The sequence below is a fragment of the Rhodopirellula sp. UBA1907 genome, from assembly GCF_002337565.1.
In the GTDB taxonomy this organism is placed as follows: Bacteria; Planctomycetota; Planctomycetia; order Pirellulales; family Pirellulaceae; genus Rhodopirellula; species Rhodopirellula europaea.
Map to the genome: position 1 here is coordinate 47,796 of NZ_DDGH01000029.1, position 40,451 is coordinate 88,246.

Below are 40,451 nucleotides of genomic sequence, written 5' to 3' on the forward strand. Positions count from 1 at the left end.
GGTACTAACGGTGGCCGTCGATGATTTCACATCCAAACTGACCCATTTGGTCGCGGATCTTGAAAAACGATTCGCCGCACTCGGATACAAACCCGAACCCCGAGATTACCGACCTCACCTGACTGTGGGGCGAACGCGAAGCGGAACCCGTCGTGCCAACTCAGACGTCATCAATCGCTGGCGAAAATTTGAAGAAGATGAAATCGGCGAATTCAACGTCCGAGAAATTCATGTTGTCGGCAGTTTCCTTGAGAAACAAGGGCCGACCTACAACGTGCTCGGACGAGTCCAACTATGACGTCGGACGCCGCACCTGAGCTGCTGCTTTCGATCGAATCCACCTGCGATGAAACCGCAGCAGCCGTGATTCGCCGTGACGGCACGGTCCTTGGGCAATGCATCGCCACCCAAGAAACGCTGCACGAACAGTTTGGCGGGGTCGTTCCTGAGATCGCCGCCCGAGCCCACCTGGAACGCATCCTGCCGGTGATCGACACGGCGCTGAAGCAAGCCGATGTATGTGGCGAAGATCTCACCGCGATCGCGGTGGCCGATCGACCTGGGTTGGCTGGATCGCTGCTGGTCGGTGTCGTTGCTGCCAAAACGCTCGCCTTGGCTTGGAGCAAACCGCTCGTCGCGCTCAATCACCTGCACGCCCACTTGTACGCGTGCCAGTTGATCGACGGGGCACCCAAGAACATTTACCCGGCGATCGGCCTGATCGTTTCCGGTGGCCACACCAGCCTTTATGTTTGCCACACCGCCATCGAACTGGAATACCTCGGCGGAACAATTGATGACGCCGCCGGCGAAGCTTTCGACAAAGTCGCCGCGATGCTGTCGCTGCCATTCCCCGGCGGCGTCGAAGTCGCCAAGCTCGCGTCCGAAGGAAACGACAAGGCCTACTCCTTTCCTCGCTCGATGATCCACGACCCGGGTGATGACTTCTCCTTCAGCGGACTGAAGACCGCGGTTCGGTACGCGATCGCTGGTCCCGGACGCCAGGACTTTTCTACGCTGGAGATTTCAGATCAAGTCAAAAGAGACGTTTGCGCCTCGTTTGAAGCAGCTGTAGTAGATGTTTTGGTTTCAAAGTGCCGCCGAGCGATCAAGCGGCACAAGAATCGCAACAAATCAAATGCAAACGAAGCCAATCGGCTGATCGTCGGCGGCGGCGTGGCAGCCAACCAACGTCTGCGACGCGACCTACAAGCGGCGGCCGATCAAGATGGTTTTGAGCTTTGGATCGCCCCGCCGCACCTGTGCACTGACAACGCGGTCATGGGCGCGATCGCGTGGAAGAAGTTCGAAGCCGAACAATTCGCGTCGCTTGACTTGGACATCACCCCCGGACTGCAACGAGGCTTCTGACGACGCAGACCAACCATCATCTCGAGACCATTCGCACCCATGAAATCTGCTTCTCAATCGCTCACCGGTGAATCAGCGGTGCTGACCGAACTGCAACTCGGCCACAAATCGCTGCGATGGGTCGATCGCTACAGCCGATTGCTGGACACGCGATTCCGGATCCCTGGGACAAAGGTGCGTTTCGGATTGGACTTCATCCTTGGACTCGTGCCAGGAGCCGGCGACGCGATCAGCATGGGTTTATCCGGAATCCTGATCGCAACGATGGCGAGAAATGGAGCCAGTCCGCGACTCGTGCTGAGAATGCTGGGCAATGTGGGCCTGGACGCTTTAGTCGGCACCATTCCCGTCTTGGGCAATATCTTTGACTTGTTCTACAAAGCCAACCATCGCAATCTGCTTTTGTTGCGAGAGTACTACGTCGAAGACAAACACCGCGGCAGCGTTTGGCCGATCCTGATGGCGATCGTGATTTCGCTCATCATCCTGCTGGGATTGATGGTGATGATCTTCGTGTGGTGCATCAACGCCATTGCGAATCTGTTCTAAGAAATCGCCACTGCATCTCGTGTGACAAACCAAGTCGGCGATTCAATCAATCGCGATGGGAACAATGCCGCGGGCAAGTCGCTGGCGGAACTACGAACACTGGCGAGTGCCTGACGCTTGTTTGATCCACCGATCAAGAACCAACGCTGCCGAGCGGAGTTGATTGCGGGCGAGGTCAGCGTGTAGCGATAGGTTTCCATCTTCGGAACCCAATTCTCCACGAACCAGCGATCGTTCTGCTCGATCGCTTTGGTCTCAGGGAACAACGACGCCGTGTGCGCGTCATCGCCCATTCCCAACAGAGCCAAATCCCACGTCGGTACATCGGAACCTGCAAACGTCTCCCGGAGCGTCTTTTCGTAAGCTTCTGCGGTCGCGGCCGGATTGTCAGGATCAACCGGAACCGGAAACGCACGTAGTGAGTCGGCGGGCAAGTGCGACAGCAACGCCTCACGAACCATTCGGTAATTGCTGTCCAAGTTGTCTTCCGTGACGTTGCGTTCGTCGCCCCAGTAGAACTCAATGTTTTGCCAAGGCAGTTCCTTCGTCGCCAACAACTCGTACAGGCGTTTGGGCGTCGATCCACCGGACAATGTCACGCGGAACACACCGCGCTGCTCAATCGCTTCTTTCGCAGCTTTGCAAAAAGCGTCCGCGGCGGCGTTGGAAAGCTCATCCAAAGATTCAAAAATTTGCACGTTGCATTCTCAATGTTGGGGAAATCAATACAGATCTAATTCGGCGACGACGCCAACGCGAATCACTCAAACGATTCGGCATCGCTCGGAAAACTTACTGCCTTCACTTCGTCGCAATACGACTTGGCCGCTTCTCGGATGGTGTTACCGACATCAGCAAACAACCGAGTGAACTTGGGGGTATAACCCGACGTCAGGCCGAGAATGTCGTGGGTCACCAAGACTTGGCCAGAAACATCACGGCCCGCACCGATGCCGATGGTTGGGACTTTCACCGCATCCGTGATCGCGGCGGCGGCTTCGCTGGGAACGCATTCAATCAAAACAGTGAAAGCGCCCGCAGCCTCAGCAGCCTTCGCGTCCGCAACCAATCTCTCGATGTCGCGCTGCAAGCGATAGCCACCTTCGACATGGATATTCTGTGGCCGAAGTCCAATGTGGGCCATCACTGGAATGCCAGCACCGACCATCGCTTCGATCCGTTCGGCTTGCTCGGCACCGCCTTCCAACTTGACCGCATGGCACTGAGTTTCCTTCAGCACGCGAGCCCCACAACGGACGCTATGAAGCAGATCGAGCTGACCATCCGGAAAAGGCAAATCAACCACCACCATCGCGTGCTCCGCCGCCCGGCCGACCATTTCGGCGTGGTAGATCATTTGATCCATCGTCACCGGCAGGGTCGTCGAATGCCCCTGCACGACCATTCCCACCGTGTCACCGACCAGCAAAACATCAACGCCGGCTTCATCCAAAATTTTTGCCGTAGGAAAATCGTACGCGGTCAACATCGTGATCCGGTCACCACGATCACGCATGCGCTGCAGCGTTCGAGTCGTGATTCGCGATTTTCTCTTTTCCGATTCCGTCATTCTGTTCGCTTTTCAGGTGTGGTCGCTCACTCGGCGGGAACGCGATGCAGCATCATCAGCCGAATCTCCAATCCTCGAGTCTCCCCATCCTCGCCCATGATTCTTGGGCAGGTCAATGACAGGCGTCCCCTGCCCTTGGACAAATCAATTTGGCCGAGCGACATTTTCTTCCAATCCTTCTCATCGCTTTCAGCTCTTTTCGAACGGTCTTTGTCTAAGTGAATCGGTCCGGAGGGATTCGCCTGGGTCACAACGGAATCGGTTGTCGCAGTCGCATCGCCCTGCTTCCATTCCAAATTCAATTGCGTCCCCACAGCCGACTCGGGGCAAGCGTAGAACACCTCCACGTCAAATTGGCCACCGGCCAGTACATCAACATCCCAGGTCATGGCATCCTTGGTCGAATGCCAATTCGTCATGTAACTGCTGTTGGGAAACCGGTTGCTGCGACGAATCTCACCGGTTGCCCGTGCATCGCGAGCGGGAAGCTGGGTCCACGGATAATCGGGATGTCCAACCGGAAAGACCTGCTCCTCCGAATGATTCCGATCACGAGGTTTGGTCTCCTTTACCCAATCCTGCAAAGCCCGCTTCAACCGTGCCGTTGCGACGGGCTGTTCCTCGGCGACCGATTGTGTCTCGCCCGGATCAGCCACGATGTCAAACAAGTCGCCGTTGGCGTGATAGCGATACCGATTGGATCGGACGCTGAACTTTCCACCCCATGCGGTGAAGATCAAACGCTCCGCGGGTTCGGATTCCGAATCGCGCAAGCCATCGACCAGCGAAATGCCATCCAGCGGCCCAGCGGTGGAACCAACCTCGACGTCGCAAAGATCAGCCAAGGTCGGAAACAAATCGATCGCTCCCGCGATTCCGCCGACCGTTTGCCCGGCTGGGAGTTTGCCGGGGTATCGAATCAAACAGGGAGAACGCAAACCGCCTTCGTGAACCGCACCTTTGCGACCTCTCAATCCGCCATTGAACCGAGAACCATTGGGACCATTGTCACAGAAGAACACCACGATCGTATCCTCGCTCAATGACAGACGATCCAACGCATCGAGCAAGCGTCCCACGTTGTCGTCGATGTTCTCGCAAAGAGCCAATGCCGCTCGTGTGTGTTGAACGTCTTCCTTCTTTGCGTTCTCCGGTCTTGGATCCGGCACAATTTCCTTGCCTTCAAACTTTTCCCAATCTTCATCGGGAACCTGCATCGGCGAGTGCGGCGTGTTCAGCGGCAAATACACGAAGAAAGGATTTTCGCGATCTTGTTCCATGAAGTCGATCGCATGCTGAGTTAAATCATCGACGATGAATCCGTCGCCTTTCACGATCTTGCCGTTGTGTTCCAGCATCGGTGAAAAGTAGTTGCCCCAGTGCCCGCTGCAGAAACCGTAGAACTCATCAAACCCGCGAGCGTTGGGGTGATACGGAGCCTGCATGCCTGAGTGCCATTTCCCGAACGCCGCGGTCCGGTAACCCGCTGCTTGAAAAGCGTCACCGATCGTCCGCTCGGACAAATCAAATCGCTCGCCACCCGCCGAAGTGCTGAACACACCCGATCGTGTGTGATACCGACCGGTCAAAAATTCTGCGCGAGTCGGCGAGCAAACCGCACACACGTAGAAGTTCTTGATTTGAACTCCATCGCGGGCCAGCGAATCGATGTGCGGCGTCTGCAAATTGGGATTGCCGTGCAGACTGAGGTCGCCCCACCCCTGATCATCCGTCAAAACAACCAACACGTTGGGACGTGAACCAGAGTCGGCTCGGCAAGGAATTCCGATGCCGATCCATGACGCCAAGAGAAACGACCAAACCACAACGTCGCGAGAAACGGAGATGACGCGCACTACCAACCTTTGATTTCAGAGACCCTCAATCAATCCCGCAACAACGGAAAAACCGACACAGTCCTTCCAAGCGGAACGCCAACAGGATAGCTGACCGCATCCGCGGTGGGGGATTTCGCACTCGAGCACCCCAATTGGTGCGATCCGGTGGCGACCGATCACGCCTCGACTATTCTGTGGGTCGATGCAACTAATCATTGCCTTTTCCTTATCTCAAAGATCGATCCATGCGAGTTCGAAAAGCGGTTATCACCGCCGCGGCCCCCAACCAAAACACCCTGCCGCTGCAACGACTGGTCGACGGTTCGGGCGAGGAAAAAACAGCTTTGCAGCTGATCGTCGAAGAAACGCTCTCGGCGGGCGTGGAAGAGATCTGCGTCGTGATCCAGCCCGGTGACGAGGACAACTACCGCAAGGCCGCCGGTGGCTCGCTTGGCAACATTCAATTTGTCCATCAAGAACGACCGCTCGGGTACGCCGACGCGATCCTGCAAGCGGAATCGTTTTGCGGAGACGATCCCTTTCTACATCTCGTTGGCGATCACCTGTACCTGTCGGCAACTTCAAAAAGTTGCGCGGCACAACTGATCGAGATGGCCGAACATCACTCCTGTCCGGTCTCCGCGGTCCAGTCCACTCGAGAACATCGCCTGCCATACTTTGGCATTGTCGCTGGAACCAGCGTGCCTCGATTCGATGGTTTGTATGACGTGCGAACGGTTGTCGAAAAACCAACGCCCACGCTCGCGGAACAATCCTTGATCACGCCGGGCCTGCGTAGCGGCTACTACCTCGGCTACTTCGGCATGCACGTCCTGACATCCGCGGTGATGGAATGCCTTCACGAAGTTGCCTCCGATGAAAGCATGGAACGGCCCTCGCTATCCGATGCGATGGCCAAACTTCCTCATCGCGGCAAATACCTTGCCTATCAACTTCGGGGACGTCGTTACAACATCGGCGAACAATACGGAGTTCTGATCGCACAACTGGCCATAGGCTTGTCCGGACGCGATCGAGACCTGTTGCTGACCGAACTGGTTGAACTTCTCGCCACGCGAGCGGAACATCCAGTCGCGGCAACCATTGACCCGCCATCCGAATCGTCTCCTTTGGAAGGATCCAACTGATGCCGGAAGTTCGCTCCATGAACGCATTGATCGAAACGATCACCACCGACCAAGTCGACCTACGTGATCGCTCGCTCGAATCGTTGGTAGAAGACGCCACGCTATCCGAGTTGCTTGACCACATCACCGAACTGGATCGCTTTCGGCGTCAAGAAGACAACTTGTACCAACGTGTGCGAGCGTTGTTTTTTCTGTCGGCCATTTATCGGTACCACCTTCCGCCACGTTTGGATCAATCCAGTTCCGGCAGCATCCCCTTTGAAGGTTACGAACATCTGCTCGGACGACGCTTTCAAGAAGCGATCGATGAATTTTTAGAAGTCCAGTCGACCGATGGTGCCAGCGATTCATTGTCCAGTGCGTTAGCATCGGCGTACCACGAACTAGGTTTTCAAACGCTGGCCGATCAAGTTCGCCACAGCGTCCGAACCGTTCGTGGCAACCAATGGATGTTTCGTTTGGGACATGTTGCCGAACACCCACTTCGCATCCGCAAGGAGCTGTTGCCAACCAAAGACGCCCCGAATCTTTCGCCGGTTTTAAAAGAAACCACCGCCGTTCGCATGGACGTTTCTCACTCAGCGTGGAGTGACATCTTCTTTTTGGGAATGGACTACCCTGAGGGTGCTCGCGTCATCAACGTCTCGGTCGACCTCGGCGTCAGAGGACGAGACGACCAAGTTCGACCGCCGATTGAAACCTACTTGCGAGTGATCGACAAACCGGTGTTTCGGTTGGTCAGCGTTGACCTCAATGCCAGCGTCGAAGTGACCACCATCGCCGAAATGTTTGACTTTGCGAGGGACTACCTCGGGTTGCTCAAAGCCGCTGTGATCGCCGCCGGTGTCGTCCCACCGGGACTGGAAGGTTGCGGCTCCGACATGGCATCACTGCTCGAACGCGTCGTCGGTCGTGGCAAAGGTTTGGAACTGGTTTCCAAAATCAACGACATCCCGAAGGGTTCTCGTCTGGCAGTTTCGACGAACTTGCTCGGTTCGCTCATTAGCAACCTGATGCGAGCAACCGGTCAAATCCAGTCGCTGCAGGGCGAGCTGACCGAACCCGACCGACGCCTGATCGCGGCGCGCGCGATCTTGGGTGAATGGATCGGCGGCAGCGGAGGCGGGTGGCAGGACTCAGGCGGTGTCTGGCCCGGCATCAAACTGATTTGCGGCCAGATTGCCGGCGAAGAGGATCCCGAGTTCGGAATCAGTCGCGGACGCTTGATGCCCGACCACGAAGTCTTGGGCGAAAACCGCGTCAGCACCGAAGCTCGACAAAAACTGCAGGATTCGCTGGTCGTCGTTCATGGTGGGATGGCCCAAAACGTTGGTCCAATCTTGGAAATGGTCACCGAGCACTATCTCGTTCGTGGACGTGATCAATGGGCCGGCCGCCGAGAAGCCATGCGGATCTACGACGAGGTTGTTGAGGCACTGCAACAAGGCGACATCCGCCGTCTTGGTTCGCTGACCACCGAGAACTTCGAAGGCCCCCTGCAATCGATCATTCCTTGGGCAACCAACCGGTTCACGGACGTGATGATCCAGCGTTGTCGCGAACAGTACGGCGATCAGTTCTGGGGATTTTGGATGTTGGGCGGCATGTCCGGTGGCGGCATGGGATTCATCTTTGATCCAACCATCAAACAAGACGCACAAGACTGGCTCAGCCAAGAAATGGTGACGGTCAAACGCGAATTGGAAACCGCGTTGCCATTCGCGATGGATCCGGTTGTCTATGACTTCCAAATCAATGACGACGGAACGTTTGCTGAATTGATACCGGCTCAGTCCGCCGTGCTACCGCAGAAGTACTACGCGTTGATGATGCCGAAATGGCTTCGCAAGCCCCTGCGAGAGTTGTCGCCTCAAACCCGCGAAGAATTGGCGGGCATCTCACGGCGTTGCAGCGACCCAAATGATCGAGAAGCGAACGCGGCATTGCTACTCCGAAGCGTTTTACCATCGGATGACAAAGCCAGCAGCGACAAGAAAGACGATTCGCAAACGAGCGATGACTCGCTCGCGGCGATTCTGAAACGAAGCGGCTTTGATCGATCTCAACATGAGCAGATCCGGGCCGACATGCGAGCCGGCAAATTTGGCTTGGCAGCCAACCGACTTTCCCGTGACCTCAAAATCACCGACGTCTCCAAAGAACATGTCACTGACACTCGCGACGGCCTAGACGACCGTTTGGCCGACATTGGTTCCAAAGCCATCTCCAATGGAGAGATCGGAGTCGTCACGTTAGCGGCGGGCGTTGGCAGTCGCTGGACGCAAGGTGCAGGCGTTTGCAAAGCTCTACACCCGTTTCATCGGTTCGCCGGAAAGCATCGAAGCTTCCTCGAAATCCACTTGGCAAAGAACCGTGCTGCAACGTCCCAAAACGGCGGCACCATTCCGCACGTCATCACAACCAGCTGGATGACCGACGAAGCAATCCGGACCGTCTTGGATCGCACTGAGAACTATGGCCACGAAGGCCCAGTGTACGTGTCCAGCGGACGAAGCGTCGGGTTACGAATGGTCCCGATGGTTCGCGACCTTCATTTCCTGTGGGAAGAAACCGCTCAACAGGTCCTGGATCAACAACAACAAAAGATGCGAGAAAGTGCTCGATCCGCGATCGCGAATTGGGCCCAGCAGACGGGAGAAGGGTCAGACTACACCGACAATGTCGCGGCGCAGTGCGTGCATCCAGTCGGGCACTGGTATGAAGTCCCCAACCTCTTCCGCAATGGCGTGCTCTCGCAGATGTTGCGAGACCAACCGTCTCTCCGGTATTTGATGCTGCACAACATCGACACCCTTGGTGCCAATGTTGCCCCAGGCCTATTTGGTTTGCACATCGAGTCAGGAGCCACTCTCAGCTACGAAGTCATTCCGCGACGACTGGAAGATCGCGGTGGTGGATTGGCTCTCGTCGCCGGTCGTCCACGACTGGTCGAGGGACTTGCGATGCCGGACGAACGCATCGAATTTGGTCTGAAGTTCTACAACTCGATGACAACCTGGATCGACATCGATGCATTGCTTGATTCGTTCGGCTTGAATCGTGATTCGTTGAATGATGCATCGGCAGTCGACTCAGCGGTCCGCCAAATGGCCGCTCGCTTGCCAACCTACATCACACTCAAAGAGGTCAAGAAACGCTGGGGCCACGCTCAGGAAGATGTGTTCCCAGTCGCCCAATTTGAAAAACTATGGGGCGACATGACGACGCTTTCGGACATCGATAGTCGCTTCATTGTGACGCCCATGCGTCGCGGTCAACAACTGAAAGAACCGAGCCAACTCGACGGTTGGAACCGAGACGGAGGCTCCGCCTACGTCAACGCCCTCTGCCAGTGGAACAAGTCCTGAGTCCTGAGTCCTGAGTCCTGAGTCCTGAGTCCTGAGTCCTGAGTCCTGAGTCCCTGTGGCCCTGTGGCCCTGTGGCCCTGAACCACTTCCACTCCCCCATCACCATTCCTCGGTCGGTTCACCAAACATTGAATCACCGAGCAAGAACCATCCGATGACGGCGAGTAAAACGACCGCGACAGCGATCGCCGTGGAGACTCGGATCAACGTCGATCTTTCTAGAAGCCACGCATCCGGGATCGAGATGCAAGTTGGCATCAACAGGATCAATCCGTACAACCAAGTCGGATGATCTTCATAGGTGTAGAACCGCCCCGTCGCTGTGGTGCTCGCCGCCAAAAAAAGCACGGCCGGAAACAATCTTCCGATAGTTGAGTTAGGCATCAGCGCTGCGGCGACCGCAAAAACAAATGTCGAAACCAGTGCACTCACCATCCATTCCGCCAAACCACCGTAAGCACTGGCCGCCAACAAAGTGGGTGCGACCAAACCAGCCAACCCAACCCAAAGGACCCATGCTTCGGCACCATTTCTTCGCATCCGATCCAACGACCAAATGTTGATCAGCGATGCAGCTGCCACGGATGCCATCCAAGGCCGATGAAGCGGCAACATATCGGTCCATCCATCACCGGTTGGCATGGTCCACATCGCAATCGCCACGGATCCCAGGCCAGCAATCACCCACCAAAAACTAAAGCTCGTTCGCGGGCTCGCCGATTGCAACGAATCCACTTCGCACGGACACGCAGCCAACAAAAGCGACGCGATCCCAATGGGGGCCAATACAATTTGCCAGGCCTCCAGCGCGGACCAATCCAAATCTTGCCTCGCGTACATACAGGCACTGACCGCGACCCACCAACCAATCACAGCGAGCACTGCTGGCAGGGGTCGTGCCCAAGCATTCGGCTCGGACCGCTGAATTGCCCAGGCACCAAAGACAAACGCCAGCGACAAGATCGCTGGCGTTATCACGCACCAAATTAGGATTTGAGTTTCCACGGTCTTATCGTTTGAAAACGAGCAACGCGCGGATGGCAACCTCGTCGTTGATCTTGCCTTTGCCGTAGGTCATGCCCCACTTGGTTCGGTCAATGTCAAAGTTCGCCGCCAAGACCAACATGTCTTCGGTCAGCTTTGGCATCGATGGGATCGTGACCTCCACCTTCTTACCAAGCATCGTCAAATGACCAACGATGTTCACTTTGTCTTGCGACGCATCATGTTCGATTTTGGTCGATTCAAATGTGATCTTCGGGTGTTTGCGAACGTCGAAAAAATCAGGATTTTTCAAGTGGTTGGTCAGCTTGTCATCATCCGACCAAAGGCTTGTGGCATCAATTTCAATCTTCAATGATCCCTTGCTAGGATCTTCCAGATTCAAAGTCGCCTCGGCGGTGAATTTCTTGAACCCACCCTCGTGCTTTCCATCCGGTTTTGCACCGATGAAAGTGATCTTTGATCGTTCCGAATCAAAGGTTGGCTTCTCCTCGGCTGAAGCGACCACGGAAGAAACGCAAACCAACGTCAACATCAAGGCAACACGTTGCATCATCATGTACGAAACCTTCGAAAGATGGGGGACAAAACAATCTCATTAAATCGAGTCTCAACCGACAATGTCCGAATCAAGCCGGCATCCGCCGCAAACGGGCGAATGCTCTGGCCGGAACTTCAGTTGGCACTCAGGCCCACAATTGTCGCATGCGGTTCAGCGACAAACAACTCACCCAGAGAACACGAATTGATCGCCATCGTGATCGATCTTGATCACCGTGCCCTCGGGATAGCTGTTCTTCAAAATCGCTGAAGCGAGCGGATTCTGCACCTCACGCTGGATAACACGCTTCAGAGGTCGTGCACCATACGCTGGGTCGTAACCCACTTCCGCAATTTGATCGATCGCTGCGTCCGAGATCTCAAATGACAGGCCATTGGCTGCCAATCGTGATTGAAGCTCTTCGAGTTGCAATTGAACGATCCTGTGAATCTGAGTTTGCTGCAGTGGATGAAAGATCACTGTGTCATCGATCCGGTTGAGAAACTCCGGCAAGAACCTCGCCTTCAAAGCTTCCTCCACCGCCTGACGCATTTCATCTTCGCCACCGCCTTCCTCCGTCACTCGCTGAATCACTTGGCTACCGACATTGCTGGTCATCACAACGACCGTGTTGGTGAAGTTCACCGTTCGTCCTTGCCCGTCAGTCAAACGCCCATCGTCGAGCACCTGCAACAAAACATTGAACACATCCGGATGCGCCTTCTCCATTTCATCGAGCAAAATCACAGCGTAGGGTCGCCGGCGAACAGCCTCGGTGAGCTTGCCGCCCTCTTCGTAGCCGACATAGCCGGGAGGAGCACCGATCAGTCGCGACACGCTGTGCCGTTCCATGAACTCGCTCATGTCGATACGAACCATTGCGGATTCGTCATCAAACATGACTTCAGCGAGTGCCTTGCAAAGCTCCGTTTTCCCAACACCGGTCGGCCCCAAAAATAGGAACGAACCGATCGGACGATTGGGATCTTGCAACCCGCTGCGACTACGACGAACCGCGTCCGAAACGGCGGTGACCGCTTCATCCTGGCCAACAACCCGTTGATGCAATCGTTCTTCCATCACCAACAACTTGGCTCGTTCGGTTTCCATCATTCGAGTGACGGGAACTCCCGTCCAAGTGCTGACGACCTCTGCGATTTCTTCCTCGGTAACTTCTTTTCGAAGCAGTCGACGTTTCTCGTCTCCCGGCTCCTCTTTGGCCTGATCCGCTGAATCGTCATGTTTTTCAGCATCATCAATACGGGCCTGCAGTTCACGAAGCCGCGATTGCACTTGCAGCATTTCGCTGTACGCATACTCGGGGCTTTCGCCTCGGAGTTGCTTCTCCTTGGCTTCCGCGTCCAACTGAGCGAAACGATGCTGAAGCTGATCGACTTCTTGTCGCACGGACTGGACGTCGTCCAATCCCATTTTCTCAGCTTCCCATTGCTCCTTCAAACTGGCCAACTCCGCCTTGGCAGACTCCATTTCTTCTTCCACTTCGACACGTTTGTCGATCGCAGAAGCTTCCTGTTCATCCACCAACTGACGGTGCACCAATTCCAATTGGCGAAGACGTCGCTGCAAACGATCGATCGGTTCAGGCACACTCTCCTTCTCCATCGCCAAACGACTGGCCGCTTCATCGATCAAGTCGATCGCTTTGTCCGGCAGAAATCGATCTGCGATGTAACGATCCGATAGATTCGCGGCGGCAACCAAAGCACTGTCGGTGATCCGGACACCATGATGCGACTCATAACGAGGTTTCAGCCCTCGCAGAATCGCGATGGTGTCTTCGGCGTTCGGTTCACCCACGAACACTGGTTGGAACCGACGTTCGAGCGCCGCATCTTTCTCGATGTGCTGACGATACTCATCGAGCGTCGTCGCACCGATGCAACGCAAGGCACCGCGAGCCAACTCGGGTTTGAGCAAGTTTGCCGCGTCCGCCGACCCCTCGGCATTGCCCGCGCCGACAACCAGGTGCAATTCATCGATGAACAAAATCACCTTGCCATCGGAATCCTTGACTTCGCGTAGCACCGATTTCAAACGCTCTTCGAAGTCACCGCGGAACTTGGCTCCCGCGACGAGTGCTCCCATGTCGAGCGAGACGACTTTCTTGCCTTTGAGGCTTTGTGGAACGTCACCTTCAAAGATACGAAGTGCCAACCCTTCCGCGATCGCTGTTTTACCGACACCAGGCTGGCCGATCAGAACCGGATTGTTCTTCGTTCGACGCGAAAGAACCTGAATCACGCGACGGATCTCGTTGTCACGTCCAATTACAGGATCCAGCTTGCCACTTTGAGCCAACTGGGTCAGGTCGATGCCGAACTTTTCAAGGGCTTGGTAAGTCGATTCTGCATTGGGGTCGGTGACGCGAGCCGACCCGCGAATTTGACTCATCGCGGTCAGCAGATCGTTGTCCGACACGCCAAGCAAAGACAACAGGTTCTTCGCTTTGTTGTCAGTGCGTGCCAAACCTACCAGCAAATGCTCGGTGCTGACGTACTCGTCTTTCAATGATTCAGCTGATGTCGCCGATGCCTCGAGCGCTGCTTGCAGCTTTGCGGAGACGCGAGCCTGGCCCATGCCGGATGCATTGGGAAGCTTTTCCAATTCACTCGCCAGCAATGACTTCAGCTTGGGAACATCCACGTTGATCTTTTCGAGCAACGGCGTCGCGATGCCATCTCGCTGGTTCACCGCGGCGGCAAGAACATGCAACGGATCGATCTCGGCGTTGCCGGCGGAAGTGGCCTGAGCTTGCGCTTCAGCGACCACGTTTTGAGCTTGAGTTGTGAGTTTGTCGATTCGAAAGGCCATCAGAATCTCCAGACAGAGAAGGGGGTGGGATAAGGAGGTGGGACGCGGAATCAATCTGGAGGATCAGCAATACAATTCCCGCGCCGAATGGAATTGCCGAGACAAAATGAACGGGCATAAAAAAAGCGAGCGCCCGCTTGGCTGCACTGCAGCCGAGCGAGACTCGCCGTTATCAAAAACGTGCGAGCCGAAAGGAATCAACCGTCCGACTCACATCGGTTGGGTCACTCTTTGACTTCAAACTCCGCGTCGATCGCGTCGTCATCGTCTCCGCCGCCCGCGGTTGCACCAGCGGCACCTGCCGCATCAGCACCGGCTTCGCCAGCTGCATCAGTCTTTTCGTACAAGACCTTGCTAAACGCTTGCGAGGCGGCTTCCAATTCGTCCGATGCAGCTTTGATCTCAGCCAAGTCATCGCCTTCCGCGGCTTTCTTGACCTTTTCAATCGCAGCGTTCATCGGAGCCTTGTCGTCATCGGACAACTTGTCGTCGTTCTCGCCCATCAACTTCTCAAGTTGGTAGACCTGTTGGTTGACCTTGTTGCGAGCCTCGACCAATTCAAATTGTCGCTTGTCTTCTTCCGCGTTGGCTTCCGCGTCTTTCTGCATTTGCTCGATGTCACTGTCGGACAACGCGCCGCTGTCTTTGATCTCGACGTTGGCTTCTTTCCCGGTTTTCAGTTCCTTCGCCGAAACACTCAGAATGCCGTTTTGGTCGATGTCGAACTTGACTTCGATCTGTGGCACACCACGCGGTGAAGCAGGAATGTCTTCCAGGTTGAATTCAGCAAGCAATCGGTTCGCGTTGGCCATCTTGCGTTCCCCTTGGAACACTCGAACGGTCACGGCGGTTTGGTTGTCCGCGGCGGTACTGAAGACGTTCTTCTTCTCGGCAGGAATCGTGGTGTTGCGTTCGACCAGTGCGGTCATCACGCCACCTTCGGTTTCAATTCCGAGCGTCAATGGAGTCACGTCGAGCAGCAGCACATCGTTGCGGTCACCAGCCAAGACACTGCCTTGGATCGCGGCACCAACAGCAACCACTTCGTCGGGGTTCACACCTTGGTGAGGGTCTTTGCCGAAGATGCTTTTGACAACTTCGCGAACCTTTGGCACCCGCGTGCTACCACCGACCAAGACAACTTCGTCGATGTCCTTGGGGTCCATGCCAGCGTCTTTCAACGCTTGCAAGACTGGCCCACGGCAACGTTCCACCAATGCATCGATCAGTTCTTCAAACTTGGATCGAGTGATCTTCATCGTCAGGTGCTTCGGCCCCGAAGCATCCATCGTGATAAAGGGCAAGTTGATGTCGGTTTCTGGCAAAGTACTGAGTTCTTTCTTCGCCTTTTCGCAAGCTTCTTGCAAACGTTGCAACGCCATCGCGTCGTTACGAAGATCGATGCCGTTTTCCTTTTGGAATTCGCTGGCAACGTGGTTGATCAACGCTTCGTCGAAGTCATCACCACCGAGGTGAGTGTCACCCGACGTGCTGACAACTTGGAACACGCGGCTCTCTTGTTCTTCGTCACCACTATCAGCAACTTCCAGAACCGAGACATCAAACGTACCACCACCCAAGTCGAAGACGATGATGCTTTCGTCCTTCTTCTTGTCCAAACCGTAAGCCAGTGCAGCCGCGGTTGGTTCGTTGATGATCCGAGCAACTTCCAAACCGGCGATTTGGCCGGCGTCTTTGGTTGCTTGTCGCTGTGCATCGTTGAAGTATGCGGGAACGGTGATGACCGCCTTGTTGACCTTGTGCCCCAAGTACGACTCAGCCGATTCCTTCAACTTGCGAAGAACCTTGGCGGAGATTTCTTGTGGCGTGTATTCGCTGTCGCCAACTTGAATCTTGACGTAATCGCCAGCTCCACCGGTGATGCCATAGGGCACCATTTTTTCTTCCGATTGAACTTCGTTGTGACGACGTCCCATGAAACGTTTTGCCGAGTACACGGTACGCTTCGGGTTGGTGACGGCTTGACGTCGAGCGGGTTCGCCGACAATGGTTTCTTGCTTGTCTGTGAAAGCGACCACGCTGGGAGTCAGCCGGTTGCCTTCAGGGTTTGGAATAACCTTTGGCTCGCTACCTTCCATGATCGCGACCACGCTGTTGGTGGTCCCGAGGTCGATACCGATGATTTTTTCGCCTTGTGCCATGATGCGTGAGCTCCTGTGTCCGAACGGGATGGTGGGTGTCAAATGATATGAATTTGGATTTCGCCGGGCCGACCGCGGCCCCTGAGCGGTCCATTTCGTCAGCCTTTTGGTTGGATCCACAGATATGGCAAGATCTGTGCCAGAGCCCCTCTCACAGCGTGCTTGCCAAAAAGACAACCATCAAAAAACACGTGTTTCGCCGACTAAAAACACAGCCACGCGTTTTAAAAAAATCCTTCAAAACCGTTTTGGCAGCCCACCCAAAACTTCGCTCCATGCCACAATGCTGCCTTGCCAAAACGGCAGTCACCTTTCGCTCACGCCCGAAAATTCACTCCCATGAGTTCAGCTGACCCACGCGATACGATCGCATCGATCGACACCCAAATCCTCGATCTGCTGCGTGAACGCTGCCGAGCGATGATGGAAAACACGGTGTCGAATCCCAACCCGGACTGGGCCAGCACTCTGGCATCGATCGATCACGTGGTGGACCGATCCGTGCAATCAGGCTCCGGAAACGAAGACTCAAACGCCGCCGTGCCAGACAGTGAAGTCCAGCGGAACATACTGCGACACGTTGCGTCGGCTTGCTGGCGAGCCACTCGTCCGGGCACGTATGCGTTCCTTGGCCCACCGGACAGCTACAGCCATTTGGCCGCGTTGGCATATTTCGGCGACGCCGCCAACCTGTTGCCAGTGTCTTCGATCGGGGCTGTCTTTGACGCCGTTGGCAGAGGTGACTGCGCCGGCGGAATCGTACCAATCGAGAACAGCACTGACGGCCGTGTCGTCGATACCTTCGGCAGACTATCCAAAGGCGAAGTCTCGATCACCGGTGAAGTGCAACTCGCAATCCATCACCAGTTGCTCGCGATGTGTGATCGCGACTCCATCACCGAAGTCCACAGCAAACCGCAAGCGATCTCTCAGTGCCGCGTCTGGCTGGCCAACAATCTGCCTCACGCGAAACTGATCGAATGCAGTTCAACCGCGGCAGCCGCGAAACTGGCCGCGACCCAAACTGGCATCGCCGCGATCGCCAGCGAGGCCGCAGGCCGGCGCCATGGACTTCGTGTCATCGGCGCCAACATCGAAGACAACCGCGACAACGTGACCCGATTCGCGGTGCTCGGCCACGAACAACCGGCCCCCACCGGACAAGACAAAACGACGCTGCTGTTTCAAGTTGCCCACCAACCCGGCGCATTGGCCGATGTGATGGGCATCTTCAAACGACATGAACTGAACCTGACCTGGATCGAATCGTTCCCTCAACCTGGCACTAAGAACGAATATTTTTTCGTCGTTGAGTTTCCAGGCCACTGCCAAGACGTCGCGATCGCGAAAGCAATCGAAGACCTTCAAACAGCGACCCATCACACTCATGTGCTAGGAAGCTACGGCCGCGCGGCACGAGTAGAAAGCTAGTGGCCGGTCACGACTTGTTTTCAGGGTAGCGGACGCCCTCACTTTTAGCTGCGACAGGCCACGAGGCGAACCGATCTAACTCTAAAGCACCGACGCGGTGCCGACACTTTGCTCGGCTACCAATCGCGAGATCAAATCCTCGACCGCGATCCCATCCGCCTCGGCAGAAAATGTTGGCACAATTCGGTGACGAAGCACTGGCAACGCCAACGCCTGTGCGTCCTCAAGCGTCACGTGTGTGCGACCGTGCAATAACGCACGGGCCTTGGACGCCAACACCAATTGTTGACTCGCTCGCGGGCCGGGCCCCCATTGGATCCACTCTTTGACCCAATCCTTCGCATCGGGTTCGTTCGGCCGCGCGGCGCGCACGGCATCGATCACCCAGTTCTTCACGTGCTCAGGCAATGGGACCCGACGAACCACGGACTGAAACTTGCAAATGTCTTCGCCACTGACGACGGGCTGAACATCCGCCAAATCGCCGGACGTGGTTCGCTCAACGATCTCGGCTTCTTGATCGCGTGACGGATAGCCAACGACGACGTGGAACAAGAACCGATCGCGCTGCGCTTCGGGAAGCGGATAGGTCCCTTCTTGCTCGATCGGATTCTGGGTCGCAAGAACAAAGAACGGTTCCTTCAAAGCGTAGGTCTTGCCGCCCGCGGTGACCTCATGTTCCTGCATCGCTTCCAAAAGCGCCGCCTGCGTCTTGGGTGGTGTCCGGTTGATCTCGTCGGCCAACAGCATTTGCGTGAAAACGGGGCCGGGACGAAACAACATCTCGCGACGTCCGGTTTCGTGATCTTCTTGGATGATGTCCGTGCCCGTGATGTCGCCGGGCATCAGATCAGGTGTGAACTGAATCCGACGAAAATCCAGGCTCATCGAACTGGCCAACGTCCGAACCATCAACGTTTTCGCCAGTCCCGGCACGCCTTCCAACAAGCAATGGCCGCGAGCCAGGATCGCGATCAGCAACTGCTCGATCACATCGCTCTGCCCGACCACGATTCGGCCGACCTGCTCTTTGACCTGGGCAACGCTTTGGATCAACGCCTCCGCAGTTTCGATGTCCGAACCTTCGGTGTTGTCTCTGGGAGGCGGTGTGACCATCGTGCTAGACGTCCAGGTTTCGCACATCAAGTGCGTGGGTTTCGATGAATTCGCGACGGGGTTCGACTTTGTCGCCCATCAACAAACGGAACATTTCGTCGGCCGCACCCGCGTCGGTCAGGTTGACCTTCACCAGCGTCCGGTTGGCGGGATCGAGCGTTGTTTCGCGGAGCTCTTCCGCGTTCATTTCGCCCAGCCCTTTAAAGCGAGTCACTTGCAGACCTTTTTCACCGGCGGCTCGCACCTCAGGCAACAACTCTCGCAAGTCTTCCAGCGGACGACGCATGTCCTCGCCGCGAACCAGTTCGAACCTGGCGGTGGTGGAACCGGTACGGTCGGCGGGAATCAAATCCTGCAATCCGAAACCGAGTGGTTCCAAATCCTTCAAGCCGCTGTTGATCGTCCGGACTTCGTGAAGCTCGGCCAAGTGAGCGACCACCTTTTCGGGCTCATCGCTTTTGACGACCTCTTCACCGTCGACGTTCAGTTCTTCTTCAGCTTGATCGATATCCAACGTGGCATCGTTTTCAGCAAGGAATGCCTCGACATCCGATTGCTTCATGAACCAATGCTCTCCACCCAAAATCGTCAACAAGAACGGAGGCAGCTTGCCGGTAACGGGATCGAAGCGTTCGCTGTGAACTCGCAGACTGACGCCACGACGTTCCAACGCAAGAATTGCATCTTCCATCGATGCAAGCGCGACGCAAAGTGCACGCATTGTGTCCCCTTCTGCACTGCGTCCGTCTTCGGTCTCGAATCGTGTGTCATTCAAACCACGTTCGAGCAACTGGCCCTTCATTTCTTCTTCGGACTGAATGTAGTACCGGTTCTTGCCCTGCGAGACCCGGAACAACGGCGGCTGAGCCACATACACGTGACCGGCGGCAACCAGTTGATACATCTGCCGATAGAAGAAACAAAGCAGCAACGTACGAATGTGGCTGCCATCGACGTCGGCGTCAGTCATGATGATGACTTTGTTGTACCGACGTCGCGAAAGATCCTGATCAGCACCGATTCCGGTACCGATCGCTTGAATCATCGACTGGACTTCCTCGTTGGCCAGCACCTTGTCTTCGCGGCTCTTGTAAGCGTTGATGATCTTACCGCGAAGCGGCAGAATCGCTTGGTACTCACGCATCCGCCCACCTTCGGCCGATCCACCGGCCGAATCACCTTCGACCAGGTAGACTTCGCACTCTTCCATGTTCTTGGAGATGCAATCGCGAAGCTTGCCGGGCAAACCACCGCCACCGAGGGCGTCTTTTCGTTTGCGAAGTTGATCCTTGGCTTTGCGAGCCGCTTCGCGAGCCTCGGCGGCGAGCAATCCCTTGCGAACGATCGCTTTGGCCGTTCGAGGATTCTCTTCGAGGTACTTGTTCAGCGCTTCGCCAACACCACTGGTGATGATGCCGTCGACTTCACCGTTACCAAGCTTGGTCTTCGTTTGACCTTCAAACTGCGGGTGAGGAACCCGCACGCTGATCACCGCCGTCAGACCCTCGCGAAAATCGTCGCCGGTCGGCGTGGTGTTTTTGAACAGGCCTTCTTTCTTGCCGTAATTGTTCAGCGTCCGCGTCAACGCCGAACGGAAGCCGGACACGTGCGTCCCGCCTTCGATCGTGTGAATGTTGTTGACGTAAGACTGAACGGTTTCGGTGAACTCGGTGCTGTACTGCAGCGCCATGTCATACTCGACTCCGTCTTTCTCGCCGACAAACTGAATCACGTCTCCGTGCAACACATCGCTGGCGCGGTTGAGGTGTTCGACGAACTCAACGATCCCGCGGTCATACTGGTAATCGCCACCTTCGCCGTTTCGCTCGTCAAGAAACTTGATGCGAACGCCACTGTTGAGGAATGCGAGTTCCTGAAGACGTTTTTGCAGTGTGTCGAAGTTGTATTTGGTGACGCTGAAGATCTGCCCGTCCGCTTTGAACGTGGTCTTCGTGCCTGTCTTCTTTGTCGGCCGACCTTTTTGGATCGGACCGGTGGGAATGCCGCGTTCGTAGCCTTGAGTCCAAGTCGAACCATCACGGCTGACTTCCACCTCGGCCCATTGGCTCAGGAAATTCACAACCGTCACACCGACGCCGTGCAAACCGCCCGAAGTTTGGTAGGCCCCTTTCTCGAACTTGCCGCCGAACTTCAGCACCGTCATCACGCCCTCGAGCGTGCTGACTTCGCGATCAAGTTCTTCTGACAATTGATCGTGACGTGTGACAGGAACCCCACGGCCATCGTCCTCGACCGTGACACTGCCGTCGGTGTGCACAATCACACTGACCGATTTCGCGAATCCGGCCATCGCTTCGTCGATCGAGTTGTCGACGACTTCGTAGACCAGGTGGTGCAGACCGCGAACGGTCGTATCACCGATGTACATCCCGGGACGTTCGCGAACGTGCTCGAGGTCCGAAAGGTGCAGCAAATCCTTGTCGGTGTACTCCGAATTTGCCGACGGCCCCGTCGAAACACGTTCCACAGGTCGTTGTGGACCAGCATTCGCCTCGGCTGAATTTCCGTCGCCGGCTGCCGCGCCAGCGGGCACAACGTTTGGATCCTCGGATGGGTCGTTCGAAGCAGGGTCAGTCGAGGAGGAATCGCTCATGAATGGGCGGCCCGTGGAGGCCGTCAAATGCGGGGTTTTTGACGCTGAAGGCGGACTCGCCCCCACGTCAAAAAAAAGCGTCAAATAGCAGGCAGCAGTCTACCAAAAAGAACGACTTTGCGCTAGATCACGTGCGTACCCTCTCCCGGAATCGTTTCCGCTTCCGAGGAGAGCCCAGATGTCAGATTGCCGGGCGAATCAGAAGTCGCCGAATGGATCTTGCCCCCCCGCGGGAGCAAATGGATCTTCCATGGTGTCACCGAACGGATCTGCTCCGCCGTCACCACCAAATGGGTCGACGATCTTTGGCGTCGTCGATTCTGGTTCCTGCTTCTCCAGTTCCGTATCGGCTTCCTCTTCGGATTCGACAGGGGGCAACGATTTGACCACCTTCGGAATCACCGAACCAGGACGTCGCAAGCACTGCATCGTGCCCCGGTCGTTGACCAAATACAGACGGTCGGTGGAACGATTGACCAACAACGCCTCTGGTTGAATACGAGGGAAACGGCCGAGCAACGAGCCATCTTCCATAGACATCACCAACAGCGATCCCGACATGCTTCGTGCGTAGATTTTGCCGTCGATCGCACCGAGTAATTTCTGAACGCCAGGCACAATTTGTGGCCACACGGAATAGCCATCGCTCGCCGACACGCACATCAGATTGCCGTAGGTCGTCGGATAGAAAACCTTTTCGTTGAAGAAGATCGGGCTCTCGTAGATCGGCTCGCCGGTCGGTCGACTCCACAACACTTCGCCTTCGCGGGTGGCTTTGATCCCGTAGATTTGCCCGGACTCTGAACCGAAGAAGAAACGTTCCCCGGGAGCCGCGGCAAGAGCTCCGCTGACGATCCCGTCTGTGTTCAAGCGAAACTGAACGTTCGGTTCGCCTTCCATTTCCATCACGTAGACAAACCCTTGGCTGGTTCCCCAACCCACTTTGTTGGAGTCCGCGGCATGCGTCGGCATCGCCAATGCCGATCCGGCAACAATCTCAGCGAATGGATCGATCGTTGGGTCCACCAATCCATAACCCGCGATTCGGTCACCAATCGATGGCACCAGTGCGAATCCGTTGCAGTGCACGACGCCTTGCAGCGGAACGTATTCCAACGAAGTTGCGCCAAACACTTGTCCGTTCTTGACGTCCAACTTGATCAGCTCGCCACCGTTGACAACAGAAACGAACTCCTCGTCCACTCCCAAACCACCGTAGCCACGCATGTTGGAACCAACACGTTGCAACCAAATCAAATCACCTGACTCAGCATCTCGGCACTCGACGGTCCCATCGTCCGAAAGCGTGTAGAACCGAATCGTTGAAATTGTCCGATTTCGCAACTCAGCGTCGATGCCTCGACGTTTCATGCGGCGGATTTCGTTGTTCGCCAATCGCTCCGCTTCTTTCTGGTCGATTGCACCTCGTCGGGACAAGTCACTGTCGACTTGAAAACGTGCGTAGACGACGACCTCCTCGTCGATCTCCGGAGCCGCGTCTTCTCCCTCAGCAACAGGCTCGGATTCAGCTGGCTTTGGCTCGCCCGACTTTTCCACGATTTCCACAAACACGTGGCTTTGCGTTTGGTGGACGATCATCTTTTGATCAACGATCGATTGACGTCCCGCAGGAACGCTCAGATTGCGTCGCCAAACTTCTTCCAATCCAAGTTGGCGAGTCTCGTTGGGGCCCAGCAACTCGTGATCGGCTAGTGCGGACGCGGACAATCCAATCGCGTAGGCGGCGACCAGCGTCAGTGAAAGGATGAGACGGGAGTGAAAAGAGCGGTGCATTGCAGCGATACCAGAAAAGAACGGGAGCCATCCGGAAGACCGTTCAGCATAATCCACGATCGCCCCGACGGCGAATTTCCCAATCTGAACGAATTTGGGTACACTCGCCTCGCAAAAAAAAGCCGGAAAGATCGATTCAAACGTCGTGATCGGCACCCGTTTTTCGCGTTCTTCTTTCAGGCTGCCAGCATCCGCCCCTCTCACGGGCAGTTTCTGACCGCCGCTTTTCCATTCCCTCGTATCCGCTCCCAGGCAGAATGGCCAAAATTTTGATGCTCGTCGGCGACTTCGTCGAAGATTACGAAGCCATGGTTCCCTATCAGATGTTGCTGATGCTGGAACACGAAGTGGCCACCGTCTGTCCTGGCAAATCCGCCGGAGACTCCGTAGCCACCGCGATCCACGACTTCGAAGGCCACCAGACCTACAGCGAAAAACCGGGACACCGATTCGCGATCACGGCCGACTTCGAAGGATTGCAGCCTGAAACCTTCGACGCCCTGGTCATCCCGGGCGGCCGAGCACCCGAGTATCTGCGGCTCAACGAAAAGGTCCTCGACATCGTTCGCCATTTCGCGGATCAGAACAAACCCATCGCAGCGGTTTGTCACGGCCCACAAATCCTGGCCGCCGCTGGTGTGCTCAAGGACCGTGAGTGCAGCTGCTATCCAGCCGTCGCTCCCGAAGTTCAAATCGGCGGCGGAACCTACATGACTCCCGGCGAAGGCATGGACACCGCCCACGTCGATGGCAATCTGGTCACGGCACCAGCCTGGCCTGCTCACCCCGCTTGGATGCGTGAATTCTGCCGACTGCTTCCAACGGATTGATGAACGCTCCTGATTCCGATCGCGTCGACCCCGCCTCCGGTCTTTCACCGAATCATGCCGACGCGTTGCGTGCTCGGAAAGCGGAACTGCATGCTGAATTGCTTCGCGTCCGTCGCGAAGCCCATGCGGCAAGACTCGAGGCCAACGCGGCCCGACTCGAAGCAACCGCGTCGCAAATCGAAGCGGAACTGGAATCGATCGAAACCGGGCAGCCCATTGACCTGCCTCACATTGCCGAGCCAGCACCGAGTGCATCTCAAAACAACCTGAACCCGTCGAGCTTCCAAAGCTCCGGTCGCTTTTCATCATGGAACGAAGTTCGCGAGGCTTTCGACTCGTTCACCAAGGTCACCACCCGGCACGATTCCGGACACGGCGCATCGGTGCGAGCGCCGAAGATGAGACGCCTCAGTGAAACCGCGTTGCCGGATCTCGCTCCAACACCGCCGACGGAACCACTCGAACCCGAGGTTGCCACCGACACAGATCTGCTCGACGAATCCACGGCTTCTGAAACCACGACGTCTGATCTCGAACCACAAGACGACTCGCTTCTTCCAACGGAAGACGAGCCATCCTCTTTCAGCGAACCGCTTCCCAGCGTTGTGGAAGATGATGAAGAGACCAATACGAATGGACGACGTGCAAAACCAGCCGCGTTGATCGTCAGCACGGTCGTGCATGTGGTTCTGCTTTTCATCCTTGCCGCATTCACGCTCAGCAACGCTCGACCAAAGGATCAAATGGCATTCTCCGCTTCCGCATCCAGCGAAAGCGAAGAGACGGCGATGGAAACGTTTGCCATTGAAAGCAGCGAACCCATCACCGAACCAACTCAATCGCAACCAGACGAAGTCCAGTACGATGTCAGTGAAATTGGCGAAATGCCAATGGTGGACATCACCTCGACAGCAATGGATTCCGTTGCCGCGGCGGCATCGAATCTGTCATCGCTTTCCAGCTCGTCGTCCGCCGCTTCTCAAGCGATGCAAAAGCTGAAGTCCGACTCCAAATCGCAAATGGAGTTTTGCGGCGTGGAAGGTGGCGGCAACCACTTTGTGTACCTCGTCGACAGCTCCGGCAGCATGGGCGATGCCTTCACATCCGCTCGATCGGCGCTACTGCAATCAATTGACATGCTGACGGAGAAGCAGCGGTTTTACGTTGTTTTCTTTGACGCCGAATGCGACTACATGCAGTTGTCGGGATCCCCCGAACCTGAAACACGCAGTGCATACGCCACCGCGAAAAACAAGCAACAACTTCGCAATTGGGCCATGCGAGTTTCCATGGATCGCGGTAAAGCTCCCTATGAACCACTGCGTTTCGCCTTGGGACTCAAACCCGATGTGATCTTCCTGCTCAGCGATGGTGAGTTCCCACAAGGCATCGAGGACCTGCTGTCCGAAGAAAACCGATCGACCAATTTGTTTGGCGACACAAACCCCATCAGCATTGTTCACACGATCAGCTATCACAGCCGCGAAGGCGAAAGCCGGATGCGTCGGATCGCGGAAAAGAACTTCGGGCAATACCGTCACGTCTCCAAACCCTGAGGCCGACGTTTGGCAACCAACCGCCTTGCCAATCGCACTCGTCAGACGCTTGCCTGGATCACCTCACGCGGCAAGCGGTTCAGAAACTGGTACGTCGACTATCGCTTTGGTTCGATCGACGAGAACGCTCAACTCGGACGCCGCGGTGAGCAAGCAGCCGCTCAATTGCTGAGGCGCAAAGGCCTGAACGTCATCGCCGAGAGTGAATCCGATCGCGCCGGTGAAATCGACTTGATCGCTCTTCGCAAGCGGCCACGTCTGATTGTCTTCGTCGAAGTCAAAACGCTATCGACCACGCGGCCAGGACACCCGGCAGACCGCGTCGATGAAAACAAACAGGCACGTATCACGCGAGCCGCCCTACGCTACTTGAAACGCAAGAAGTTACTCGGCATCGCGTGTCGCTTTGACGTCGTTGCGGTTTGGTGGCCGCGAGATGAACCGCGTCCAACTCGTGTCGAACACTACGAGTCGGCATTCGACGCGGTCGGGATCGATTCCTTTTACGGCTGAACAGAACTGGTCCATCCATCACGCAAGTCAATCAAGACCGCATTGCGAAGGCCTGAATCGCATCTCGAAACAGTGCAACTCCATTCTCGAGCGATTCCAGCTCGATGAACTCATCAACCGTGTGCGCCTGTTCGATGCTGCCCGGTCCGCAAACAATTCGATGCTGAAGTTCTCCCAACACCGCACCGTCAGTCGCATAACAAACCGTCTCCGGTTTATCGCGCCCGCAGTAAGACCTGGCCAGCTCGCACATCCGAACGAGCGGGGGATCGTCAATTGATGTTTCCAGCGGAGCGACCGATTTGTAACCGCGAAATTGCAATCCGAGTTGCTCAGCGGCAACCTTCGCGTCCTCCATCAAACACTCACCGTCGACGTGGGGCATCGTTCGCCAATTGGCCCAAACTTCACATCGGTCGGGCACGATGTTGGTCGCGTCGGCGTGGTCACTGATTCCAAAATTGAACGTCAACGTCGGAGGGTCGAATCGGTCGTCCCGCAACATGGGATCCGTCTGAACCCGTTCGTGCAACTCAAGGATCGTCTGCAACAACGGTATCATCGCGACGTTCGCGTTGATGCCTTTCGCCGTGCTGCTGTGGGCGGCTTTGCCATGCGAGATCACTCGGAACCCGCCCATCCCTTTATGAGCGTGGACAATTCGAAGTTCCGTTGGCTCACCGATCAACGCGACCGGATTGCGAGAAACGATTTCGCGATACGCCTGACTGCTTTGGGCCAATTCCTTGGCACCACGAAGCCCGACTTCTTCGTCGGCGGTGCAAACGATCCATAGCGGTGCGGATTGCATCGAGGCATCCAAACCGTCGACGGCGGCCAGCATCGCTGCGAGCGATCCCTTCATGTCACAAGCACCACGACCATACAGACGGTTGTCTTCGACCACGGCCTCAAATGGGTTTCCGCCCGGTCCTCCCCAACGATCCGCGGGGACAACATCGGTGTGACAGAAATACGCCAACCCGATCTCGTTTTCGGGTCGATCCAACTCAAGCCGATCGATGGATTGCGTCGACAAATTGCCAGATTCCAAACTGGAATCCGGTGGCAAACGCTTGGCAATCAAATTGAATTTTGGGACACCTTCACCATCCAGGTACCGCGTTTGCTCACATTCGAACCCTTGCGCTCGCAAACGATCTGCCACCCACTCCGTGATCGCTCCGTTGCTGGTATGACTGACCGTTGGATAAGCGATCAATTCGGACAGTAGACGAACAGCAAGTGACAAAACGAGGTCTCGGTAAGAACAGCCGTGGCAACTCAAATCCGACAATCTACACCTTCAAGCGGCCCCCTGCACCAGTGAATGTCCCCGCCTCCCCCGAACAACCCACGACTTCTGATCTCGACGAATCCGCCCAGCAATCGGATTGGCGACCATGGGAGCGATTGGGCGAACTGGCCGAAGCAGGCGACGCGATCGGCGTCGAAAACTTCCTCTCCAAACTAGGCCCCAATGACCAAGCGTTGGCGCTGAACCGTTTGGACGAGGAACATTACTGCGCCGTCTTGACCTTGCTTCCCGCCGAGGAAGCGGCCGAAATCCTGCGTCACCTCAGCGAAACGCAAGCCGCCGAATTGGTCGACTCGCTCGAAGTTTCAGACGCCGCCGCGATCGTCCAGGAGATGACCAGCGATGAACAGGCTGACTTGCTGGGTGACTTGGACGACGATCAAGCCGAATCCATTCTGCGAGCATTGCCGCCCGAAGACGCCGCCTCGGTTCGGGAATTGGCCGCGTACAGCGATGACCAAGCCGGTGGCTTGCTGGTTCGTGAGATCCTGCGTTTCAATCAGAAGAGCCTGGTTCACGAAGTCATCACGACACTCTCTGAAAATGCAGAGGAATTCCGCGACTACGACGTTCAGTATGCCTACCTGACCGATGACGACGAAAAGCTGGTTGGCGTGTTGCCAATGCGAAACCTGCTGTTCGCAAAACGCACCGACCCGGTCGCGGACATCATGATCCTCGACCCGTTGTCGATCACCGCCAGCATGCCGCTGGATGAACTGCGTGACTTCTTCGACGCACACCATTTCCTTGGCGTGCCCGTCGTTGACGACAACCACAAACTGCTGGGCGTCGTCCACCGCAATGCCGTGGACTACGAATCGACTCGCGCAGCCGAGAATGATTTCCTAAAAAGCCAAGGGATCATCGGCGGTGAAGAACTGCGAACGATGCCGCTGTGGCAACGTGCAAAACGACGGCTCAGTTGGCTCAGCATCAACATCTTGCTCAACATCGGTGCCGCCGGCGTGATCGCCGTTTATCAAGACACGTTGTCCAAGGTGATCGCTCTGGCGGTGTTCTTGCCAATCATCAGCGACATGAGCGGTTGCAGCGGCAACCAAGCCGTCGCGGTGAGCATGCGAGAACTTTCACTCGGCTTGGTTCGCCCCACAGAAATGATTCGCGTGTGGCTGAAAGAAATCAGCGTCGGACTGATCAATGGATCGGTCCTGGGATTGCTGGTCGCAATCGTTGCTGTTGTCTGGGACGGCAACCCTTACCTGGGACTCGTGGTGGGCGTGGCGTTGTGTGCCAACACTTTGATCGCCGTTTCCATCGGAGGCACCGTGCCATTGCTACTGAAACGACTCGGGTTTGACCCCGCAGTCGCCAGTGGCCCGTTGCTAACAACCGTGACCGACATGTGCGGCTTCTTCCTCGTCCTTGGACTGGCCACCGCAATGCTCGAACGCTTGATTTAGCCCTTGCCCGTCAAAGGGTTCTCACCCTTTTGGAACACAGCCTCGCAGCCCGAATCACTTCGGTCGGGTCGCGACTTCAACTCGGCGAGCGTCATTCAGGTACGCCATCAAGTCAGTGATGTCCTGCAACGACAAATCGTCCAGCAAACCACTCGGCATGATGCTCGATCGGCTGGGCTGGATCAGATCCACTTCCGACTCCGCCAACGTGGTCACGTTGTTGTTCGAATCGCGAATTTGCAAATCGCCGCCAGCTTTGCTGACCATTCCGACGTAGACCTCACCGTCCAACGTCAGCACCTTCTTGCTGGCGTATTGATCGCTCACAACATGTGATGGATACAAAACGGATTCTAGGATCTCGCGACGTGTGAATCGACGAGCCACGCTGGTCAAATCGGGACCGATGACGGTGCCTTGATTCCCGGCACGGTGACAATTCGCACATTGGGCTCGGGCATAAACCTCCGCACCTGCCAGAGCGTCACCGCCCTGCCCTTCATCACTTTCCAGGTGAGAAATCAACTGTTCGAAATCCCATTTCGATTCATCTTCTCGTGGCAATTCTGCCGCTGGACGATCCGGGAACGTCTTCGCGTACCAACGTTGCCATGGAGCCATCGACTGCTTCACGCCTTCGGGACGTTGCATACCAGTCCAGTGCTCGAGCAATTGCTCCACACTTTCAAAGGTGGTGCCTTCTTTTTCCGCACGCAGCCCCATCAGGACCAACGACCGAAGAGCCATCGGATCATCGGTGGCGATTGGCACCGAACGGAGCCGAGTGACAACTTCATTCGCGGCCGGTCCATCCAGGACATTCAAACTGCGAACCAAGTAGTCCCAGTTTTCACCGTCAGGGTTTTGTGCCAATGCCATTGCCACAACCGCTCGACGCTGAGGTTCGGTTCGCCAAATCTTTCTTAGGTGCGCCGCCGACGCGTCGTCAGGAGCCGAAGCCAACATCGCGATGATTCCGGTTCGCAAACGCCGGTGAACATCGTCCACCTTGGCTTCGTTGGTGAGCTCATCGTCCAGCGTTCGCAGCTTTTCGGCGGTCGCTTCGTCGATAGGACGTTTCAGTTGGAACAAAGCACCAAGGGCGGAATTACGCCAACGGCTGCCTTCGTCCAAGATCGCTTGGATGTCGTCTTCCGAAAGATGTCGAGCGAAATCTCGCGTCACACCCACCATGTACATTGGCAACGAACCCTCGCTGTCTCGCCCGGCGATGCCTTCGTAAAACTTCAACAATGCGAATCGCTCACGAGCCGACCATTGACGATCGATGCGTTGCAAACACATCGCAGTTAAAACGCGATCCAACTCCGGCGCATCGGATTCCAAATACTCCATCGTCCGAGGAACCAAAGACTCAGCTTGCAGATAGCTCGCCAAGCGAATCAATTCGTGATTCATGCGAGAATCGCCGGCGGGGAATTCATCCGCGATTTGTTTGGACAACCACTGAACTTCGCCGGCCTTGATGTTGCAACGATGCAGCGTGACCTGGCAAAGGCGTAGCGTGTCGACAAAGTCTTTGTCGCTCAAGAATTCTTTCATCATGTTGCTGGTTCGCTTCAGAACCAACAATCCGGTCGCCTTGTTGGTATCAGCGGCAACCAATGCCAACATACCAACCAAAGCGGTCCGTGTGTCTTTGTGCAGAATGACGGTCTCTTTCCATTTTGCCGCTGGAATGCGTTGCAAAACTTGGCGAGCCACATAAGAGAGAACCCGATCCTCGTGAGCCAACAAGTCAATCAATGGCTGCGGGTCGCTCGGAATTTGATTGCTACGAAGCATCGCTTCGCAAACCGCACGACGAACTCGCAAGTCACTGTCGGTCAGCATGTCATTCAAACGATCTTTCGCCCGTGCTGACGGGTTCAGTCCCAGCTGAATCGCTGCACGACGCCGAACCAATTCGCTTTCGGCCTTGGACAATTCGATCAGCAAATCGTCGCTTGGAACGGGCCCGTACATTTGCATCAGGTTCATCGCTCGAATGCGATAGGACGGCGGATTCTCATCGCTGTAAGCGACACCTGCCAATTGCTGGTCCCAATCGCTACCCAACTCGCGTCGAATCGCGGCGATTCGTTGGCGCGACCAAGCAGCGTCCAATTGAGGCTGGCGAACCGCAGCGGCGATCCCGCTGCCGAGTTGCTTCATCGCTTCTGGAATTTTGCCTTGATAGACAACTCGATAAACGCCACCAGCAGTCCCGCGACCGCCCGTGCAGAAATACAACGCTCCATCGGGACCGACGGCCAAGTCCGTGACGTTGAGCGGCTGCCCTTTCAGGAACACTTCGCTGTCAGCTTGGAATCCACTGCCATTGGGTTTCAGACGGACGTTCAAGATCCGACCTTCGGACCAATCGGCCATGAACAAACTGTTGTGATATCGAACCGGGAACATGTGGTGCTCATAGCACTCAATTCCGGTCGGGCTGCCGCGTCCAGTGTCCAGCACGTTTGGCAATCGATCGATGTAATACTCAGGCCATTTCGCCCAACCAGTTCGCCAACCAAACTCACCCGCTTCGGTAACATCCACCAGAGCCGTGGGACGATACCAAGGTGTTTCAACGTCGGCTTCCATGTCCGCGTCATGCACGAACAAGTTGCCTTCGGGGTGGAATGCCAAGTCGTATGCGTTCCGCAATCCACCGGCAATTCGCTCGATGACCTTGCCTTCGATGTCGGTTCGAATGATCGTTCCACCGGGAGCCTTCACGCCTCGACCGTGGCCGCCCGGATCTTCGTAACGAGGCAACAAATCGCCTTCGTAAATGTCTTTCAATGTCTCACCGCTACCGGTCTTTCCGATCGGCTTGACGTAACTTCCAACCGAGACATAGATCATTCCGTCAGGGCCCAAACGCAAACCATGAGGGCCGTGCTCGCCACCGCTGCCGCTGAACTTGACGATTGTCTTGACCGTTTCAAGTTCGCCGTTTCGATCCTTGTCGATCAATCGATAAAGAGCCGATCCGTCTGGCCCATCGGCGGTCACGAACACCTCGCCATTGAGCGGCAAAATGCCTTGGATGGATTCGACTTTGTCGCAATACGTTTGAACGTCTTCAGGGACACCATCGTCATCGCGGTCGGTGACAATCAACAATGGCCCGCCTTCTTGCGAAAGCAACACGTGGCCGAATTCGTCGAACGCCATCGCAATGACTGATCCGACTTGGTCGTCGTTGATCAAACGTTGAACACCGAAGCCGCGTTGGATTTGAAAGCGTTCGGAATTCTCTTTGGCGACTTCAACTTCGACACTGGGTTCGCGATCCCAAGGAGCGGTTTCGCCAAGCGGACCAAACGTCGACGCTGGCAGCCAAGCTCCGTCGTTGTACGCAGCGGTGTTCCACAACGGGACTTCTTGCAGATTGGTTTTCCATGTTCGATCGGAACTGAACGTGAACCACTTCTCACCCGTTTCAGGTCGAATCGACACGCGAGCGACCAGAGCAGCGGTGTTTCCACGGGTGTTCTGAACTTGAACCGCGACGACATTGCGTCCCGGTTCGATGTAGTCGCTGATGTCGAATTCTTGCATCTGCCGGTAGGACTCACCCTCACCGACTTTACGCCCGTTGACGTGCACTTCGTAGGCATCATCAGCGGCAACTTCGACGATCGCTTCGCCACGGTGACGCAAATTCAAAGATTTGCGGAACCAGCACGTTTCGCCGTGCGGGATCGCTTGCTCAGCGGTTGTTCCCGACGCCCAAATCCACTCCGCTTCCGCCGCGAAGGTTCGAGTGTCCCAACCTAAACACAAAGCACCGACGGCAAGCGTCAACGCGATCAAATGGAATCGTCCAGCAGACATCCTGATTCAGCCTTCCATGGCGTGGAGTCAGTCATTTTCAATGAAAAGGGCGTCCAACACGCCGATTTTCAAACATTCACGCTCCGCAATACCATCCGGCGGAGGGTGCCTGCAAGATCGAATCAGCCGCTCTGCCACTCTTGGATCGCAGGAATTGGGCTGACCAGCATCAAGACGTTTAGCAACAAATTGTCGCGAATCATGATCAACATCAAGATCTCGCTGGCCACAAACAACGCGACCGACCAACGCCAAGGAAATCTGGATGAGAACCAGTATCCCAACATGCAGGCCGCCAAATCCGTGACCGAATTCGCGATCGAATCACCGGTGTACCCCACCGCCATCGTCGCTTCGCGGTAGCGTTTGATGATCAACGGCGAGTTCTCCAAGATCTCCCAGCTTGCCTCCAGCCCCAACGCGATCAACAGGCATTGCGTCCGATTCAGGCGAGGCACCCAGCGGAGTACCCAGAAAAACAGCACGCCGTGCAAGACGTGCGAAAAGAAATAGGGATCGATCAGGTGCTGAGAATTGTGGGCGGTCCAAATGTCCCAAGACCATGGCACCCACGACCCGCACTCGCACCAGAAACGACGGCCCATCCCCGCCAGCACCAAGACCATGCCGACGACAATCAAACCCGCGATCCATGCGACCGTCCACGATCGATCCTTTTGGAATCGATCGTCGGTGACTTCAAGCTTTTCGGACGAACTCGCGTTCAACTGAACCGTTTCTGGATCAACGCAAGTTATCGCGATCGATCACCGGGTTCGCGGTTCCTTGTCCGATCAACACCAACAACCCTTGTTGTGGACGGTTGGCATTCATCGCTTGAGCATTGAAGGGAACGCCGTAGCAAGCGTAGTTGCCCGTTGCGGTATCCAAAACATAGATGACTGAACGTCCGACTGGATTATTGCTACTACGGGGGAAATCGGCTTGTCCAGTCGCCATGATGTACGACCCACCCTTGCCATCGGTCCCCAACGCATCGGCGATGTTGACGGTGAACGTGGCCGCAAAACGATTGACTCGTGGATACATCACGGAACACTGAAGCAAACCCGAATTGTGATCCAGGACGAACAATCCGTCTGCTTGATCACTGACGGCACCCGTCGCGAGTGAAAACGTTTCGCTGCTAACCGCGGCGGTTGCGTTGGCGATCGGCAGGTTCTGCCAATTGGCCAGTGCGGATGGGTTCGCACCCACGGCGGCAGTTTCTGCAGAACGACGGGCTTCGGAGGCGACACCTGCGAAGTAGATGGCCGCCCCAATGGCTGCCGCAGTCACACCGACTAAACCGACCGTCCATCCGCGATTCCCACAGCATCGCGTTGATTCGGTTGGAACGACTGGCAATTGAGCGGGATCAGCAAAGTCTTTCATGAATCGTTTCTCAGCTAGCGGCAGAGGAAGGGAACAATGGAGTTGATTCAGCCTGTGATTGTACGCATCGGCTGAGAACTTTACGATTGGAATCTCGTGTCCTGGACCGCCTCTTTCCACGTTTCTCGCGAAAATCATCATGTCGCTCAATGCTCCCCTGAACAGAAAACTCCGCATGGGAATCGTTGGCGGTGGTCTGGGATCGTTCATCGGTCGCGTCCACACCGTCGCCGCCGGACTGGATAATCGCAGCGAATTGGTCGCCGGAGCCTTCTCCAGCAACCCAGAACGCAGCCGCAACTCCGCCCCCGGATACGGCGTCGACGAATCACGAGCGTACGGCAGCTACGAAGCCATGCTGGACGCCGAATCACGGTTGCCAGAAGACCAACGAATCGACTTCGTCAGCGTCACCACGCCCAACCACACGCACTTCGAAATCGCCAAAGCCGCCGTCGAAGCTGGCTTCAACGTCGTCTGTGACAAACCGATGACGTTCGATTTGGATCAAGCCGAACAATTGCTGAAAACGGTCGAAAACTCCGACGTCGTCTTTGCTCTGACTCACAACTACACCGGCTATCCACTCGTTCGCCAAGCTCGCGAAATGATCCTGAGCGGTGAACTCGGCGAAATCAACGCGATCCGTTCGCAGTACATCCAAGGCTGGCTTCGCGACAAACTGGAAGACGACGACCAAAAGCAAGCCTCCTGGCGAACCGACCCGTCCAAGAGCGGTGCCGCGGGTGCTTTCGGCGACATCGCCACGCACGCCTACAACTTGGGCCGCTTCATGACGGGCGTGTTGCCCGAAACGGTCAGTTGCAGCCTGAAATCATTCGTCGAAGGCCGCAAGCTGGACGATTACGGCACCGCAGTGATCCGCTACGAAAACGGTGCTTTGGGAACCGTCACCGCCTCGCAGATCAGCCACGGCCGCGAAAACGATGTGGAAATCGAGATCGACGGTACCAAGGGTTCGTTGAAATGGCGTCAAGAAAACCCGAACGAATTGCACTACCGCCAAAACGGCAAGGCTCACCAGATCTACACGCGTGATCCCAACGCGCCTTACATGCACGAAACCGCCGCGGCATCGTGTCGTTTGCCATCGGGTCACCCCGAAGCCTTCTTCGAAGCCTTCGCAAATGTCTACGCCGCCGCGTTCGACGACATGGCCAAACGGGCCGAAGGAACCACCATCGATCGCAAGAAGTCGCTTTACCCGAGCGTTCATGACGGCGTCGAAGGCATGTACTTCATCCAACAGTGCGTCGCCAGCAGCCAAGACAATGCCGCTTGGTTGCCACTGAAGCACCCCGTCGCTCGCGTTTGATCGGCGTTCCTGCTTTATGAACCGCGCTGCTTCTGTTTCCGTGATCATGCCCGCTGCTGGCAGCGGGCAACGCTTTGGCAGCCAGTCCAACAAGCTGTTTGCGATCTTGGATGGCAAACCGCTGTGGCAACACACCATCGATCGATTCCACAATCGCGGCGACGTCCGGCAAATCGTGCTGGCGGTTTCCGAAGAAGACGAGTCCACGTTTCGTGAACAAATCGCGGCCATCTTCTCCGCCGTTCCGATTCACCTCGTTCGCGGCGGCGCGACACGCAGCGAAAGCGTTGGCGCGGCATTGGAACAAGTGAAACGATTCGCAGCCGAATCCGCGGTCGCCAATGCATCCACGCAAACGCTGGTCGCGATCCACGACGCAGCACGACCCTTGGTCCGGCAAGCCGACCTGGACCGAGTCTTCGCCAAGGCGGCTGAAACCGGCGCCGCCATCCTGGCCGCTCCCGTTTCCGGAACCCTGAAACGCACCACGGGCAGCGGATCGGAAACCGTCGATCGCCGCAACACTTTTGTCGCGTTGACTCCCCAGGTGTTCGCGATCGACGTCATTTGTCAAGCTTACGCACGCGACCGAGGCCGACTGGCCACCGACGACGCTCAACTGGTGGAGCGAACCTCTCACCCAGTTCAGCTTGTCCCTGGTTCCGCTGACAATTTGAAAATCACCTTCCCCGAAGATCTCCGCATCGCGGAGGCGATCCTGAACGAGTGCCGAAGCGAATTCGTATGACCACTTCCAACGCCACCAATTCACTGATCGAAGATCTCCGTTGGCGTGGTTTGCTGAATCAAACCACCGACGAAAACGGAATCGCTGAGCTTCTCAACTCGGGTCCGCAAACGATCTACATCGGGTTTGACCCCACGGCGACCTCGCTGCACGTCGGCGGCATGATGCAGTTGATGATGCTGCGTCGCTTCCAACGCGCCGGCCACAATCCGATTGCCTTGGTCGGCGGTGCCACCGGGATGATCGGAGACCCCAGCGGCAAAAGCGAAGAACGCAATCTGTTGTCGGCAGATCAACTGCAAAAGAATGTCGATGGCGTCGCGGCTCAAATGCGTCACTTCCTCGACTTCGAAGGTGAAAACGCAGCCAAGTTGCTGAACAATTTCGACTGGATGAAGGATTACTCCTACCTCGAATTCCTTCGCGACGTTGGCAAGAACTTCCCCGTCGGTGCGATGATGGGCAAAGAATCCGTCCGCAGCCGATTGGAAAGCGAAGCCGGCCTGAGCTACACCGAATTCAGTTACATGTTGTTGCAGGCTTACGACTTCGTGAACTTGGCCAAGACTCACGATTGCCGCATCCAAGCCGGAGGCAGCGATCAGTGGGGCAACATCACCGCTGGAATCGACCTGGGTCGTCGCATGCTGGGCAAGCAATTGTTTGGCATCACCGCGCCGCTGCTGACAACCAGCGACGGTCGCAAAATGGGCAAGACCGAATCCGGCGCCGTGTGGTTGGATCCCGAGCGAACCAGCCCGTACGCGTTTTACCAGTACTGGATCAACGTCGCCGATGAAGACGTGATGCGATGCTTGGTGTACCTGACCGAAATCGAGCGAGCCGAATACGACGAACTCGAAGACAAAACCAAGAACGATCCCGGACAACGCACCGCACAGAAACGACTGGCTCAATGGCTGACCGAATTGGTTCACGGCGAAGCCGGAGTCCAATCCGCTCAACGAGCCACGCAGATTCTGTTCGGTGGCGAACTTGGCGACACCACTGATTCACAACTGCGTGAGATCTTTGCCGACGTTCCATCGTGCGACGTGCCAAAATCGGCTCTTGAAGGCGAAGGCCTGTGGATCGTCGAAGCATTGCAAACCGCAAAACTGTGCAACAGTGGCGGCGATGCTCGACGGGCTTTGTCCGAAGGCGGCGTGTACGTCAACAACACTCGCGTGGAAGACGTTCAGAAACGCCTGACCGTCGATGACCTGGACGGCCGATCTGTCTTGGTGCTTCGCCGCGGCAAACGCAAATACGCCCTGCTCAAGATCCAAGATTGAGCTCGATCATGCGTCGGTGGCTGGCCCCTTTGGCAATCGCTTTGCTCCTGAGTTCACTCGGAGCACCGGCCACGCTCATCCATGCGTTCGCACAAGAATCGCAAACTCCGGCGGAGGGAACCACGCTCGTTCCCACCGCCGAATTTCGACTCGATGCCCGCCCCGGCACCGGTTCGATCGACCGACAAAACAACCTGATCACGGTCAACTGCCCTGCCCCGCAAGAAGAAGCCTGGGCGTTGCAGGTTCAGTGCGAGCCGATCTCAAACTCGGTGTCGACATCCGACGTGTTCTGCGTCTCCTTCGACGCACGAGCCATCGCATCCAGCACGGATGGACTGGGAAGCATTCATGTCTCGATGGCGACCAACGATCCCTGGGAACCAATCGAAGAACCCAACGGGTTTCGCTCCTTCGACGTTCCCAATCAGTGGCATCCGTTTCGAATCTGCTTTCGTGCCAAGCAGAACTACGACGCCAATCGTGTCTATGCATCGATCCAGTGCGCCGAAAAAAAGCAACGACTCGAAATTCGCGATCTGAAATTGATCGGGTTAGGAAACGTTCCCGACGCGAGCCTTCCGTTCACGCGGTTGTTCTACCCAGGCGCGGACAACGATGCCTGGCGAGCCGAAGCTCAGCGCAGCATCGATCGCCATCGTAAACGCAACCTCACCATCCGAGTGGTCGATGCCGCTCGTCAACCGCTGGCTGGTGCAACCGTTCAAGTTCAACAACAAAAGCACGACTACGCATTCGGGACCTTCGTCGGCAACACGCCGATCCACGCCGGCGAAGACGCCGCCAAATTTCGCGAACAAACCAAGCGTTGGTTCAACCGTGTCACCCTGCCGCGTTACTGGGCGGACTGGGGCACGGATCGTCCAGCCGGGGTCGTCAAAGCCGATGCGACCGCCGAATGGGCCATCGACGCGGGATTCGAAATCAAGAACCACTTGCTGCTGTACCCACAGTTCATTCCCGAACGCGTCAAACAACTCGCCGATCAACCCACACGATTCCAAACCGAAATTGAAACCGCGATGGACGCCGCTCTGGAGCGGACACGTGACATGCCAATCGCGGTCTGGGATGCCATCAACGAACTTCGCGATGTGTCCCTGGTCGGCGACGTCCTGGGACGAGACTACTACGCCGACGTGTTCAACCGGGGCCAACGCTCACAGCCAAATGCTCGTTGGTTCATCAACGAATACGGATTGATGACCGGCGGCAGCGAACGCTCAAAACATCTCACGACTTACATCCAGCAGATCGAACAAATCTTGGATAGCGGAGGAACCGTCGAAGGCATCGGTGTCCAAGGGCACTTCCAAGCCGACCTGATCACCATGCCGGAAGCCTGGAAAGTCCTCAACGAGCTCTCACGATTCCAGTTGCCGATCGAAATCACCGAGTTTGATGTCGACACACGTGACGAAGCCACCCAAGCCCAGTTCACTCGCGATTTTCTCACGCTGGTGTTCGCCCATCCCGCGACCACCGGGTTCACGACCTGGGGTTTTTGGGAAGGCGACATGTGGCGTCCCCACGGCGCCATGATTCGCGAGGATTGGACGATCAAACCCAACGGCCAAGTCTGGGAAGAGCTGATCTTCCAAGCCTGGTGGACCGACCAAACCGTTCAAACAAACGCTGACGGCATCGCCACCGTCCGCGCCTTTCGTGGCAGGCATCGCGTTCAAGCCGAAGCCCAGGATTGGGCACGGATTCGAACCGTGAACCTACTCGAGGATGAAACCATCACCCTGCAAATCGGAGTTGGCGGTGAGTGACCTGCCACCGCTTCCGTCGGAACAATTGCTGATCGATCACCTGGCTTCTTCCAACCGCACGTCACTCGCCTCCGCGATCGTGATGTCACCGGGACGAGGGCAACTCGCCAATGCATTGGTGGACTCATTCCCCGATTCGAAAGTCACCAGTTGGTTCGTGGATTTGCACCGCGCCGAACGGGCTCGCGAGGTGACCTCCGAAGACGCTCATGTGATCTGCCAACCCGATCTTCCCGACACCTCGTGGGAACTCGCTTTGCTGCCAGTCTTGAAAACCGGCGAAGCGGAGATGAATCGCAACCTCATTCATCAATCATGGCAAAGGCTGACAATCGGTGGTGAACTGATCGCCGCGGTCAACGCTCCCAAAGACACCTGGCTGCTGAACCAGTTGCAGGCTCTCGGTCCCAAAGTCCGATGCCACGATCACGCGACCGGACGTGTTTACGTCGTGCGAAAATCATCCGAGACATTCAAACCGAAAACCTTCGACGCCGAATTCACTCACCGAGTCGACGATCGCATCCTGACCGTGCATTCTCGTCCATCGGTGTTCTCTCATCGTTCGGTTGACCGGGCCGCCGCAGCAATGATTCGGCACGTCCCCATTCCCGAAGGCTCCACGGTCCTGGAACTGGGGTGCGGCAATGGAGCCGTCGCGATGGCGGCCGCCGTGCGATCACAAACCGGTCACGCATACGCTGTCGACTGCAATTCGCGAGCCGTCCAGTGCACCGAGCGAGCGGCAGCCCAAAACCAGATCACCAACCTGACCGCCATCGTGAATCACGATGGAGAGCTACCGAACGTGCCAGCTTGCGACATCGCGTTGCTCAATCCGCCCTACTACGGCGACTTCCGAATCGCCGAGCATTTCATGGTCACCGCCGCGAAGAAACTGCGGTCGGGCGGAGAAGCCTACGTCATCACCAAGCAAACCGATCGCTACCTCGAATACGACTGGTGGCCGCTCGAAATGACCGACCGAAAAACCGCCCAGTCCTACGACCTGCTGCGTTTCACCCGCGAGTAAACACCACGTGAACAACAAGTGACGT

Annotated in this window: 29 protein-coding genes; 15 read left to right on the forward strand and 14 right to left on the reverse strand. The window is 56.3% G+C overall.

What is annotated here, in order from left to right:
- The 3 genes from thpR to B2R17_RS06190 all read left to right on the forward strand — a co-directional run.
- Positions 1–298 (forward strand): RNA 2',3'-cyclic phosphodiesterase (gene thpR / locus B2R17_RS06180; protein WP_286763285.1); only part of this gene is annotated, 298 nt, incomplete at its 5' end.
- Complete coding sequence (gene tsaD, locus B2R17_RS06185; RefSeq protein WP_286763286.1) at positions 295–1,371, forward strand: tRNA (adenosine(37)-N6)-threonylcarbamoyltransferase complex transferase subunit TsaD; 1,077 nt, start codon at positions 295–297, stop codon at positions 1,369–1,371. The genes thpR and tsaD, both read left to right, overlap by 4 nt.
- A gap of 39 nt (positions 1,372–1,410) precedes the next feature.
- Positions 1,411–1,920 (forward strand): DUF4112 domain-containing protein, encoded by a 510-nt coding sequence (locus B2R17_RS06190; protein ID WP_008671069.1) that lies wholly within the window; start codon positions 1,411–1,413, stop codon positions 1,918–1,920.
- Here the strand turns inward: B2R17_RS06190 and pgl are convergent.
- The 3 genes from pgl to B2R17_RS06205 form a co-directional block, all read right to left on the reverse strand.
- Positions 1,917–2,618, reverse strand: coding sequence for a 6-phosphogluconolactonase (pgl, locus tag B2R17_RS06195; RefSeq protein ID WP_286763287.1), 702 nt, complete (start codon positions 2,616–2,618; stop codon positions 1,917–1,919). The two genes, B2R17_RS06190 and pgl, sit on opposite strands and share 4 nt — an antisense overlap.
- 62 nt (positions 2,619–2,680) lie before the next feature.
- Complete coding sequence (gene panB / locus B2R17_RS06200) at positions 2,681–3,490, reverse strand: 3-methyl-2-oxobutanoate hydroxymethyltransferase (protein WP_286763288.1); 810 nt, start codon at positions 3,488–3,490, stop codon at positions 2,681–2,683.
- A gap of 26 nt (positions 3,491–3,516) precedes the next feature.
- Positions 3,517–5,346, reverse strand: a complete 1,830-nt coding sequence (locus B2R17_RS06205; protein WP_286763289.1) for an arylsulfatase — start codon at positions 5,344–5,346, stop codon at positions 3,517–3,519.
- A gap of 227 nt (positions 5,347–5,573) precedes the next feature.
- Between B2R17_RS06205 and B2R17_RS06210 the strand changes: the two genes are divergently transcribed.
- A complete protein-coding gene (locus tag B2R17_RS06210) occupies positions 5,574–6,476 on the forward strand; it encodes a sugar phosphate nucleotidyltransferase (protein ID WP_173401830.1) in 903 nt (300 codons plus the stop codon).
- The gene (locus B2R17_RS06215; protein ID WP_339887956.1) at positions 6,476–9,844 is read left to right on the forward strand and encodes a UTP--glucose-1-phosphate uridylyltransferase; all 3,369 of its coding nucleotides are present in this window, start codon (positions 6,476–6,478) and stop codon (positions 9,842–9,844) included. The genes B2R17_RS06210 and B2R17_RS06215 overlap by 1 nt, the downstream gene beginning before the upstream one ends.
- A 99-nt stretch (positions 9,845–9,943) precedes the next feature.
- On the opposite strand, the gene B2R17_RS06220 is transcribed toward B2R17_RS06215, so the two are convergent.
- From B2R17_RS06220 to dnaK, 4 genes are all read right to left on the reverse strand, one after another.
- Positions 9,944–10,849 carry a hypothetical protein gene (locus B2R17_RS06220; protein WP_286763291.1) on the reverse strand — a complete coding sequence of 302 codons (906 nt, stop codon included), beginning with the start codon at positions 10,847–10,849 and terminating at the stop codon, positions 9,944–9,946.
- 4 nt (positions 10,850–10,853) lie between these two features.
- Positions 10,854–11,405, reverse strand: coding sequence for a YceI family protein (locus tag B2R17_RS06225; RefSeq protein ID WP_008671079.1), 552 nt, complete (start codon positions 11,403–11,405; stop codon positions 10,854–10,856).
- A gap of 168 nt (positions 11,406–11,573) precedes the next feature.
- Complete coding sequence (gene clpB, locus B2R17_RS06230) at positions 11,574–14,219, reverse strand: ATP-dependent chaperone ClpB (RefSeq protein WP_286763292.1); 2,646 nt, start codon at positions 14,217–14,219, stop codon at positions 11,574–11,576.
- Positions 14,220–14,443: 224 nt separating this feature from the next.
- On the reverse strand, positions 14,444–16,381 hold the full coding sequence (gene dnaK / locus B2R17_RS06235; protein WP_008661135.1) for a molecular chaperone DnaK: 1,938 nt from the start codon (positions 16,379–16,381) through the stop codon (positions 14,444–14,446).
- A 339-nt stretch (positions 16,382–16,720) separates the two neighbouring features.
- Here dnaK and pheA point away from each other — a divergent pair, with 339 nt between their 5' ends.
- Positions 16,721–17,812, forward strand: coding sequence for a prephenate dehydratase (pheA, locus tag B2R17_RS06240; protein WP_286763293.1), 1,092 nt, complete (start codon positions 16,721–16,723; stop codon positions 17,810–17,812).
- An 81-nt stretch (positions 17,813–17,893) separates the two neighbouring features.
- On the opposite strand, the gene B2R17_RS06245 is transcribed toward pheA, so the two are convergent.
- The 3 genes from B2R17_RS06245 to B2R17_RS06255 form a co-directional block, all read right to left on the reverse strand.
- Complete coding sequence (locus B2R17_RS06245) at positions 17,894–18,928, reverse strand: AAA family ATPase (RefSeq protein ID WP_286763294.1); 1,035 nt, start codon at positions 18,926–18,928, stop codon at positions 17,894–17,896.
- Positions 18,929–18,932: 4 nt separating this feature from the next.
- Positions 18,933–21,542, reverse strand: coding sequence for a DNA gyrase subunit B (locus tag B2R17_RS06250; RefSeq protein WP_008661132.1), 2,610 nt, complete (start codon positions 21,540–21,542; stop codon positions 18,933–18,935).
- Between the two features lie 198 nt (positions 21,543–21,740).
- A complete protein-coding gene (locus tag B2R17_RS06255) occupies positions 21,741–23,336 on the reverse strand; it encodes a PQQ-binding-like beta-propeller repeat protein (protein ID WP_286763295.1) in 1,596 nt (531 codons plus the stop codon).
- Between the two features lie 257 nt (positions 23,337–23,593).
- Between B2R17_RS06255 and B2R17_RS06260 the strand changes: the two genes are divergently transcribed.
- From B2R17_RS06260 to B2R17_RS06270, 3 genes are read left to right on the forward strand one after another with little or no spacing between them, the layout of a single operon-like run.
- Entirely contained in the window at positions 23,594–24,166 is a 573-nt protein-coding gene (locus tag B2R17_RS06260) for a DJ-1/PfpI family protein (RefSeq protein WP_008671087.1), read from the forward strand.
- Positions 24,166–25,722 (forward strand): hypothetical protein, encoded by a 1,557-nt coding sequence (locus tag B2R17_RS06265; RefSeq protein WP_286763296.1) that lies wholly within the window; start codon positions 24,166–24,168, stop codon positions 25,720–25,722. Before B2R17_RS06260 ends, B2R17_RS06265 begins: the two co-directional genes overlap by 1 nt.
- A gap of 9 nt (positions 25,723–25,731) precedes the next feature.
- Positions 25,732–26,235, forward strand: coding sequence for a YraN family protein (locus tag B2R17_RS06270; RefSeq protein WP_286763297.1), 504 nt, complete (start codon positions 25,732–25,734; stop codon positions 26,233–26,235).
- A 31-nt stretch (positions 26,236–26,266) separates the two neighbouring features.
- Here the strand turns inward: B2R17_RS06270 and B2R17_RS06275 are convergent, their stop codons facing one another.
- Positions 26,267–27,487: a M20 family metallopeptidase gene (locus tag B2R17_RS06275; RefSeq protein ID WP_286763298.1), complete on the reverse strand. Its 1,221-nt coding sequence runs from the start codon at positions 27,485–27,487 to the stop codon at positions 26,267–26,269.
- Positions 27,488–27,561: 74 nt separating this feature from the next.
- On the opposite strand from B2R17_RS06275, the gene mgtE reads away from it, so the two are divergent.
- Positions 27,562–28,977 (forward strand): magnesium transporter, encoded by a 1,416-nt coding sequence (mgtE, locus tag B2R17_RS06280; RefSeq protein ID WP_008661123.1) that lies wholly within the window; start codon positions 27,562–27,564, stop codon positions 28,975–28,977.
- A gap of 54 nt (positions 28,978–29,031) precedes the next feature.
- Here mgtE and B2R17_RS06285 read toward each other — a convergent pair whose 3' ends face one another.
- The 3 genes from B2R17_RS06285 to B2R17_RS06295 form a co-directional block, all read right to left on the reverse strand.
- A complete protein-coding gene (locus B2R17_RS06285) occupies positions 29,032–32,823 on the reverse strand; it encodes a DUF7133 domain-containing protein (protein WP_286763299.1) in 3,792 nt (1,263 codons plus the stop codon).
- Positions 32,824–32,945: 122 nt separating this feature from the next.
- The gene (locus tag B2R17_RS06290) at positions 32,946–33,551 is read right to left on the reverse strand and encodes a DUF2585 family protein (protein WP_286763300.1); all 606 of its coding nucleotides are present in this window, start codon (positions 33,549–33,551) and stop codon (positions 32,946–32,948) included.
- A 16-nt stretch (positions 33,552–33,567) separates the two neighbouring features.
- Positions 33,568–34,218 carry a hypothetical protein gene (locus tag B2R17_RS06295; protein WP_286763301.1) on the reverse strand — a complete coding sequence of 217 codons (651 nt, stop codon included), beginning with the start codon at positions 34,216–34,218 and terminating at the stop codon, positions 33,568–33,570.
- A 58-nt stretch (positions 34,219–34,276) separates the two neighbouring features.
- On the opposite strand from B2R17_RS06295, the gene B2R17_RS06300 reads away from it, so the two are divergent.
- From B2R17_RS06300 to B2R17_RS06320, 5 genes are read left to right on the forward strand one after another with little or no spacing between them, the layout of a single operon-like run.
- On the forward strand, positions 34,277–35,554 hold the full coding sequence (locus tag B2R17_RS06300; RefSeq protein WP_286763302.1) for a Gfo/Idh/MocA family protein: 1,278 nt from the start codon (positions 34,277–34,279) through the stop codon (positions 35,552–35,554).
- 16 nt (positions 35,555–35,570) lie between these two features.
- The gene (ispD, locus tag B2R17_RS06305; RefSeq protein WP_286763303.1) at positions 35,571–36,302 is read left to right on the forward strand and encodes a 2-C-methyl-D-erythritol 4-phosphate cytidylyltransferase; all 732 of its coding nucleotides are present in this window, start codon (positions 35,571–35,573) and stop codon (positions 36,300–36,302) included.
- The gene (gene tyrS, locus B2R17_RS06310; protein ID WP_286763304.1) at positions 36,299–37,597 is read left to right on the forward strand and encodes a tyrosine--tRNA ligase; all 1,299 of its coding nucleotides are present in this window, start codon (positions 36,299–36,301) and stop codon (positions 37,595–37,597) included. The genes ispD and tyrS overlap by 4 nt, the downstream gene beginning before the upstream one ends.
- Positions 37,598–37,605: 8 nt before the next feature.
- A complete protein-coding gene (locus tag B2R17_RS06315) occupies positions 37,606–39,393 on the forward strand; it encodes an endo-1,4-beta-xylanase (protein ID WP_286763305.1) in 1,788 nt (595 codons plus the stop codon).
- Positions 39,386–40,426 carry a class I SAM-dependent methyltransferase gene (locus B2R17_RS06320; RefSeq protein WP_286763306.1) on the forward strand — a complete coding sequence of 347 codons (1,041 nt, stop codon included), beginning with the start codon at positions 39,386–39,388 and terminating at the stop codon, positions 40,424–40,426. The genes B2R17_RS06315 and B2R17_RS06320 overlap by 8 nt, the downstream gene beginning before the upstream one ends.
- Positions 40,427–40,451: the final 25 nt, after the last annotated feature.

What these genes read in the sequence shown, in the direction of transcription:
- tsaD (WP_286763286.1), top strand. Translation starts at nt 295, where the DNA reads ATGACGTCGGACGCCGCACCTGAGCTGCTGCTTTCGATCGAATCCACC.
- B2R17_RS06190 (WP_008671069.1), top strand. Translation starts at nt 1,411, where the DNA reads ATGAAATCTGCTTCTCAATCGCTCACCGGTGAATCAGCGGTGCTGACC.
- panB (WP_286763288.1), bottom strand. Translation starts at nt 3,490, where the DNA reads ATGACGGAATCGGAAAAGAGAAAATCGCGAATCACGACTCGAACGCTG.
- B2R17_RS06210 (WP_173401830.1), top strand. Translation starts at nt 5,574, where the DNA reads ATGCGAGTTCGAAAAGCGGTTATCACCGCCGCGGCCCCCAACCAAAAC.
- B2R17_RS06215 (WP_339887956.1), top strand. Translation starts at nt 6,476, where the DNA reads ATGCCGGAAGTTCGCTCCATGAACGCATTGATCGAAACGATCACCACC.
- B2R17_RS06225 (WP_008671079.1), bottom strand. Translation starts at nt 11,405, where the DNA reads ATGATGATGCAACGTGTTGCCTTGATGTTGACGTTGGTTTGCGTTTCT.
- clpB (WP_286763292.1), bottom strand. Translation starts at nt 14,219, where the DNA reads ATGGCCTTTCGAATCGACAAACTCACAACTCAAGCTCAAAACGTGGTC.
- dnaK (WP_008661135.1), bottom strand. Translation starts at nt 16,381, where the DNA reads ATGGCACAAGGCGAAAAAATCATCGGTATCGACCTCGGGACCACCAAC.
- pheA (WP_286763293.1), top strand. Translation starts at nt 16,721, where the DNA reads ATGAGTTCAGCTGACCCACGCGATACGATCGCATCGATCGACACCCAA.
- B2R17_RS06245 (WP_286763294.1), bottom strand. Translation starts at nt 18,928, where the DNA reads ATGGTCACACCGCCTCCCAGAGACAACACCGAAGGTTCGGACATCGAA.
- B2R17_RS06250 (WP_008661132.1), bottom strand. Translation starts at nt 21,542, where the DNA reads ATGAGCGATTCCTCCTCGACTGACCCTGCTTCGAACGACCCATCCGAG.
- B2R17_RS06255 (WP_286763295.1), bottom strand. Translation starts at nt 23,336, where the DNA reads ATGCACCGCTCTTTTCACTCCCGTCTCATCCTTTCACTGACGCTGGTC.
- B2R17_RS06260 (WP_008671087.1), top strand. Translation starts at nt 23,594, where the DNA reads ATGGCCAAAATTTTGATGCTCGTCGGCGACTTCGTCGAAGATTACGAA.
- B2R17_RS06265 (WP_286763296.1), top strand. Translation starts at nt 24,166, where the DNA reads ATGAACGCTCCTGATTCCGATCGCGTCGACCCCGCCTCCGGTCTTTCA.
- B2R17_RS06285 (WP_286763299.1), bottom strand. Translation starts at nt 32,823, where the DNA reads ATGTCTGCTGGACGATTCCATTTGATCGCGTTGACGCTTGCCGTCGGT.
- B2R17_RS06295 (WP_286763301.1), bottom strand. Translation starts at nt 34,218, where the DNA reads ATGAAAGACTTTGCTGATCCCGCTCAATTGCCAGTCGTTCCAACCGAA.
- ispD (WP_286763303.1), top strand. Translation starts at nt 35,571, where the DNA reads ATGAACCGCGCTGCTTCTGTTTCCGTGATCATGCCCGCTGCTGGCAGC.
- tyrS (WP_286763304.1), top strand. Translation starts at nt 36,299, where the DNA reads ATGACCACTTCCAACGCCACCAATTCACTGATCGAAGATCTCCGTTGG.
- B2R17_RS06315 (WP_286763305.1), top strand. Translation starts at nt 37,606, where the DNA reads ATGCGTCGGTGGCTGGCCCCTTTGGCAATCGCTTTGCTCCTGAGTTCA.